This window comes from Paraburkholderia sp. J69-1 (assembly GCF_905220255.1).
GTDB lineage: Bacteria > Pseudomonadota > Gammaproteobacteria > Burkholderiales > Burkholderiaceae > Paraburkholderia.
The window spans coordinates 57,672-113,856 of the sequence record NZ_CAJMZG010000024.1 but is presented as its reverse complement, the minus strand read 5'-3'; the positions used below and the strand labels follow the sequence as shown (position 1 = coordinate 113,856).

The following is a 56,185-nucleotide window of genomic DNA, read 5'->3' as shown; positions in this document are numbered from 1 at the left end:
CCGCTGGAAGATGCAGTCGACTACGGCCGCATGCTGATTCCCGCCACGCGCGAACTCACTGGCGACGTGCGAGCCGCCGCCTGAACGCTGCAAAAAACGCCCCCGAAAACAAGGAACGACATGAGCGCGATCCTCACCCATTCCCGCAGCAATCAAGCCAGCGACGCCGCACCGGCGGACTTCCGGCACGCCCCTATCCGCAAGTTCTGGTTCGACGACGACGCAGAACCCGCGCGCACGGTCGCCGAAGAACGGCGTCATCGCCAGGCTCGCCTGGCCGGCGCGTTCCGGCTGTTCGCGCGCTTCGGCTTCGATCAGGGTTTGGCGGGCCACATCACGGCGCGCGACCCCGAATGGCACGATCACTTCTGGGTCAACCCGCTCGGCCTGCATTTCGGCCGCATCCGCGTGTCCGATCTGCTGCTGGTGAACCGCCACGGCGAGATCGTCGTGGGCGAAGGCCCCGTAAATCAGGCTGCTTTCGCGATCCACGCGGCGATTCACGAAGCGCGTCCCGATGTTGTTGCCGCCGCGCACACGCATTCGCTTTACGGCAAGGCGTGGTCTACGCTAGGCCGCACGCTCGATCCGCTCACCCAGGATGCCTGCTCGTTCTACGAGGATCATGCGCTGTTCGACGACTTTCGCGGCGTGGTGCTGGACACCGACGAAGGCGCTCGCATTGCGCATGCGCTCGGCAAGCGCAAGGCGGTCATTCTGAAGAACCACGGCATCCTCACAGCGGGGCCAAGTGTCGAAGCCGCGGCATGGTGGTACATCGCGCTGGACAACGCCTGCCATGCGCAACTGCTGGCCGAAGCTGCTGGCAAGCCCCAGCCCATCGAGCATCCCACCGCCACGCTCACGCATGACCAGGTGGGCCGACCGGGCAGCGCGCGCCATGCATTTGACAGCCTTTACGCAGGCCTCGTCGAGCGCGAACGGGAGTTGCTCGACTGATGGCGCTCCACAAACTGCGCCGCTTCGTCGGCACCATTGCGGAACTGGTCGATCGGCCGTCGCGCGGATTTTCGCAGGAATCCGAACTGATTGCGCGCGGCCTCGATGCACTGCGCGAACTCGTAAGCGAGGACGACTGGCTGCCCGACGCCTACGCCGTGCCCTCGCGCGAGCGCTATCAGCAATATCTGCTGCACGCCGACGCGCGCCAGCGCTTCTCCGTAGTCAGTTTCGTCTGGGGGCCGGGGCAACAGACGCCGGTGCACGATCATACGGTCTGGGGCCTCATTGGCGTACTGCGCGGCGCGGAATATGCCCAGCCTTATGTGCGCGGCGCCGACGGCGTGCTGCACCCACACGGCCCCGAAACGCGCCTCGGACGTGGCGCGGTGGAAGCGGTCTCGCCCACCATCGGCGACATCCATCGTGTGCGCAACGCGTACGACGACCAGGTGTCGATCAGCGTCCACGTCTATGGCGGCAACATCGGCGCGATCCAGCGCTCGACCTACCCCGCCAATGGCGCGCCGAAGCCCTTTATTTCCGGCTATTCGAACGACGTCCTCCCGAATCTCTGGGATCTCAGCAAGGAATCCATCGCCTCATGAAGTCATTTCCCACGCGCTCGTATCAGGACGTGCGCGACGCCCTGCTCGCCCGCCGCGAAATCGCCCTGCTCGACGTACGCGAAGAAGATACGCACGCGCAAAGCCATCCGCTGTTCGCGGCCAATCTGCCGCTCGCGAAGATCGAACTCGATGCCTGGACGAAGCTGCCGCGCCGCGATGTGCCCATCGTGCTGCTCGACGACGGCGAAGGTTTTGCCGCGCGCGCGGCGCTCAAATTCGATGCACTCGGCTATACCGACGTCGCGTTGCTCGGAGGCGGCCTGGCGGGCTGGGTTCGCGCGGGCGGCGAAGTGTTCCGCGACGTCAATGTGCCAAGCAAGGCCTTCGGCGAATACGTCGAAGCCGAGCGCCACACGCCATCACTGAGCGCCGAGGAAGTGCAGGCGCTGCTGACGGGCGACGCGCCCGTGGTCGTGCTCGACGCGCGTCGTTTCGACGAATATCAGACCATGAACATTCCCGGCAGCGTCAGCGTTCCGGGGGCGGAGCTGGCATTGCGCGCCCGCGCGCTCGCGCCAGACCCGGCTACGCGCGTGATCGTCAACTGCGCGGGCCGCACGCGCAGCATCATCGGCACGCAGTCGCTCGTCAATGCGGGGTTGCCGAATCCGGTGGCGGCGCTGCGTAATGGCACGATCGGCTGGACGCTCGCCGGGCAGACGCTGGAGCATGGCGCGGCGCGCCAGTTCGACGCCGAAGCCGGCCGCGATCCGGCCACGCTCGCACAGTCACGCGAAGCGGCGCGCGCGCTCGCCGATCGCGCGGGCGTGCGGCGCACCACCCTCGACGAGGCCGCGCGCTGGGCCGCCGAACAGGCGAAGGCCGCCACGCGCACCACTTATCGCTTCGATGTTCGCACGCCCGCCGAGTACGAGCGCGCGCATCCGCCCGGTTTTCAGGGCGCGCAGGGTGGGCAACTGGTGCAGGAAACGGAGATGTTCGCGCCGGTGCGAGGCGCGCGTGTGGTGCTGTTCGATGACGATGGCGTGCGTGCCAACATGACGGCGTCGTGGCTTGCGCAGATGAATATCGAAGTCTATGTGGTCGATTCGGCGAATACCGATGCGCTCAGCGAAACAGGCCCGTGGCGTGCACCCAAACCATCGCCGCAAACCATCGCCTCAATCACGCCCGAAGCGCTCGCCGCACGCCTCGAGCAGCCCGATCACGGCACCGTGGTACTCGATTTCACGTCGAGCGCAAATCATGTGAAGGCGCATATCCCCGGCGCGTGGTGGACGTTGCGCTCGCATCTCGCGCCGGGCTTCGACGATCTGCGCGCGCTGCCGGATGCGAAGCGCTACGTGGCGGTCTGCATGACGAACGCGCTCGCACCGTTTGCCGCGCCCGAAATCGCCGCGCTCACCGGCAAGCCAGTCGAAGTGCTCGACGGCGGCACCGCCGCTTGGCAGCGCGCCGGCTTGCCCGTCGAAAGCGGCGACGCGCAACTTGCCTCGCCGCGCATCGACCGCTACCGGCGTCCCTACGAGGGCACCGACAATGCGCGTGAAGCGATGAATGCCTACCTCGAATGGGAGTTCGGCCTCGTCGAGCAACTTGGCCGCGACGGCACGCACGGCTTTTTCACGGTCTGAACGCCGAAGCGCCAATGCGCCAATTTGCCAAAGCGTGAAAGCGGCCAGGCCTCGCGCGCGGCGTGCCTGGAATCAGGCCGCGCGCGCGACGCGGACCGCCTTGAAACTACCCGCCACGCTCTGCGCCAGCACCGCGAGCGCCGACTCCATCTTGCCGATGGCGCGCGAGCGCACCACCCACACGGCGATTTCCGGCTTGAAGTCGCTGACCTGCACGACGTCGAGCGATTCGGCCCAGGCGCTGGACGCCACCAGCGGCTGGGGCACCAGTCCGAGCCCCACGCCGTCGGCCACCAGCCCCAATTGCAGTTCGGTGCCGAGCGTTTCGAGGTTGAGCTTGAGCGAGTGCCCTTGCGCCGCAAGCGCATGTTGCAGGCCCGCGCGAAAACCGCAACCATCCGGGTTGAGCACCCAGCCGTGCGCCTGGCATTCCGCCAGCGTATGCGCGCGCCGCTTGAGCAGCCCCTTCTTCGCCACAACCGCCAGCTTGAGCGAACCGAGCGATTCGCCCGCCAGTGTTTCCGGCAACGTGCGATTGGCCGCCAGCAGCGCTACGGCGGCATCGAGTTCGCCGTCTTCTACCTTTTGCAGCAGTGGCGCGCCCCAACCGGTGCTCACGCGCGCCTGCAGTTCGGGATGCGCCTCGCGCAGCACGTGTAGCGCGTCGAGCATCGCGATGTCGGCGACCGTCTGCGCGACACCCAGGCGCAGCACGCCCGCCAGCGGCGCGCCGTCGTTGACCAGCTGACGCAGCGCGTCCATCTCGCGCAGGATCGCGCGGCACTGGTCGTACACGGCGCGGCCCATCGGCGTGGTGCGCAGCGGCTTGGTGTTGCGGTCGAGCAGTTCGACGCCCAGCGCTTCCTCGAAATTCTGGATGCGCCGCGTGACGGCCGGCTGCGTGAGGTCGAGCCCCGCCGCGGCCTGGCTCAGCGACGCGCTGCGCACCACGGCGACAAAGGCTTCGATTTCGTCGAGTTTCATGTGTGTTGTTCTGGCTGCAAGCCTGAATGAGCCTGGTTGGATCCGCGCGGCGCAGCATGGCACGACACGGCATGACACGGCGCGCACGGCAAACGAGTGTCCAGCTTAGCGCCTTTACGACGCTTCCTTCAAGCCTTGCCATTCCACATTTGCATATTTGTATGGAAGAACAATGCGTTTGCCTTATGGTGATTCGCTCCGTATCGTGTGCTTTTGCCTTTCGATCGAGGACTGTTCATGCGCCGTACTGCCACCCGCACTTCTTCACACCCAGGCTGGCCGCAACGCCTGTCGCGCACGCTGCTCGCGTTCGCCGTCGCGCTGCCCTTGTGCGCGAGCGCCGCCACGCTCAAGGTGGGAGACCAGCAGTTGCAGACGCGTGGCATCCTCGAAGCCTCGGGGCAGCTCAAGGACGTGCCCTATGAGATCCAGTGGTTCAACTTCCCGGCCGCGCAGCCGCTAGGTGAAGCGCTCAATGCGGGCGCCATCGACGTCGGCGGGCTGGGCGACGCGCCGCTAATCTTCGCCTACGCGGCGGGCGCAAAAATCCGCGCGGTGTCCGCAGTGCGCTACAGCCCGGTCGATCTGGCCGTCGTCGTGCCGGGCAAGTCGCTGATTCACAGCGCGGCCGACCTGAAGGGCAAGCGCATCGCCACCACGCGCGGCTCAATTGGTCATTATCTTGCGGTTGCCACGCTGGAGCGCGCGAACCTCAAGCTGACCGACGTGACGTGGTCTTTCATGCAGCCCGCCGATGCGCGTGCCGCGCTGGCCTCGGGCAGCGTCGACGCCTGGGCCACCTGGGATCCCTACGTGGCGCTCGCTGAGGCGCGCGACCATACGCGCAGCATCGCCAACGGCGTGGGCGTGTCGTCGGGGTTGAGCTTCGAAGCGGCCACCGATGCCGCGATCCACGACAAGCACGCCGAGCTCGCTGATTTCCTGCGCCGCGTCGCCGCTGCGCAACGCTGGGCGCTGAACCATCCGGCCGAAGTCGCAGCGATCCAGTCCAGAGCGACCGGCCTGCCCGCGGACGTGCTCACCACCGTCTATCAGCGCGGCCAGTGGCATCCGGTGCCGATCGACGATGGCGTGATCGCCGAGCAGCAGCGCACCGCCGACCTCTATCACCGCGCCGACGTGATCCGCACGCGCCTGGACGTTGCGCCGAGCTTCGACAAGCAGTTCTCGAGCGCCGCGCCCTGAGCGGGCTCACCACGCCACGGCCCCATCGAACAGAACCGACGCCCATGACCCACCGACCGCCCGACACCGTGCTCGGCGCCGCCGATCGCGCCGCGCAACGTCAGCACGACCGCGAACGCGACGCTGACGCCCTCCAGGCGCTCGCCGATCTCGACTCGCCCGCCGCCCAGGCATGGCTAGGCGCATTGAGCGAGGACTTCGCGCGCGGCGCGGCCGCGCTCGACGCCGGCCCGCATTTTCCGCACGACAATCTCGCGCGGCTGCGGCGCGCCGGTCTGCTGGCGCTGACGGTGCCGCGCGCCCTCGGCGGGCGTGAAGCCACGCTCGCGCAAACCCTGCGCGTAGTGCGCGCGATCGCGCGCGGCGAGCCGTCCACGGCACTCGTCTTCGTCATGCAGTGCCTCTACCATCTGCGCCTGCAAGTCAACCCCAACTGGCCTGTAGCGCTCAAGACGCGCATCGCGCGCGAGGCCGTCGAACATGGCGCGCTCATCAACTCGCTGCGCGTCGAGCCGGAACTCGGCTCGCCTTCTCGCGGCGGACTCCCGGCGACGGTTGCGCGTCAGGACGGCGCGCGCTGGATCCTGAACGGCCACAAGCTCTATTCGACCGGCAGTCCCGGGCTCACCTGGTTCGCGGTCTGGGGCCGCACTGACGAGGCCGAGCCGCGCGTCGGCGCCTGGCTTGTGCATCGCGACTCGCCCGGCGTCCGCTTCGGCAAGCCCTGGAATCATCTGGGCATGCGCGCCACAGGCAGCCATGAAGTGATCTTCGAGAACGTCGAAGTACCGCTCGACCAGGCCGTCGATCTGCAACCGCCCGGCCCCGCTAACGGCATGGATCCGGAAACCGCGCTCTGGATGAACGTGCTGCTGCCCGCGATCTACGACGGCGTGGCGCGCGCCGCGCGCGACTGGTTCGTGGACTGGGCCGCACATCGCGTGCCGACGGGTCTGAATGCGCCGCTCGCGAGCCTCGATACCTTCCAGCAGACGGTGGGGCGCATCGACGCCCTGCTGCTCGCCAACCGCGTGCTGCTCGACGCGGGCACGAGCGGTGGCGTGGCCCCCTCCGAAGCGCAGACGCTCAAGTACCTGGTCAGCCGACACGCGATCGACGCCGTCGAAATCGCCCTGGAGGCGAGCAGCAACCCAGGCCTGAGCCGCGACAACGCGCTTGAGCGCCATTACCGCGACGTCCTGTGCGCACGCATCCACACCCCGCAGAACGACGTCGTGCTCGGCAATCTCGGGCGGGCAGCCTTCGCTTCGCCCAACGGGGCCGCAGCGTTGCCCGACACACCATTGCGCTATCGATAAAGGAGCCTTGCTATGAGCGTCGAATTCATCGGCTACGTGAGCCATCAGGAGTCCAGCGAAATTCATCTGCCCAAAGGCGCGGCCGTCAATCCGCCGTGGATTGCCTCGGTCGCGCACGCGCACGAGTATGGCGGCTTCGATCGCGTGCTGATCGCGCATTCGAGCGCATCGCCCGACGGCCTGCAGATCGCCTCGTTCGTCGCGCACCAGACACAGCGGCTTGGCATCCTGCTGGCGCATCGCCCCGGCTTCGTCGCGCCGACGCTGGCCGCGCGCCAGCTCGCGACGCTCGATCACTTCAGCGCGGGCCGCGCCGCCGTGCACATCATCTCCGGCGGCGACGACACCGAGCAGCAACGCGACGGCGACTGGCTCACGCATGACGCGCGCTACCGCCGTACGGACGAATACCTGGACCTCGTCAAGCGCGCCTGGACCAGCGACGCGCCTTTCGATCATGAGGGCGAGTTCTACCGTGTCGCTGCACATCGTTCGCAGCTCAGGCCCTTGCAACGGCCGCATCTGCCTGTGTATTTCGGAGGCTCGTCGGACGCGGCCATCGCGGTGGCGGGCAAACACGCCGACGTGTACGCGTTGTGGGGCGAATCGCTCGACGCCGTACGCGACACCATTGCGCGCGTGCGCGCCGCGGCCGCCCTGCATGGCCGCGCGCAGACGATCCGCTTCAGCCTCTCGCTGCGGCCGATCCTCGCCGCCACTGAAGACGCCGCCTGGGCACGCGCCGAGTCCATCCTCGCGCGTGCCCAGGACGTGGTGGCCCGCTCGCCCAATTTCACGCGCCGCCCCAAAGAACCTCAAAACACCGGCTCGCAGCGCCTGCTGGCCGAAGCCGCCAAAGGCCTGGTCGTCGATGCGCGCCTGTGGACTGGCATCACGGCGCTCACGCGCGCCGCCGGAAATTCGACGGCGCTCGTGGGCACCCCGCAGCAGGTGGCGGATGCGCTGCTCGAATACCGCAAGCTGGGGGTCTCGACGTTCCTGATTCGCGGCTTCGATCCGCTGGAAGATGCGCTCGCCTATGGCCGCGATCTGCTGCCGCTCGTGCGCGCCGCCGTCGCAAAGGAAGAAGCCGCGCTGCGGGCGGCCTGAGCTTCGCATCCGGGTTGCTCGCCGCGCCCGGAGTGACGCGGCGAGCAACCCGGATGACGCTCAGGCCAACACGTCGGCGAAAACGCGCGACGCAAAACGGTTCGAATCGGTGCTCGCGTTGAGCACGCCCACGGTCTTGAGATCGTCTGCGTACAGGGCGATCTCCTTGCGGAACGCGTCGCCCACCGGATGATGATGGTCTGTGTGGCTCTTGAGCATGGCCGTGAGCTGGCCTATGTCCGCCTTCGGCGCGTAGGCCGAAAACACGCGGGCAGCTTCGTCCGGGTGGTTCGCGCTCCATTCGGTCGCTTCCAGCAAGGCAGCGGTAAGCGCCTGCGTGGTCGCGCGATCCTTGCGCACCATCGTGCCGCGCACGCCCAGCACGCAACACACGCGATTCGCGTACTCGCCGCACAGATTGTTCGACACCTCGTAGAGATGATCCGATTCGCGCAGCGTCCAGATGGTCGGGTCGCCGTCGGCGATCGCCTGCACTTCGCCCTTCTTGAGGGCCTCGCCGAGCAGGTTGGCCGGGTACTGACGCCAGCGCACGTCCGCATCCGGGTCGACGCCGATCTTCTTGAGCGTAATGGCGAAGAAGTTCTTGGCCGGGCTCGCCATATCGCTCACCCCCACCGTGCGGCCCTTGAGGCCCGCGAGATCGACGATGCCGGAGCTCTTCGTGGCAAGCAGGCGCATGCAGCCGCCGTGAATGCCCGCAGTGAGCTTGACGTCGAAGCCCTGCTCCAGCGGCTTGATCCAGCGCAGCGCCATGCCGACGCCCGCATCCGACTTGCCGGTGGCAATGGCCTCCAGCAACTGGTCGGTCGAGCCGGAGAAGTTGACGAGTTCGACGTCCAGCCCGCGCTTGCGAAAAAAGCCCTGGGTCAGCGCGACGGGAACCGGCGCGGTGCAGATGGCTCCGGCATTCCACGAAAGCTTGAGGGATTTCGCGCCCTCATCGGCCAATGCACGAGTCGCGGGCAAGCCAAACGAGAGGCCGCCGAATGCAGCGGCACCGGTAGCGAGCGCGGTCTTGCGCAGCCAGTCGCGACGTTGCGGGGAGGATGGCGAGTCGAGGACATCCGAAGCAAGCGGATTCATAGGTGTGGCGGTTCCGTGTAAGTAGATAGAGGTTTTCAGGCTTCGAGTCCGAGCTGCGCGAGCACGGCCCGGCGCAACTCCACCAGCGCGGGATCGTCGCGATGGCGCGGGTACGGCGCGTCGTTGCGGACTTCGCTGACGATGCGCGCGGGCCGTGCGCTGAACACCACGACGCGGTTGGCCATCACCAGCGCCTCCTCGACGTCGTGCGTGACGAACAGCACCGAAAAGCGCTCGCGCTGCCAGAGCGCCACCAGTTCGGCCTGCATACGCATGCGCGTGAGCGAATCGAGCTTGCCGAACGGTTCATCGAGCGCAAGCAAGGCGGGATCATTGACGAGACCGCGCGCGAGCGCCGCGCGTTGCGCCATGCCGCCCGATAGCTGATGCGGCCAGGCATGAGCGAAGTCAGCGAGGCCAACACGCGCGAGCGCGGCGTCGATGCGCGCCTCGACATCGACCGTCCGCGCGCCTTGCGCCTGCGGCCCGAGCGCCACGTTCTCGCGCACCGTGCGCCAGGGAAACAGCGTCGGATCCTGAAACACCAGCACGCGCGAGGGATTGGGTGCGCGCACCGCCACGCCCCGGGCTTCGACGGTGCCGGTGTCGGGCGTCTCCAGCCCCGCGACGAGCCGCAGCAAGGTGGATTTGCCACAGCCACTGGGCCCCAGCAGCGCGACGAATTCGCCCGGCGCAACGCTCAGGCTGACGTCGTCGAGCACAGGCAGCGTATCGCCGCGCAGCGCGAAACCGTGGCTCACATGGCGGATATCGATACGCGCCCCCGCGCATTTCGTCTTGCCCGACGATGCCTGTACGGCCTGCGCTTCGTTCAGCGCGTCTTGTGCGATCACCATTTGAGCAGCCCCTTTTGCCAGCCAAGCACACGATCACGCACCCGGAACAACAAGGTGATGAGACCCGAACACATCAGCGCCATCACCAGCAGGCCCGCGTACATATTCGAATAGGCAGCCCAACCTTGGGCCCACTGCAGGTACCAGCCCAGGCCCGCTTTTACCCCCATCATTTCCGCGACGATGAGCACCGAAAACGACGCGCCCAGCCCCATGAACAGGCCGACGAACACCGAAGGCAGCGCGGCCGGAATCGCCACGCGCAAAATCAGGAAACCGGGACGCGCACCGAGCGTGCGGGCGACGTCGTAGAACGCCGGGTTGACACCCGCGACGCCTGACCAGGTCAGCACCGCCACCGGAAACGCAGACGCCAGCGCGATCAGGAACACGCTCGCGCTGAAGCTTGACGGAAAGAAGAAGAACGCCAGCGGCAACCAAGCGGTGGCGGGCAGCGGCCCCACCAGGCGCAGCAGCGGATGCAGCCAGTAGCCCACCGCGCGCGACCAGCCGATGCTCACCCCCACCACGAAGCCCGTGAGCGCGCCGAGGGCATAGCCGTACACCAGCAGCCCGAACGAGTGCGCGACGCTGGACGCGAGCCGTGCGTAATCGTCGAAGAAGACGGCGATCAAGGCCTCGGGCGGCGCAAAGAACGGGCGCGGCAGCCATTCGAGCTTGGCCGTGGCGATTTCCCACGCACTCACACCCAACGCCAGCGCCAGCAGCCATGGGCCCACCGTCAGCCAGCCGCGCGGGGGGCCGACCTGCACGCGACGCGTGCGCGCAGCCAATGTGAGCGTCAATGTCAGGGCCAATGACAACAGCGCCAGTAGCAGTTCGAGCGCGAGCAGCGCATCGGTATGCGGCCAGTCGTCGAGGCTCGGCCAGACGCGTGTGACTGCCGCCGCGCCCAGCCAGCCGAGCGCGGCAAGCGCCCCTGTGACGCCATGTCGACCGGGGCGGCGAAACGGCCTGCGCTGCGCCGCGTCCGGCAACGCGCCGGGTGAGGTTTCTGCTTGAGTTGACATGAATACGGACTCCGAATGATCTATCAGGCGATGCCGATTTGCGTATCGGCGAGTGCCGCCACGTCGAGCGCGTGCGGCAGGATGCCGTCTCGTACCGCGACGTCGGCCACTTTCTGCAGCGTGGCGATATCGCCCGAGGTCACGAAACGTTGCCGGAGCGCCGAGCGTTGCGTGATGACGAGCGCCGTGTCAGGCGACGTGCGGGTGAGCTTGCCGTACACCTCGGCATAGGCCTGCGGATGGGCCAGCGCCCAGTTGCCCGCACGTTGCAGACGCAACAGCACGTCGGCGATGGCGGCGCGCTTGAGGGGATCGGCGTGCGCCGCGCCCGACGTTGTGATGAAACTCAGTGCGCTATTGATGCCGGTGCCGTCGCGCAGCACGCGCGCGCCGCGCGAAACCGCAATGCCGTAGTAGGGGTCGAAGGTGGCCCACGCCTCAATAGACCCGGACGCGAAAGCCGCGAAGGCGTCCACAGGCAGGATGTAGCGGATCTGGATGTCTGCGCGCGCTAGACCCGCTTCGGCGAGTGCGCCGTCGAGCTGGTACTCCGAAATGCTGCCGCGCGCCGACGAAACGAACACAGTACGGCCTTTGAGCTGTGCGACGCTGCCTATGCCGGAATGCTGCGGCACGAGGATGCCGAGCTGCGTGGGTGATCCGGCGCGCGTGGCGACGATGCGCAGCGACGGGTCGCCCGTTGCCGCCGCAAGCACCGGAAGATCTCCGGCGGGCGCGATATCGACGGCATTGGCGCGCTGCGCCTCAAACAGGGGCGCGGCGCCCTGGAAATTGGCCCAGCGGTACGTGTAAGGCGTGCCGTCCAGCACGCGCGACGCCTCGGCGAGCGCACGCAGGCCACCAGCCTGATCGCCCAGCACGAGCGTGACGCCCGTGAGGTCGCGCGCAGCGGCAGCGTGACCGGCCGTGGAATTGCAGAGCACCGCTGCCGGTGCGGTAGCGAGTGCGCCCAGCGCACCGAGCATGCGTCGGCGCAGACGGAACGACGTGATAGTGGAGCGTGCCATAGTCCCTCGCTAGCGATGTCGATGCCAAGACTAGCGGCGAACCCAGGCAGTGTGAATCATTCTCTTTTTATATGTTTATCTCACGATATCATTTATCACTTGCATAATTTCATGATTGGAAACGCGGCCACCAACTACGCAGCATCGGGGGCAGTCACCACTGCGCGCCCCAACAGCGCAAGGCCTCGCCCTGGAACCCGCGCTCGCTATCGTCGGCAATCTGCTCAGGGGGGCCGACGATTACGCGATGTCCTCCGCCGCCCGCCAGCGTGCGGATCAGTTCGCGCACCATATGGCCGCCGCGCCTGGCCTTGGCGAGCGTGGCAGAAGCCGGAGTTAAAGGCATGCCATTCGGCGAGTCGTCGCGGACTCAGCGCGACGGGTGTAATGGTAATCGCAGCGATCGCGTAGGCAGCGAGGCGGCTCGCCAGAATGAGCGGTGGCGCGGCACTCAGCGATCAAGGATCGCTTACGCGCGCTGGCAGATGTGCCGGTTACGCATGAGCTGCTCTACTGCGATACGTCGTGTGGTCCGACGGTGCAGGTCGCATAACGATGTGCCGATATGATGCGTTTGCCGAAGCAGAACTGAAAAAGACGGTGTGAAACTAAGCTTCTCGACACGGCAACTGGACGGCAGGTGCCGCGCTCAAAGCTTACCGGTGACTTGTCATGCTACCCGCTTTTGAAAAGCGCGCAAACTACCGGTCCGTATCGAGCACGTCGGGGCAACCTCCTTGCTTCCAGCGTCTGAAGTAGCAGATGACGAACTTGCATTCTATGCGATAGCTGGCGAGCCGATGCGGTGATCTGACGCTTTAATACAATTTTCGGGGGCCGTGTCGCGGCTCTATTTGGCCCTTGCAAGTCGTTGGAAGGCTTCACGCCGCGACAAAATAATATCTATTACAATGATCTTTATACCTAATTTAGCACGATAAAACATATTTTAATGCTCTTTAAATTGGCTACGCCACAAGAAGTTGCAGGAGAGATCGGCCGCCGAATTCGCGATCGCAGGCTGAGTCTCAATCTGACGCAGGCCGAAACGGCGGCTCGCGCCGGAGCGTCCCTTGGCGCGCTGCAGAATCTGGAGCGAACGGGACTAGTCACCGTGGAGGTGCTGTTACGTGTGGCCGGCGCACTCGGCATGCTTGACCAACTTGAGCCAGTGTTTGTGACGAAGTCAGTCAGTATCGAGCAGATGGAGGCGGCCAGCCAAAAGCGTCGCCGCGCCAGTCGCAAAGTGGACAAGAAATGAAAAAGCTCAACGTGATCTATGCCGGCTGGGGTGAACGCGTAGAACTTGCCCAGTTGGCCGATGATGGCCGGAGCCTGCTATTTCAGTACACGCCAACAGCGCTCGCTTATGGCCTTGAGCTCTCGCCTTACCATCTTCCTCTATCGCGCGACGCCTACGGCGCGTTCCCCTCTCATCAGCAGCGCTTGCCAGGACTTGTCAGCGATGCGCTGCCGGACGGCTGGGGTATGTTACTGACGGACAGGCTCTTTCGTCAGATGAACATCGATGTCGCGACGATCTCTCCGCTGGATCGGCTTGCCTTCATCGGTGAGGATGCCATGGGCGCATTGGTGTTCGAGCCAGCGTCCGCCGATCATCTGGAAGCACACGATGTTGAGCTTCTCCAACTCGCGCAGAGCGTACGCGGTGTACTCGCTGGAGATAGTGAAGACATGCTGCGCGAACTCGCGTTGATGGGGGGCTCTCCCCACGGCGCTCGCCCGAAGGTCCGGGTGAACTTCGATCGCAAAGCGAACGTTACCTCGACTTCGGAAAATGCCCCCGGCAGCCCTTGGCTGGTCAAATTCCCCGGGCAAAACGAGCAGGCCGAGGCCTGCGCAATCGAATTTGTCTATGCCGACATGGCGCGGCTGGCAGGTATTAAGATGCCGGAAACACATCTTTTTAGCCTGTCAGATGAACTGGCTGCATTTGGCATCGAACGGTTCGATAGAACAAACGGAAAGCGCGCGCCAATCCATACGGTAGCCGGTCTGGCACATGCAGATTTCCGGCATCCGACGCTCGATTATCTTTCCGTGCTCCGTCTCACCAGGTTCCTCACAGCCGATGAACGTGAGGTGCTCGAAATGTATCGCCGCTGCGTCTTCAACGTTGTCTTCTACAATCGTGACGATCATTCAAAAAGTCTCTCGTTCCTGCTGCGCGAAGACGGCCAATGGAGCGTCGCTCCCGGATACGATCTAACTTTCAACGAGGGGCCCGGGGGCTATCACCAGATGGACGTCTGCGGTGAAGCCATGCGAATTAGCCGCTCTCACCTGCTCGACCTTGCCGCGAAGGCTGGACTTCGACAGAATGCCGCCAAGCAAGTTATCGATCAGGCATGTGAGGCTGCAGGGCATCTCCAGAATGTCGGCAGCAATATGCCAGTCAGTCAGAGCACATGGAGTCACATTTCAAAGAAGGTCGAAGCGTCGCGGCGCCTTGTCGGCTTAGGAAAATAGACAACGATAGAGGCGGAATCTAGGTGCCTGGAATCCGTCCCGGAACGTTCTAGCCGAGCGACTCAAAGACCTGATGCTGGCATTAGCGCTACCGTGCCCCACCACATTCAGGTGTTTTGCCCAATGACCGACTCAAGGTGATCCAGGCGGTGGTCGAGACGCGTTTGAAGCCCAGTCACGCTGCTGAGAGGCTCGGCCTGAGCGTGCGCCAGGTTGAACGGCTGGTACTGCGGTACCGGGCCGCGGGCGTAGCCGGGCTGGTCTCGGGCAACGTGGTCGTCCCGGCGATCACCAGTTGCCGCCCGGAAAGGCACAGCGGGCGCTGGCACTGATCCGTGAGCGTTATGCGGATTTCGGGCCGACGCTGGCCTGCGAGTGGCGGGGGCAAAATAACCCCCAGCCAGACACCCAAAACCGCAGGATCAGGCCACTTCAATGCCTCATCCCCAATTCTGGTAATGTCTCGCACATGCAAACGATCCTCTCCGTCGAGAATCTCTCGAAAGTCTACGCATCGGGATTTCACGCGCTCACGAGCATCAATCTGGATATCGAGCGCGGCGAAATTTTTGCGCTGCTAGGCCCGAACGGCGCCGGCAAGACCACGCTGATCAGCATCATTTGCGGCATCGTCAATGCCAGCGAAGGTCATGTGCGTGTTGCCGGTCACGATATCCTTACCGACTACCGTGCCGCGCGCTCGCTCATCGGCCTGGTGCCCCAGGAACTGACAACCGACGCGTTCGAAACCGTCTGGGCGACCGTCTCGTTCAGTCGCGGTCTGTTCGGCAAGCCGCCCAATCCCGCCTATGTCGAGCGCGTGCTGCGCGATCTCTCGCTGTGGGAAAAGCGTAACAACAAGATCCTCACGCTGTCGGGCGGGATGAAACGCCGCGTGCTGATTGCGAAGGCACTCGCGCACGAGCCGCAGATCCTGTTTCTGGACGAACCAACCGCAGGCGTGGACGTCGAGCTGCGCCGCGATATGTGGGAACTCGTCCGCGGCCTCAAGGCTAACGGCGTGACGGTCATCCTGACGACCCACTATATCGACGAAGCCGAAGAAATGGCCGACCGGATCGGTGTAATCAACGCGGGCAAGATCATGCTCGTCGAGCGCAAGGACGCGCTCATGCGCAAGCTCGGCCGCAAGCAGTTGACCTTGCAATTGCCCACGCCGTTGAGCGCGATTCCGCCTGAACTCGCCGCCTGGCGTCTCGAACTGGCCGACAGCGGCACCGAACTCACCTACACCTACGACGCCGAGAACGAGCGCAACGACATCATCACACTGCTCAAGGATCTGAGCGACGCGGGCATCGGCTTCACGGATCTGAAAACGAGCCAGAGTTCGCTGGAAGACATTTTCGTGAGCCTGGTGAGCAAAGTCCCGCAATCCGCCACGCCCCAGTCGTAGAAAATCGGTCGTAAAGACCGCAAGGAACAGGTGATTTCCCGATGAATATCCACGCAATCCGCGCCATTTACCGGTTTGAAATGGCACGCACCCGGCGCACTCTGATGCAGAGCATCGTCGCGCCGGTGATTTCGACTTCGCTTTATTTCATTGTGTTTGGCTCCGCGATCGGTTCGCGCATCAAGGAAGTGAATGGCGTGAGTTACGGGGCGTTCATCGTGCCGGGGCTGATCATGCTGTCGCTGCTGTCGCAGAGCATTTCGAATGCGTCGTTCGGCATCTACTTTCCGCGCTTCACGGGCACGATTTACGAACTGCTGTCCGCGCCGGTGTCGTACTTCGAAATCGTGATCAGTTATGTGGGCGCGGCGGCCACCAAATCGGTCGTGCTCGGGCTCATCATTCTCGCCACGGCCGCGCTTTTCGTGCCGGTCCAGATCCTGCATCCGGTGTGGATGGTGCTGTTCCTGCTGCTCACTGCGGTCACGTTCAGTCTGCTGGGCTTCATCATCGGCATCTGGGCCGATAACTTCGAGAAGCTGCAGATCGTGCCGCTGCTGATCATCACGCCGCTGACTTTCCTCGGCGGGAGTTTTTATTCCGTCGATATGCTGCCGCCGGCCTGGCGCGTGATTACGCTATTCAATCCTATCGTCTATCTGATCAGCGCGTTTCGCTGGAGTTTTTATGGGCTCGCGGATGTGGCGGTCGGCGTGAGTCTGGGCATGACGGCGGCATTTCTTGCGCTCTTTCTAGGCATTACCGCCTGGATCTTCAAGACCGGTTATCGGCTGAAGGCCTGAGGTCGCGCCACGAGCGGATTCGCCTGTAAGCAATCCACGTCGGGCGATCTATCCTTAGCTCGATTCAATGTTTTACCGGCAGGCTCGTGCCGTTTAGATTCGCAGCACAGCGCGATTTCCGCCCTTCCGCCGGAAACGCCGTGACAACGAATCGACGACGACATGAGCCACGAGACACTCCACCCGCAAGCCCCCTTCAAACGCGCCGCCACGGCGCGTGCCGTCACCTTCGCCGTCACCTTCGCCATCGCATTCGCAACGCTGGGCGCGCTGGCCGGTTTCAGCGCCACAGCGCACGCCCAGGGCAACGCCGATGTGCCTTCGCTCAAAGGCAAGCGCATCGGCATCACGGCGGTCGGCACCGATCATTACTGGGATTTGAAGGCCTATCAAGGCGCCATCGACGAGGTGAAGCGTTTGGGCGGCACGCCCATCGCGCTCGATGCGGGGCGTAACGATAATCGCCAGATAGCGCAGATTCAGACACTGATCGCGCAGAAGCCCGACGCCATCATCGAACAGCTCGGCACCGGGACCGTGCTGGAGCCGTGGCTGCAGAAAATCCGCCAGGCCGGCATCCCCTTGTTCACGATCGACACGGCGTCGCCGTCGAGCCTGAACGACACCACTTCGGATAACTTTTTTATCGGCGAGCAACTGGCGCTCAAGCTCGTCAACGATATTCACGGCGAAGGCAATATTCTCGTTTTCAACGGCTTTTACGGCGTCCCCGTGTGCGCAATCCGCTATGACCAGCTGAAGGCGGTGCTCAAGTACTACCCGAAGGTGCATATCATCGAGCCCGAGTTGCGCGATGTGATTCCGAACACCGTGCAAAGCGCTTACGCGCAGGTGAGCCAGTTGCTGGCGAAATATCCGAAGGGGCAAATTTCGGCGATCTGGGCGGCGTGGGACGTGCCGCAAGTGGGCGCGACCCAGGCCGTCGATGCGGCGCATCGCAACGAGATCCGCACCTATGCCGTCGATGGCAGCCCGGACGTCGTCACGCTCGTGAAGGACCCGAAGTCGAGCGCCGCCGCCGTGGTCGCGCAGCAGCCCGCGCTGATCGGCAAAACGGCCGTCGACAATGTCGCGCGCTATCTCGCCGGCGAGCGCAATCTGCCGCCCTACACCTATGTGCCGTCGATTCTCGTGACCAAGGACAACGCGGGCGACGTGCAGAAAACGCTCGGCCAGGACGCGCAGACCGGTCAGCTTGCGTCGAAGTGAGCACGCTCGCATGAGTACATCGAACGGCGGCGCGCCTGCGCTCGAACTGCGCGGGCTCGTGAAGCAGTATGGCGGCGTGCATGCGCTGCGCGGCGCGTCCTTGAGCGCCGCACACGGCACCGTGCATGGCCTGATCGGCCAGAACGGCGCGGGCAAGTCCACGCTCATCAAGATTCTCGCGGGGCTGGAGCGCGCGGACGCGGGCGAGATTCGTGTCGATGGCGTGCAGATCGACGCCGGCGCGCGCAGCAGGATCGCTTTCATTCATCAGGAGCGGCTGCTGTCGCCGACCTTCAGCGTGGCCGAAGCACTCGCGCTCGACGACGAACCCACGGTCGCACCGCGCGCGCGCGCCCTTCGCGCCCTGCTCCCGCTCGATGTGCGCCGCATGCGCCGGCGTGCCATCGAGGCGCTGGGGGAACATTTCGGCATCGCCTTGCCGCCGGACCGACTGATCGGCGAACTCAGCGTTGCCGAGCAGCAGATCGTGCAGATCACGCGCGCGCTGATCCGCTCGCCGCGCATTCTGGTATTCGACGAGCCGACTGCCGCGCTCGTAAGCCGCGAAGTCGATCGCCTGCTGCGGACCATCGATCAACTGCGTGCGCGCGGCCTGACGATTCTCTATGTTTCGCACTATCTGAACGAGATCACTTCGCTGTGCGACGGCGTGACGGTGCTGCGCGATGGCGCCGATGTCGCACACGTCGACGCCCGCGAAGCGCCCATCGAAACGCTGGTTTCGGCGATGATCGGCGCGCAGCCCGCGGCGCGTGCGCGCCGCGCCTCGGCGTCGTTGTTGCAGGATGTCGTGCTGGAGGCGCGCGATCTGCATGCGCCGGGCCGCTTCGGGCCGCTTTCGTTCACGCTGCGGCGTGGGGAAGTGCTGGGCGTGACGGGGCTGGTCGGTTCGGGCGGCAAGCCGCTGGTGCGCAGTCTGTTCGGTCTGGAGCGCGGCGTGCTGGGCGAATTGCGCGTGCGTGGCAAGACCGTGCGCCTGCGTCGTCCCGCCGACGCGGTGCGCAAAGGCATCGCCTTCGTACCCGAAGATCGCCGTCGTCAGGGCGTGGCAACTGCCCTGCCCGTGCGCGACAATCTTTCGCTGCCCGCCCTCGCCGGTTTCAGTCGCTTCGGTCTGATCGACACGCGCCGCGAAACGGCGGCAGCGCGCGCACTGATCGACACGCTCGGCGTGCGCACGGCGGGCCCGCTGGCGCCGGTGCGGCATCTGTCGGGCGGCAACCAGCAGAAGGTGGCGCTCGGCAAGTGGCTGGGCCGCGCGACTGTCGACGGCGCCGCCATTTATCTCCTCGACGAACCGACCGTGGGCGTCGATGTCGGCGCGAAGGCGGATATCTACCGGCTGATCGACACTTTGGTCGCACAAGGCGCGGCGGTGCTGATTTTCTCAAGCGACCTACACGAACTGCTCGATGTGACCGACCGCGTGCTGGTGTTGGCGCGCGGCGCGATCGTGCAGGACGTGCCATCACATGCGGTTACGACACTGGATCTGCTGGCGTGGGCCACGCTCGCGCGCACGGGGGATTCGGACGTAGCGAAACAGGAGGGCGCGGCATGACCGGCAAGCTAATCGGGCGCGTCGACGCGCTGCCTGCCAAAAATGCAGCCGATCGCGCTGATCCAGGCACGACGCAACCCGGCGGCGGTGCGAGCGCGCAATTCTGGGTTCGCGGCGGCGCCGTGCTGGCCTTCGCGCTGGTATTCGCGGTTTTCGCGGCCACTTCGCCGCTCTTTCTGACACTCGCGAATCTCGCGAATATCGTGCAGCAATCGGCCGTGGTCGGCGTGCTTGGTCTGGGCCTCACGGCGGTGCTGATCGGCGGCGGCGCCGATCCGATCAAAGGCGGTCTCGATCTCTCGATCGCAGCGAACATGGGGCTGTGCGCCGCCGTGCATGCCGTTGCCCTGCGCGCGGGCGCGCCCGCCACGGCGGCCGTGGGATTCGCGCTGGCGGCGGGCGTGGCGGTCGGCGCGCTGAACGCCTTTGCCGTGCTCGGCCTGCGCATCCTGCCGTTGCTCGCCACGCTCACGACGATGAATCTCTGCGCTGGCCTCGAACTCGTGCTCACGCAGAACACCTCGGTGCCAGCGGCTTCGCCGCTAATGGCGTTTCTGATCGACGAAGGCACGTTCGGCATTGCGCATCTCGCCACCGCGCTGCTAGCCGTCGCCGCGGTGTTTACGGTGCTGGTGCACTACACGCCGTTCGGGCTGCGCCTGCGCGCCAGCGGCGAACACGCGCAGGCCGCCCGCGCGGCGGGTTTAAACGTGCGCGGCTACGTGGCCGCGAGCTATCTGCTCGGCGGGCTGGCGGCCGCGCTGGCTGCACTGGCTTCGTCGGCGTTGCTGAGCGGCAGTTCGCCCGGCGCGGGCGAAAACCTGCTGGCCGTGGTGGCGTCCGCGCTGCTCGGCGTCGTGTTCTCGCGACGCATGGTGCCGACCATGCCCGGCACGCTGCTGGCGGTGCTCTTTATCGGCGGCGTCGGCAACGGGTTTCAGCTCGATAACGTCTCCAGCTACTGGGTCAATGGCGTCGAAGGCGCGCTGATCCTGTTCGTCGTCGCCACGACGGCGCTGCTGCGCCGCCGTCACCTCGGAACTCACGCTCATGACTGATTGGTTCGCGCGCGTTCAGCGCTTTTCGCTACCGGGCGCCTTGCTGGCCGTCAGCGTGTTTTTCGCGCTTTGCTCGCCGGGTTTCGCGCGGCCCGGCAATCTCGCCGATGTCCTGCTCAACAACTTCGCCCTGCTGGCGATTGCCGCGCTGGGCATGACGCTGGCGTTGTCGATTGGCGCGGTCGATCTGTCGATCGGCACGGCGATCGACGTCAGCAGTCTCGTGTTTGTGATCCTGAGCGCGCATCACGTCGGTGTGCCGCTGGCGGCGCTGGCCGCGCTCGCTGCGGCCTTGCTGGTGGGCGTGTTCAATGGCGTGCTGGTTTCGGGGCTGGGCATTGCGCCGTTTCTCGCCACGCTCGGCACGCTGTTCATCGGCCAGACCTTGCAGCAACTCGCCACCGACGGCGGGCAGCCGGTCTATCTGCTCGGCGTCGATCTGCCGGCGCTGTTCGGCGCACTCGCGCACGGCACTTTCGCGGACGTGCCAGTGCCGCTGTGGATCGTGGCCGTGCTCGCGCTGATCGTGCACGTTGCGCTCGCGCATTCGGTGTTTGGGCGCCACAGCGCGGCGCTCGGCACGCAACCGGGCGTCGCGCGTTATTCGGGTCTGCCGGTTGCGGCGATTATCGTGGCGACCTTCGTTGCGGGCGCATTAATTTATGGCGTCGTGGGTCTGCTGCTTTCGTCGATGGTGAAAGCGTATGTGCCGCAAGCCGGTAACGGCTATCTGCTCAACGCGATTGGCGCGACCTTTATCGGCACCACGCTTTCGCGCGCGCGGCGGCCCAATGTGCCGGGTACGCTGCTGGGCGTGCTGCTGTTGAGTCTTGTGGCCAATGGCTTGCTGCTGATCGGCTGGAATTTTTACTGGCAGCAGGTGGCCACGGGCGTGCTGATTTTTGCGGTGCTCGCGCTGAGTTTTGCTTCGCGGCGCGGGGAACTGGTTTGACGTGAAATTGAGGTGATCAGCTCGCACCGGCGTCCCTCGCGCGCGTCTGCGGGCTGATCGCCACCGCCGCGATCCCCGCCGCGGCAAACGCACACACGGCGCACACGGCGGCAACGGCACGCAGCGCATCGATGATGGCATCGGCCTCCACTTGCGCCGCCGTCGCGGCGGGCAAATCATACGCGCCTGCGGCCGCCGTCGCGCCGTGCTCATCGGCTTCCAGCAACTGCGCGCTGCAGCGCGCATCCTGCGGCACATGCAACGCGTCCAGCCGGGACGCCAGCGCCGCATCGTGCGACCACACGAACACAATGCCCAGCACCGCAATCGCCAGCAGACCCGCCACGCGCGCGACGGCGTTATTGATCCCGGACGCCACGCCGGTCCGCTCGCCGGACACCGCGCCCATCACGGCTGTGGTGAGCGGCGCAACCGTGATCGTCATACCCAGGCCGAGCACGGCGAGCGCGGGAAAGAAGCCGGTCCAATAGCCGCCGCGCACGAGCGGCAGCGCCAATAACAGAAAGCCGATTCCGGCGATGCCGGGCCCGATCGTCAGCAGCGCGCGCGAACCGAAGCGGTTCGTCAGTCCGCCGGTGAAGCGCGACAGCAAACCAATCGCGACCGGCACCGGCAACAGCGCCGCGCCCGCTTCAGTCGCGCTGTAACCGTGCGCGCGAATCAGCGTAAAGGGCAGGAAGAAGAACGCGCCGCCCAGCCCGAAATACAGCAGCAGCGTGACCAGATTGGCGGCGGTGAAATCGCGCGAGCGGAACACGTCGAGCGGCATCATCGGGTTCGCGCTGCGCGCTTCGATCAGCACGAATACCGCCAGCACGAGCACGCCCGCGCCCATCGCTCCCAGCACCCAGGGATGCGCAAAGCCGCCCGCCGACGCCTGGGTCAAACCGAACGTGAGCGCCGCCAGCCCCGCCGCCGCGCTAAAAGCGCCCGCCCAGTCGAGCTGGCGCGGCGCATCGGCCTTTTGGCTGTTGGGCACCGACGATATCGCCAGCGCAATCGTGAGCGCGGCGAGCGGCAGGTTCAGAAAGAAGATCGCGCGCCACGAAAAGGCATCGACGAGCCAGCCGCCCGCCACCGGCCCCACCGCCGACGTGATCGCACCCACGCCCGCCCAGGTGCCGATGGCGCGTCCGCGCGACGCATCGTCGAAGACCGCGCCGATAATCGCGAGGCTGCTGGGCACGAGCAGCGCGGCACCGACGCCCTGAACCGCGCGCGCCGCGATCAGCGCGGCGGCGCTGGGCGCAAACCCGCAAGCCGCCGACGCCAGCGTAAACAGCGCAATGCCCGCGACAAATACCGTGCGGCGCCCGAGCCGGTCGCCCATCGACCCGCCCACCAGCACCAGCGAGCCGAGAAAAAGCAGATAGGCATTGACGACCCACTGCATCGCCGCCACACTCGCGCCCAGTTCGCGCTGGATGGACGGCAAGGCGACGTTGACGACCGAGCCGTCGATGAACGCCATGCTCGAACCGAGGATCGTCGCGGCAAGCGCGAGCCGCTTGTGCCGGCACGGACGGTCGAGCGCCATGGGCTGGGCGTGGATGACGAGTTCATCGCACGGGCTGGCCTGCGCGGCGATAACACGCACGGTCCTGCGCTCACGATCGGGGAGAATCCGGTTCACCAGGTTCGCTCTGTTGCGGATCGACGCTCACCCGAGTCTGTTCGCGCCCACAAGGCAAGTCAACCCAGCGCCCGGCAAGTCGCAAAAACGGCCCTAAATTCGACCGATCTGGGGCCGATATGCAGTTTTGGACGCAGGAATGCGTCGCCATCATACATTCACACGATGTACCGCAAGACGTTTTCCGCTGCCCTGTTTTCGATCACCGCATTGCACCTCTCCGGGTGCGCGACGCGCCACACCGCCAGCGAGGCAGCCGCTGCGCCCTATACCGGGCCGCGCATCACGCTGCACGCCGCGCCCGGTACTCACGCAATCGCCGATTTATCCGACGAAAGGACGACGAGCGCCATCGCCTTTTTGAATGCGCGCCGCGCGGAACTGGGTTTGAGCGCACTGGCATCCGACCCGCTTATTGCCAAAGCGGCGCAGGCGCACGCGTCCTATCTCGAAGTAAACCGCGCGGCGGGCCACGAAGAACGCGCCGGCCTGCCCGGCTTTTCCGCCGCCGATGTCACCGCGCGCGTGCGTCTGCACACGCAAACGGCCGGCGCCAGCGAGGTGTTTGCGGTCTATGGCGGCCAGCGCGCACCGGCGCTGCCCATCGAGGAGATTTTCGACTCGCCCTACCATCGCGGCGCGATGCTCTACGACTGGGGCCGCGCGGGCGAAGCCGTGGCATCTGGCAATAGCCAGATCGTCGTGGTCGATTTCGCCGATCCGCAGCCGGCCATCGGCGCTACCGAACTCGTGGCCTATCCCTACAACGGGCAAAAAGATGCGCCGCTCGCGTGGCAGGACATCGAGCAGCCCGACCCCATGGGCCCCGATACGCGTTACCGGGGCGCGATCCTCGGCTATCCGATCACCCTGAGCGGAGGCACCAACGCGCATATCGAACTGGCCACCTTCGATTTGCGCGACCCGCATGGCAAGAAAGTGCGCTGCCAGATCGCGCCGCTGACCGCCGCCGACGCCGGCCGCAATACCGCCGTGTGCACGCCGTTTTCGCCGCTGCGCCCGCACACCACCTACAGCGTGCGCGCGACCGGTCTGCTGACGCAGCAATTCGGCGTGGCCAACGCGCCCTTCGACCTCGAATGGTCTTTCACGACATCAGCGGCGCACGCGCGTTCGTGGTTGCAGCAACCGCACGCCTGACGCGATCAGGCTTTATACGCGGGCAGAAACTGCGCGAGCCGCGCGCCCATTTCGGCGCCCAGCACCTGCAATGCGTTGAACGGCCGGATCATCACTTCGAATTCGACGATAAGACCGGCTTCGTCGAAACGAATCATGTCGATGCCCTTGAGCGCCTTGTCCTGCACCGTCGCGCTGAACTCGAGCACGAGGTCCAGGCCATCGGCGCTGCTGAACTGGCGGTGATAGGTGAAGTTTTCGAAGATCGTGATCACGGTGCGCAGCGCCATCAGCAAGGCGGGCGCGGAGCCGTAGGGCTTGAACGCCATCGGCGAGCGGAACACGGCTTCGGGATGAACAATCGACTCGAGTTTGCCGAGGTCCTTGCTGGCCACCATGTCATGCCAGATCGCGAGCGAGCGCGCAACGGCGGGCGTCAGATTCAATGCATCGTTATTCATAGGCAGTCCGTATCAATAGGAATTAAACCACGCGCTCAGAGCAAAGTGGCCAGCGTCGTGCCTTCGTGAATCGCACGCTTTGCGTCGAGTTCGGCCGCTTCCGCCGCGCCGCCGATCACATAAACCGTACGTCCTGCCGCCTGCAACTGATCGGCGAGTTCGCGCAGCGGTTCCTGGCCCGCGCAGATCACCACGTTATCGACCGCGAGCGTGTGCGACTGACCGTCTATAGTCACGTGCAGCCCTTCATCGTCGATCCGCTGATACTCCACCGACGACGTCATACCCACGCCGCGCGCCTTGAGCGCCGTGCGGTGAATCCATCCAGTAGTCTTGCCGAGCGTTTCGCCCACCTTCGAGCGACGGCGTTGCAACAGATGCACGCGCCGGGCCGCTGGCCCCACCGCTGCCTCGCGCAAGCCGCCGCGCTCGGCGTAACCGGTATCCACGCCCCATTCGGCGAAGAACTTCTGCGCATCGAGACTCGCGGATTCGCCTTCATGCACGAGATATTCGGCCACATCGAAGCCGATGCCGCCCGCACCGACAATCGCCACATCCCGCCCCACCGGCTTGCCGTCGCGCAGCACGTCCAGATAGCCCAGCACCTTGGTGTGACCGGCGCCTTCGATACGCAGTTCGCGCGGCAGCACGCCAGTCGCCACGACCACTTCGTCAAACCCTTCCTGCATCAACGCCTGCGCACTCGCGCGCGTGCCCAGACGCAACTCCACGCCGGTCAGTTCGATCTGGCGGCGGAAGTAGCGCAGCGTTTCGTAGAACTCCTCCTTGCCCGGCACCTCTTTGGCGATATTGAACTGGCCGCCAATCTCCTCGCTGGCCTCGAAAAGCGTCACGCGATGCCCACGGCGCGCCGCCGTCACCGCACAGGCGAGCCCCGCCGGGCCCGCACCCACGACCGCCACGCGCTTTTGCCGCGTCGCCGGTTCGATCACGATTTCCGTCTCGTGGCAGGCACGCGGATTCACGAGGCAGGACGTGACCTTGCCCGCGAAAGTATGGTCCAGACACGCCTGATTGCAGCCGATACAGGTGTTGATCTCATCAGCGCGGCCTTCGCTGGCCTTGCGCACGAAATCCGCGTCGGCGAGAAACGGGCGCGCCATCGACACCATGTCGCACACGCCATCCGTCAGCAACTGCTCAGCGAGTTCGGGGGTATTGATGCGATTGGTGGCGACCAGCGGCACCGAGACCTTGCCCATCAACTGCTGCGTGACCCACGCCCACGCGCCGCGCGGCACCTTGGTGGCGATGGTAGGAATGCGCGCTTCGTGCCAGCCAATGCCGGTATTGATGATGGTCGCGCCCGCCTGTTCGATCGCCTGGGCAAGCTGGGTCACTTCCTCCAGCGTCGAGCCGCCTTCCACCAGATCGAGCATCGAAAGCCTGTAAATGATGATGAATTCGCGGCCCACACGCTCGCGCACGCGGCGCACGATTTCCACCGCGAAGCGGATGCGGTTTTCGTAACTGCCGCCCCACTGATCCGTGCGCTGGTTGGTGCGCATCGCAATGAACTCGTTGATGAGGTAACCCTCGGAGCCCATGATTTCGACGCCGTCGTAACCCGCGTGTTGCGCCAGCGCCGCACAGCGCACGAAGTCGCCGATGGTTTCCTCGACTTCGTCGCCACTTAGTGCGTGCGGCATGAACGGATTGATCGGCGCCTGCAACGCGCTGGGCGCAACCAGCATCGGCTGATACGAATAACGGCCGAAGTGCAGGATCTGCATGGCGATCTTGCCGCCTTCGGCATGCACGGCGTGCGTGATCGTGCGGTGGTGTTCGGCTTCTTCCTCGGTGCTCAGCATGGCGCCGCCGTGCATCGGGCGCCCGCGTTCGTTCGGCGCGATGCCGCCCGTGACGATCAAGCCCACATCGCCGCGCGCGCGTTCCGCATAGAACGCAGCCATGCGCTCGAAGCCGTTGGGTGCCTCCTCCAGACCGACGTGCATGGAACCCATCAGCACGCGGTTCTTCAAGGTCGTGAAGCCCAGATCGAGTGGGCGCAGCAAGTGGGGATAGTGTTTTGTCATGTTTATGCAACTGGTTGCACGAAGGTGCAGCCGATAATGCAACCAGTTGCATAGAGAGTCAAGCGGATGCGAAAATTTGGAAAACTTCCTCTATATCGCCGATGTCACTCCCGCACGCTCTGCTCACTGCCCTGGTCGAACGGTCCTGTTCCGGATCGGAACTGGCCGCGCGTTTCGACCGCTCGATCGGTTATTTCTGGCATGCGACCCATCAGCAGATTTATCGCGAACTGGCGCGCATGGAGGAAGCCGGACTGATCGAATCGCTGCCGGAAGAAAACACGCGCGGGCGCAAGCGTGCGTATCGCGTGCTGCCGGCCGGGCGCGCGCAATTAAAGGACTGGATCGCTCAGGAGGATGAACCCGCCGCGCTGCGCGACGAATTCATGGTGCGCCTGCGGGCCGAAGCGGCGGTCGGGCCCACGGGGCTGGATCGGGAAATCCAGCGGCGGATCGGCCTGCATGAAGCGAAGCTCGCGCTGTATCGGGAAATCGAGGAGCGCGACTTTCCTGCGGAGCCGGAAGATCGCGAAACCGCGCTGCATCATCTGGTGTTGCAGGCGGGCGTTCGCTATGAGGAAAACTGGCTGGAGCTGCTGAAAGAAGCGCTCGTTGCGCTTCAGAAACCGTCCCGCGTATCGAAGCCCAGGCGCAAAAAAGCGGTTGGCGCCGCATAATCGACACCAACCGCTTTCGTTTTTCACCAGAATTGCGGCAACGCGCCCGCACTATTCAGATTGAGCTTTGCCGCACTCTTGCGGCGGCGCAGCAGCTTCACCTGAGTCTGCGCGATATCGCGCCACGCCTCTACGGCGCGGCGCACGGCCGAATCGAACGATTCGTCCTCGACCGTGCAGCGCCCATCCACCGTGATCTGCCAGCCGTGCCGCGTGCGCGTGCAACTCACGCGTTCGTCTTCCATGAGATCGGCGTACCAGCGCCACAGGCGCGCATCGTCGATGTTGGCGCGCGCGGCGGCAGTCAGCCGCGCGACTTCGAGGCTATGCATCTGCTTGACCATCTCGTTCCCCTGTATTCCTATCGCTCACCAGCCGAATTTCGCTTCCACGCCGACGTAATCCGCGTTGCGTGCGCCCAATGCGCGGATCGAATCGCCCACCTCGAAATGCACGGCTTCGAGCGCCAGCGCCACGTTGTCGTTGACGATCCAGTCCGCGCGCACCTGCGCATACATACCGGTCCAGCTACTGCCCTTGCCCGCCGTGCCCGGCACGGTCGCCATGCCCTGCCCGTAGATGGCGTCGGCGGTGGTCTCGCGCCACTGAAAGCCGAGCGCGGTCAGCAAGGTCACCTTCGGCGTGACCTTGAAGGTCAGCGAGGGCTTGACGTGAATCAGGTTGCTGTAGCCCGCATAGCCCGCGAGCGTGAAGTAATAGCCGTTCGGAAACAGCGGATTGAAGGTGCCCACCCGCCCATCGCCCGGATGCCGGTCGCCCGACGCGCCATCCACCTGCAGGCCCACGCGCGGCGTGCCCGGCAGCGCCGCCAGCGTATAGCCGCCCAGCGCGCCGAAGGCCCAGGCGCTCACGGTATCGGCGCCCACGCGGCCGGTCTGGAACATCGTTTCCACGTCCCAGTCGAACGGCGCCGATTTGCCCGCATAGCGCGCATCGAACACATCACGCCGCTCGTTGCCGCTCGCATCGATAAAACGCGCGTTATCGCGCTCGTAACGCGACCAGTACGCGGATAGATCGCCCGGCCCGACGCTCGCCCGCTCCACGCGCACGCCGCTGAACATGAGATGACCGTTCGAGACATCGTCGAAGGTATCCACGTCGCGGTATTGCACCGGCTGCGTCAGATAGCCGATAAAGCGCCACTTGCCGATCTCGTAGTCGGCCCACAGCGCATCGAAGGCTTGACGCACGTTCGGGCCGTCGCGCACGGAAATGAAACGCTGCAAGTCGAACGCCATTTCCTGGCGCCCGACCCGCGCCTTGAACGTGCCGCCGCCCACGCCATAGACGAAAGCCACAAAAGCCTGCTCGATATCGATCGGATTTTTATCGACCGGCGTGACCGAATCCTTGCCGTACGGGCGCGCATCTTCAAGCTGGAAGAACGCCTGTACATGCTCGCCGAAGCGCGCATCGGCATGGACCTGTGCGCGCTGGATCAGCCAGCTATCGGCTTTGGTCGCGCCCAGGCCAAACAGCGGCGTATTGTTCAGTTCGAAGCGCTCGCGCAGATTCGCGCCGAGAGAGAGATACCAGGACGGATCGCTCGACAGCGGAATGTATTTGAGCGTATCGAGCGGTTTGCGCGGCACGCACGGATTGGCCAGCGCGCTCCAGTCTTCCTGCCAGCGATTGAACGATGGGATCGGACGCTGCGCATTGCAGGCTGCCGATGCCGGTGCGGTTGCCGTCTGCGCGTGCGCCGTGCCCACGTTCAAACCGGCGAACACCGCGCCCGCAAGCGCAGCACGCCGCCACGTGAAAGCCTGCATACGCACACTCCTGCCTCTCTTGCTCGTGTGCATGCCGCTTACTTCGCTCGCTGATGCAGTTCGGCCACGTAACCGCCGGGGAACTCGACCATGGCCGTGCGGCCTTCCGCGTTCTGCGCGGCCGGCACCAGCAGTTTCACCCCGGCGGCCTGCGCCTTGGCAAGCGTGGTATCGAGATCGGGGACGTCGTAGCCCGTGGTCTCGCGGCCATACGGATAAGGCAGCTTGCCGTCCGTCACGAACACCAGCATGTTGCCGAAGCCCGACTGGATACGCACGCGGCGAATCGTTTCGCCCGGCTTGCCGATCTCGGCGCCATCGGCGCGATGATTATCGGCGACGATCTTGCCGTGCGAGAAGCGCAGGAAACGCTTGATGAAATTTTGCGCCTCGTACTTCGACACATAAACGCGGTTGTCCGGCACATATTCGAGCGGCGCATAGGACGGCGCCTTGGTGTGCCAGTAAAGCTGCATCGTCAACCCGCCCGGCCACTGGATGATGGCGTCCTTGCCGATCGGATCGTCGAACGATTCGACCAATACGTCCGCGCCCGAAGCGCGTGCGGCGCGCACGGCCTTCTCGATATCGGTAACCAGATAGCCGGTGCGCTCGTTGCCGAACGGGTAAGGCACCGGCGTCTGGAACGCGAACACCGAGAGCATGCCCACCGGTGTCTGCACGTATTGCGAGGCGGTTTTGCTGGGCGTCGGCGTGACCGTGAACACGGCGCGCGGCGAGGCCTTGCCGCCGAAGGTGGCGAGGAAGCTGTTGACGAAAGCGTCGATATCGTCATTCGCGACATAGACGTGCGTGGTGTCGTATTGCGGGCCGACCGACACCACGGGCGTTTGCGCGGCGCTCGGATACCGTGCGTCGTCGGCGAAGGCTCCCGTGGTGGGCAGCATGAAACCGAGTGCCGCAAGCGCGGTGACCAGCACGCGCGCGGGAAGTTGAATGCAAGCAAGATTCACGTAAAGCTCCTGATGAAGTTAGGACGTAGAGAGTTCAGGCGGCCGCCTCGGCCTGCGCGCTTTGCCACGCCGAGACAGCCAGCATCGCCAGCAGCGCGAGCGGCAAGGCCAGCGCCCAGAACGAGGCGCTAAGCCAGCCGAGCGCGCCGCCGCCCGCACCCAGCGCGAACGCCAGCACAGGCGGCAGCGTGCGCGCGAGCCGCTCGCGCGTTTCGCTGCGATCGACGCGAGCGTGACCGGGAACCAGCAGATCGAACACGTCGATCACGGCCTGCGTGACGTTGCCGGTCATGACCGTATTCGCGACCACGCTGCGCGCCGTGAGCCGCGCGTGCGCGTTCTGCACGCCCATGCCCGCCGCGCCCAGCAGCCCGCACACGATGGTGAGCGGCGCATCGGCATGGGTGATCGGCGCGGCCAGCAGGCCCGCGATCATGAACGCAGCAAGCAACGCGATCTGCAGCGCGTAGAGACCGCTCACGCGCATGCCGTGCGAGCGCTCGCGCAGATGGTTGTCCAGCACGCGCGCCGCCACGATGCCCGCGATAAAGGCCGGGAACGCGAGCCACTTGATCAGCAGCCCGCTGCCCGCGCCCGCGAGACCCGAGCCGATCAGAATGAAATTGCCGGTCACGTGCGCCGTGAACAGACCGAACAGCGCGACGAAACCCAGCGTATCGACATAGCCCGCGACGAACGCGAGCACCACGTTTTCGCCGCGCAACGGCGCGAGGACGGCTGCGGGATTCAAGGCTCGTTGCTGCATGTCGGGGTGGCCTTTGCGATGGCGGTGAGGTCGGGCGGCGCAGCCTGCGTCTGCACCACGGGCTGCTTCAGTTGCGCCTGCACGAACGGAATGGCGTGTTCGCCGATCACGATGCCCAGCAGCCCGGCCAGCGCGATCAACGGCGGCGCGGGCGACTGCACCCGCGCGAAGTAATAGAGGAAGCCGACCACGAGGCCCGCTCCCAGCGAAATCAGATACGACATGTCTGCCTCTCCTTTCTGTGCCGCGCGCGACGCGCTGTGAGCGTCGCGCGCGGTACTGCACGACTACCAGGCGCGGCGGCGCATGCGCCCGTCCACACCCGCGTTCATCTCCTGCCAGAGCGAACCGAGAATCTGTCCGCAGTAGTTCACGCGGCAATAATCGGGATCGACGCGCTCCAGCACATCGGCGCTGACGGTGCCGAAGGTCGTGTGCGGCCGGTGGGCCACGCCGCGCCCGATTGCGCCGATCAGCTCTTCCTCGAAGCCCTTGCCACGCGGATACGCCGCCAGCACGCCCGCGCGCTCACCGCCCGAATACACATCGAAGCGTTCGGCGACCAGGTCGGTGCGCACCGCCGCCGCCAGCACGTCCGCGAGCGGCGAAACACGCGCCGGAATACCCGGCGTGGTATGCATCGCAATGGCGAGCCACGCTTCGTCCTGGTCGCGCACGCTCGCGCCATGCCGTTGCAGGAGGCCGCGTGCGGCGTCGGCGCTATCCAGCTCGTAGCGCGCCGTCGAATGCGCGTAGGCCGCGCTCAAACCCATGTTCGCGTACATCGAACTGACGTAAAGCGTGCCTTCGTCGCAGGCGAGACCACCGCGCCGCGCATTCAGCGCCGCGAACACGAACACGCGGCTCGCGTGGCCGAGCAACACCGGCGGCAGCGCCGCGTGCGCACATTCGGCGGCGGCGATGGCCACCGGCGTGCACGGAATGCGCACGCCCGCCACTTCTCCCACGACTCCACGCGCGCTCCATGACGCTGCCCGCATGCCCCCTCTCCCATGTGTTGTTCTTTGCGTTGTTATCGCTCGGCGCGATGAAATCCCAGACCCGCAGGCTTCACGCGCGATGCGTCTGCTGCGCGGCAAGCGGCCAGCTCAGGCGATAACGCCCCGCTCCGCCGATCGCCACGGTGCCGAACAGGATCAGCAGCATCCACGCGAACTGCCCCTGTTCGAGCGTCCAGTCCGGGTGCACAAGGCCCAGCGCGACGACCGTGATGACCAGAATCGGCAGCGCGGCCAGCCGCGTATACACGCCGAGGATCATCAGCACCGGGCACACGACTTCGGCGAAGATCGCGAAACCGAGCGTGAAAGCCCTGCCCAGATGCAGCGGATCTTCGATCGCGCCCAGTTGCGCGTGCACGTGCAGCGCCTTCGGCAATCCGTGCACGAACAACACGAGCAGGCTCGCGGCCACGCGCAGGAACAGCAGCGCGGCGTCGGCGGTATCGATACGTTTCATGGCGGCGCGCTCCCGGTTCAGAACGCGAAGCAGCTACAGCCGAGCGCGCCCCAGAAGCCGTTCTGGTCCGACACCGGCGCGTTGCTGCGCCATGCGCGGCCGTGCGCATGCTGGTGCACGCCGCACAGGTTCACGCAGGCATTGCTGCACGCCTGTGCGAGCGCGGCATCGTTCATCGCGTTGACGGAATTCGCCACCACCGGCCGATAACGCGCATAGCCACCGAATTCCGCAACCGGCGACCACGTCGGGCTCACCGGCAGCGCGGGCGGCGCGATCGAATCAAATTCGGCATCGGCGTACACCACGCGGCCGTTCACCACGGTCAGCACGGAAGTCAGATGCTTGATCGAGGCTTCGTCGACGGTGAAAAAGTCGTCGCTGAGCACGGCGAAATCGGCGTACTGGCCGGGCACCAGCGCGCCTTTCTTCGTCTCGTCGTTCGAGAACCAGGCGCTGCCCACGGTGTAGCGGCGCAGCGCTTCCATGCGCTCCAGGCGGTCGCGTTGCGCGTACATCGGCGTGCCGCCCACGGTGCGGCCGGACACCAGCCAGTAGAGCGAGACGAACGGGTTGTAGCTCGCCACACGCGTAGCGTCGGTGCCCGCGCCCACGGGCAGGCCCGCTTCCAGCATCTTGCGCACCGGCGGCGTGTGCGCAGCGGCTTCGGCGCCGTATTGCGCGATGAAGTATTCGCCCTGATACGCCATGCGATGCTGCACGGCGATCCCGCCACCCAGTGCCGCGATACGCTCGATATTGCGCTCCGAAATCGTCTCGCAATGGTCGAAGAACCAGCGCAGGCCGTCGAACGGGGTATCGGCGTTGACGCGCTCGAATACGTTCAGGAAGCGGTCGATCGATTCGTCGTAGGTCGCGTGCAGACGCCACGGCCAGCGGTTTTGCACCAGCAGGCGCACGACGTCTTCGAGTTCCTGCTCCATGCCTTCGGGCAGATCGGGGCGCGGCTCCAGGAAGTCCTCGAAATCGGCGGCCGAAAACACCAGCATTTCGCCCGCGCCGTTGACCTTGAGGAAGTCGTCACCGTCGCCGGGGCGCGTGGCCTTGACCCATTTGGCGAAATCCTCGACTTCGCGCTTCGCGTTCTGCGTGAACAGGTTGTACGCAATGCGGATGCTGAGCTGGTCGCGCTTCGCCAGTTCCATGATGACCGCGTAGTCGTCGGGATAAGCCTGATAACCGCCGCCCGCGTCGATGGCGCTCGTCACGCCGAGCCGATTGAGTTCGCGCATGAACTGGCGCGAGGAATTCATCTGGTCGTCGAAGGGAAGTTTCGGACCTTTGGCGGGCGTGGCGTACAGCAGGCCCGCGTTCGGACGCGCGATCAGCATGCCGGTGGGATTGCCGCGCCGGTCGCGCTGAATTTCGCCGCCCGGCGGATTGGGCGTGTCGCGGTCGTAGCCCACCGCGCGCAGCGCCGCCGCATTGAGCAGCGCGCTGTCGTAGAGATGCAGGATGAACACCGGCGTATCCGGCGCGATGGCGTTGAGTTCTTCGAGCGTGGGACCGCGTTTTTCAGCGAACTGGAATTCGTTCCAGCCGCCCACCACGCGCACCCATTGCGGCGCGGGCGTGCGCGCCACCTGCTGGCGCAGCATGTCGAGCGCGTCGGCCAGCGACGGCACGCCGTCCCAGCGCAATTCCATATTGAAGTTCAGACCGCCGCGAATCACGTGCAGGTGCGAGTCGTTGAGACCCGGAATCACGGTGCGGCCATTCAGGTCGATACGGCGCGCGTCGTCGCGGGCCCATTGCATGACGTCGCGCTCGTTGCCGGTCGCCACGACCTTGCCGTTCGACACGGCCAGCGCGGTGACGAACGAGCGGCGTTCGTCCTGGGTGGCAATCTTGCCGTTGTAGATCACCAGGTCGGCGACGCGGGCAGGTTGATCGGGTGCGCTCATCGACGCTCTCCTGTGTTCTCGTTGCGATGGATGGTTGTGTTGCTTGCGCGCGAGGCGGCTTGTTTTAATGCCGCCTCGCGCGCGTTCAGACTCAGGCGGCTTCGCTTGCGTGTTCGCCGAGGATCTGCTTCGCGTAACGCACGCCGATGCCATACGCGCTATGCGCCTTGAAGATGTCCATGCAGCCTTCGTAGGTCTCGCCGCGCGCCCAGTCGCGTTGCAGCTCGCACATGAACTGCAGCGAGTTCATCGGCACGGCGCCCGCCTGGACGATGCGCTGCACAGCGCGCTCGTGCGCTTCTTCGGTGATGTCGCCGCACGCGTCGGTCGGCACATAGATTTCGAAGCCTTCCGCGAGCATCTGGATGGTCGGAAAAGTCACGCACACTTCGGTCCACAGACCCGCGATCACGATCTTCTTGCGGCCCGTGGCCTTGATCGCCTCACGGAAACCGGCGTCTTCCCACGAGTTCATCGAGGTACGATCGATCGGCTTCTGTTGCGGAAACACAGCCTGCACCTCCGGCAGCAGATGGCCGCTGAACGATTCGGAAGCGATCGTCGTCAGTACCGTGGGCACCTTGAAGAGCTTCGCGGCCTTCGCGAGGATCTGCACGTTATGCAGCACCGTGGTGCGCTCGTGCGAATGCGTGCCGAAGAACATCTGCGGCTGGTGGTCGATCAGCGCGAGTGCGCAGGTGTCGGGGGTCAACAGTTCGTATGCCATGTGTAGCTCCGTGTAGAGGTGAATCGATGGCGGCGAGCTTAGGCGGCTCGCGCCATCGTGTCCTTGTCGATACCTGAAATTTTTCTGAATCGATTCAATTCAAATAAGAAAATCGATCAGGATGCCAAATTACCTGATTTAAGCCTTCAGGAAAGCGAGCAGATCGGCGTTGACCTGTTCGACGTGCGTGCTGCACATGCCGTGGGGCGCGCCTGCGTAGACCTTAAGCGTCGCGTTCTTGACGATCTTCGCGGAGAGCTTCGCCGAATCGTCGATCGGCACGATCTGATCGTCGTCGCCGTGCAGGATCAGCGTGGGCACGCTGATTTTCTTGAGGTCGTCGGTGTAATCGACTTCAGAGAACTGCTTGATGCACTCGTACTGGCCTTTGATCGAACCGGCCATGCCCTGGCGCCAGAAGTCCTGCACGAGGCCTTGCGAGACCTTCGCATTCGGGCGGTTGAAGCCGTAGAACGGCTGTGCCAGATCCAGATAGAACTGCGAGCGGTTCGCGGCCACACCGGCGCGGATGTTGTCGAATACCTGCATCGGCAGGCCGTTCGGGTTGCTCGCCGACTTGACCATCTGCGGCGGCACCGCGCCGATCAGCACGGCCTTCGCCACGCGCTTCTCGCCGTGACGGCCGATGTAATGCGCCACTTCGCCGCCGCCCGTGGAGTGACCCACGAGCATCGCGCCCTTCACGTCGAGCGCGTCGAGCACGGCGGCCAGATCGTCGGCGTAGGTGTCCATGTCGTTGCCCTCGGACGGCTGGCCCGAGCGGCCATGGCCGCGGCGATCGTGCGCGATCACGCGATAGCCCTGATTCACGAGGAAGAGCATCTGCGCGTCCCACGCGTCGGCGCTCAGCGGCCAGCCGTGCGAGAACACCACCGGCGTGCCCGTGCCCCAGTCCTTGAAATAGATCGGCGTGCCGTCCTTGGCATTCACATAGCCGCCGCCGTGATGATGGCCTGTGGCATGAGCGTGCGAAGCGCCGCCGGCCGTGGTCGCGGCACTGGCCGACAGGCTCGACATGGCGGCCATGGCGCCGGCCATGCCCGCGCTGGCGGACAACATGCGGCGGCGCGAAGCCGAAGGAATGGAGGTGTCGATTTGCTGCGTGTTCATGCTGGATCTCCGTCGAAGCATCGCTGCGTACGCAAAAGCGATGAGGTTGCGCGTTGTAGTCAGGCTGTTATCGGCGCGATGCGGCAGGCGAGAAGTCATGAAGCTGCGCCGCAATGCGTGGGCACAGATTAGGCAGGCGTGCGCCTGAAGTCCTTGTCGGAAGCTGAAAAGTCCTGAATTCAGGCGCAAAATCCGGGCAAGCGCGGAGAACGCGCAGACGCGAGCGGCATCGCGGTCCGTGGCGGACCGCGATGCGCTGCAAATCGGGAAAGGCGAAAGAGGGAGGCTTACTGCGGCGCGAGCCGTTCCACACGTGGCATGCAGTGCGATTGAACGGCTTTCGCGAGGGTCGCGAGGCGTTGAAAATCGGGCGCGCGTGCATCGTCATCGGGCGCGATACCCGATGCCTGCAGAGCGTCGATCAATGCCGAAGCCCGCGCCGCATCGCCCTGCTCCAGCGCATACGCGGCGAGATCGAGCGTAGCGCGCAGCTCCCACAACGGCGCGCTATCGGCACGCGCCATCGCAATGGCTTCGTCGATCAAACGGCGGGCGGTTTCTTCGCGCCGCGCGATTTCGTCGGCGGGCGTGCCGCGCTGCGCCGCGCGCCGCAATTCGAGCCAGCCACGCGCGCGCTGCAACTCCGGCGCGAAATAGCGCTCGCCGTTGGCCCGTGCGTTGACGAGCGCGTCGTCGAGCCGCACGCGCGCTTCCTCGAAGCGGCCGGCCAGCGCAAGCGCCTGCGCTAGCAGCACGACAAACGGCGTGACCACGCGCCGGAAGCCGCGCGATGCGAGCCGCTGCAACGCGGGTTCGAGCCGTTCGAGTGCGAGCTGTGCCTGGCCCGCCAGCATGTCGCGCTTCGCCGCGAGGCATTCGGCGTAATCGAGCCAGATATCCAGCCGATGGCTCGCCGACTGCGAACGCAGCAGCGCCAGATAGTTATCCGCCTGCTGGTCGCCGCAATCGAGCGCAATCGGTACGGCCACCGCGGCTAGCACATGACTCAGCGACGGCTCCAGCGTATCGCCGTGAATCAGTTCGAGCGTGCTTTCGACCAGCTGCATCGCCTTCGCCGGCTGACATTGAATCAGCGCGATGCGCGCGAGCGTGCCGCGTGCATAGATCAGCGGATACACCGTGAGCCAGCCGCGCGACGGCGCGTTGACGCCGATCGTCGTGAAGGCTTCGACCGTGCGTTCCAGCCGCTCGCGCGCCTGATCGTGCTCGCCGAAACAGTGCAGCGAAATGGCGATGGTCTGCTCCGCGAGCCAGCGCCGCCACGGCGAGTCGCAGCTTGCCGCCGCGTGCTGAAAACGCGTGGCATAGCGCAGCGACGCGTGAATATCGCCGCGCGACTGCATGGTGTTCCACAGGCCCCAGAGCGCATCGGCGGCGAACTCGCTGTCGCTGGCGGCGCGCGCAAGGCGCAGCGCGCGCTCCCACAGCGCGACGGCCTGGCCCATGTCGTCGCCCACGTGCAGCAGGGAACTCGCGTAGGCCGCGCACAGCTTCATTTCGCACACGGCATCGACGGAACCCGCTGGCAGCGTGTCGAGCACCGCCAGCGCGCGTTGCGCACGCTGGCAGCATTCCTGCACGCGCGAGGCGCTCAGCAAGGTACCAACCAGCGAGCCCGCGAGCGCGACGCCCAGCGCCTTGTCGCCATCGTCGGAGAACGCCCAGTCGTAGGCGCTGCGCGCATCGTCGAGCGACAGACGCGCGCTCACATCGGCGCAATCGTGCTCAGGCTGCGCGACGAACGCACCGCCTTCTTCGATGCGCTTACGCATATAGCGCACATGACGCGTGGCGATGGTCTGCGATTCGCCTTCGTCGCGAAGCTTTTCGAGAGCATAGGCGCGCGTGCTTTCGGTCAGCCGATACACGGCGATAGCGCCGCGAAACTCCACGTTCAGCAGCGATTTGGTCGCGAGTTCGGACAGGCTCGACACGATCACGGCGATCGACATGCCGGGTTCGGCCGTCACCGCGCAGACTGCATCGAACGTGAACGTACCGGCGAAACAGCCGCAGCGGCGGAACACGATGCGCGACGCCGCGTCGAGCAACATATAGCTCCACTCGAAAGTCGCGCGCAGCGTCTGATGGCGCGGCAAGGTGGAACGCAGCCCACCCGTGAGCAGATCGAGGCGGTCGTCCAGACGCGATGCCACGCCTTCCACGCCCAGCGTGGCCACGCGCGCGGCGGCCAGTTCGATGGCCAGCGGCAAGCCTTCGAGGCGCCGGCAGATTTCGGCGACGAGCGCAATGCTAGCGTCGTCGCGCGCGCAGTCGGGCGCCAGCGCGCGGGCGCGGGTCAGAAACAGCGCGACGGCGGAATACGCGAGGATCGCGCCGGTCGGCAGCCCGTTTTCGGGCACGGCGAGCGGTTCGAGCCGCAGCACGGCTTCGGCCCAGATATGTAGCGGCTCGCGGCTCGTGACGAGCAGGCGCGCGGCATGATGGCGCGTCACCAGCGTATCGACAAAACCCGCCACGACGTCGATCACGTGCTCGGCGTTATCGAGCACGAGCAGACAATTCGACGCTGCAACGGCCGCGCAGATAGCGTCTTCGCACGACACGCCCGGCTCGCCCTGCAGACCGAGTGCGTCGGCCAGCGCCGCGAGCACGCTCTCGCGCGAATTGACCTTGTTCAGTTCCACGAAGCGCACGGTGCGACCATGGCGCTGCTGGATTTCGCGCGCGGCGTGGCGTGCTAGGCAGGTCTTGCCGATACCGCCCGCGCCCACCACGGTGGTCACCGCCACCTGTTCGAACTGCTCGACGATACGGGCGATTTCGGCTTCGCGTCCGATGAGCGGCGCGATCCGCAACGGCGCCACGCCCGGCGATGCGGATCGAAAGCCGGGGACTATCGTGTGTTCTGTCTGTGCCGCCGCGCCCTGCATGCGCTGCGCAACCAGCACATAGCCGCGCCCCGCCACTGTCTTGATGAGATCGCGCTCCACGCCCAGCAGTTTGCGCAGCGCGGCCACATGCACCTGCAGACGGTTTTCCTCGACGATCGAGCCGGGCCAAACGGCATCCATGATGTCCTCTTTCGAGAGCATCACGCCATTCGCGCGATACAGCACCTCGAGCACATCGAATGCGCGTGCGCCAACCGGCACCACGAGGCCATTGCGCCGGATTTCGCGTTGCTCGAAACTGACCCGCAATGTGCCAATCTGAATCATGGTCATCTCCAGGACATAGTTGCATGCGCGCATATAAGCACACACGCACCTGGTTGAACACCGCCATTCGAAACGCACTCATCGCCTTGTTTCGAAACCAATATCGCGCCTCCTCTCATCGAATATCGACGTTTTCCTCTATTTCCAGCAAGGCAGTGTAATGAGCCGCAATAAAGTCGTCTTGAACAATAATTCGCGCGTGACGGCGCAAAGCCCAGTATCTGGCGCACGCACGCTCACGAAGGAAATATTTTTCCGCCGATTGAGAGATGGATAATGTGCGCAATCGGGTGCCCAGCGGGCATTCCGTCCAATAAGCGCAATGCATGGCGCGCGTTGCCGCTGTTTAGTCCTGATGGTATAAATGTCACCTCGAAACTGTCGATCCGGTTACAGCGGCGTTTCAGCAGCACCTTTCCATTGTTCCCGGCAAATGGCGGGAATATTCCAGACGAACCGGCACGAGGTCACGGCCCATGATTTCGCGAGCAATCACTCCAACGGTTTCTGCCGCGCCCAAAGACAATCTCGGCTGCGTTTCCAGCAAATTGCAAAAAGACGTGCATGTCGAAAGCGGCGATATCACGTTCTACCGCAAATGCATGGCAGAACCGGATCTCGGGCGCGTGGCCATGCCCGCATGCGAACGCGGCTTTTTGACCGGTGTTTCATTGGGCAATGCGCACCGCCGAAAGATATTCCGTGGCGCGCGGCCATTCGATAGACGATTTGAAACAGATTCGATCTATATCCGCGATTTTTCCGAAGAATATCAGGCGGACATGTATGGCAATTTCGATTTCGTGCTTGTCGAATTGTCACGCCCATTTTTTGATCGGCTTGCTAGCGAGCACGACATGCCGCTCATCAGCGGCCTAACCTGCGACGCGGAACAGAAAGACCCCGTGCTCGGCCATCTTGCCCGTGCGCTGGCAGCGAATCTGGAAATCGCCGGCTCGCTCAATGCCTTGTTTGTCGAACAGATTGGCCTTGCGATGGGCTCGCACGTGGCGCGGCAATATGGCAATTTCAGCGCGGCGAGCGAACGCATCAAAGGCGCGCTCTCGGCCAATGACGAAGCGCGGGCCAAAGCGCTGCTGCTGGAGCGACCGCGAGAGGGCATTTCCATTGCCGATATCGCGCGCGAGTGCAATCTCTCGCGCGGCTATTTCATTCGCGCGTTTTCGAAATCGACGGGGCGCACGCCGCATCAATGGCTGCTCGAACAGCGCATCGCCCAGGCGCGCGATCTCGTCGAGCGCACCGAGATGACGCTTTCGGAAATCGCCGCGCAATGCGGTTTCGCCGATCAAAGCCATTTGAGCCGCGTGTTTCTCAAACTGGTGGGCGTCTCGCCCGGCGTGCAGCGCCGCCACGCGCGGCATGGCTCACGCCGCTAACGCTCAAACCTGGATATTGGCGCGCGCCGCCCGGCAAGCCGCCAGATCCCAAGCCGCGCAGCCCACACTTTTGAAGAAGACCGGCGCATTGGGCGTGATCGACTGCCGGATCGCCTGCGCGAGCGTGTGTGTGGTGTTCCAGTCGACACCCGCCTGAATTAGATCGCCCGCTTCGTGCCGCGCGCCCAGCGGATCGTCCACCACGATAAAGCTGCTGTCCACGGTGGCCTTGCCCACTTCCGCTGCGTCGGGCGTGAACGCGCCCACGCCCACAATCAGACGCCCCTCGCGCACGGGCAAGTCGTAGACCGGCGTTTTGCTGGTCGTGCACGTCACGACGACATCCACCGAATCCGCGATCCCGCCTTCCAGTGCGCGCAGATTCGGCGCGAGATGCGCGAGCCCTGCCGCGAAGCGCTGCGACGACGCCGGCGTCGTGCCTTTGGCCAGCAATTGCGCCTGCGGAAACAGCACCGCAAACGCCTCGACATGATTCGCCGCCTGTTTGCCGGTGCCGACGATCACGATCTCCTTCGGCGCAGCGCCGTGCAGCGACAGTATGCCGAGCGCGCTGATCGCGGCCGTGCGGCGTCCAGTGACGGTCGGGCCATCGAGCAAGAACAGCATTTCGCCCGTGACCGGATCGCAGGCGATGACCTGCCCGTGGATCGTCGCAAGCGCCCGCTCGCGATTGCCGGGGCACACGTTCACGAGCTTATGGACGGCGATATCCGCGGCGCTCGACGGCATCGACAGCATCACGCCGCCCGCCTGCAGCGGCACGACCAGTCGCTCCGGGCTGACGATCTCCCCGTCGGCATAGTCGAGGATGGTATCGCGCAGAACGTTCACGAGTGTCGGGTAGTCGAGCAATGTGGCGGTTGCGCTGGCGTCGAACGATTTCATGGCGTGGGTCATGGCAAGTGAGCGATGTTATTAACTGGCATAAAAGTAAACCAGTTATGGATAAATAGCAATCCAGTTCGGGTGTTATACCTACCAATATGGTTCACAATAAAAACCAAAATACTCCCTCAAACGCTCGAATCCAACTTCGCTGGTTTCAGTTAGCGCCAAGGGTGGTATATTCAGAACCAGACGCATCACCAGGCACCAACAAGGCTCTCTCATGGCTTCAGCCCGTACCGACTTCCCGGCGAACTTTCGCCCGCTGCAGATCTACGAACAGGTGTCCGAAAAGGTCCGGGCCGAAATTCGCGCCGGGCGCTATCTGCCGCAATCCCGCCTGCCCTCCGAACGCGAGCTTGCGGCGATGTTCGGCGTCGGGCGGCCGGCCGTGCGCGAGGCCATCGGCGCGTTGCAGAACGAAGGGCTGGTCGTCACGCGCCGCAATTCGGGCACCTATGTAGCCGAAGACGCTCCCGCAATCCTGGCGCGCGCGGTCGTGCCCTCCAGCGGCGATGTCAACACGCTGCAAGCCGATTACAGCCCTTCCGCCACGCTCGACGTGCGCCTGATTCTGGAGCCCGCCATCGCCCGGCGCGCGGCGGCTCACAAAAACCGCGATCCGCTTGCCGAGCATTATCTGCAGCAGATGGAAACGCTCACAGATGTGGCCGATCCGGAGCAACGCGCGCTCTGGAATAACAGTGACCGCCTGTTTCACCGCCAGCTCGCCGTGATGACCGGCGACGTGCTGCTGGTCAAAATCGCCCAGGAAATCGCCGATACCATGGATCAGTCCTTGTGGAAGCGCATCAAGGATGATGGCATTTACGATCCCGCGCGCATCCGCCTTTACGTGGCAGAACACCGCCTGATTTACGAAGCGATCGTGACCGGCGACGCCGATGCCGCCGCGTTTTACGTCGAGCAGCACATTCACCGCGTCCAGCGCGATATCGCGCCAAACTGATTGGTCAACGTGCGATCACGGCGCGACCCAGCCACTGGACCAGCGTCCGCTTTCGCGCACGAATCGCGCGCGTTGATGTCCATCCGCCGCCGATAGATCGAGCCAGTCCAGCGCATCCGGCCTGATGTCGACAACGCAGAAGTGCTCGAAGCCGGCATCGGGTGTTGGCCGCGGCTCTGCGAATGCATCGGCGGGCTGGTCGATGGGCGTGCCGGGCGCGAGCACGGTGCGATACACAATTAGGCTCTGCTGGCGGCTGCGTTGCCAAGCCGCGCGTTTCGCGTCCCCTTCATCGACGATACGCACTTCGCCCGCAACACGGATCTGCACATTGCGCGCGGCATCCACGCCCGCAAGCGCGATGCGCGGCCACTGGCGCAATTGCGCAATCTTCGGCGAGCGCAGATCGGTGTGAAACGTAATGAGGTTCTCAGATTCGCTCACGGTGCGCAGCACTACGCTGCGCACATCGGGCGATCCGTCGAGTGCGATCGTGGCCGCCTGCATGACCTTGAAAGGCTGATGCCCCGCCAGCGTGCCGTTCGCAAGACAGCGCCACAGTTCCGTAAAAACGACGTCGAGATTCATTGCCGGCCAGTCTATTCCATTGATCGCATTGCGCACGATGCTACACGCAGCGCGAAAAAAAACGCGCGCGGAACATCGCGGCGCGCGCAGCAAATCCCTGGTACCGGGATGTAGAGGAGACTAACGTACAAGAAAACCGTAGGTCAGCGGATCGCGTTCGTCGATGATCCACTGCGCGAAGCCGCAGATAAAGGCCTCGCCTTCGACTTCGGGAATCACGGCCGGCATTCCTTGCACCGTGGTTTCCTTCAACACGCGCCCCTTGAACACCGTGCCGACGATCGACTCGTTCACTAGCGTTTCGCCCGCCTTCAATTCGCCGCGCTGATACAACTGCGCCACGCGCCCGCCCGTGCCCGATCCCGTGGGCGAGCGATCGACTTCGCGGTCCGCGAACACGCAGCAGTTCGCCTGAGTCGAACCGGCATGACGCGGCGCGTTGGCGATAATCGTCCCGTAGATATGGTTGATTTCGGGAATCTCCGGGTGCTGCACGGGAAAGGCCTTGTTCGCCGCTTCCTTCACTTCCGCGCCAAAGCAGATCAACCTCTCGATCGCCGCCTCGCGCACCGGAAGATCGAACGGCGCGCCATCGACATAGAAATAAAACGCGCCGCCATAGGCAATATCGCCGGTCACCTTGCCGAAGGTGGGCGTGTCCACCGTCAAGTCGCGTCGCCACAGGAACGACGGCACATTCACGAAACGCACTGTGCCTGCGTGCTCGCCGTCCCACTTCACGAAGGCTTCGATAAAGCCGCAAGGCGCGTCGATCCCCACGCGCGTTTCGGGCTCGGTGCGCTGCACCCAGCCCAGTTCGACCGCGGCCGTGGAGAGCGCGATCACACCGTGACCGCAGTGGTCGCTATAGCCTTCGTTGTGCAGAAAGATCACGCCGAAGTCGGCGTTGGGCGAGACCGGCTCGGTCAGGTAGCCGCCGTACATATCCGCGTGGCCGCGCGGTTCGAACATGAGCGCACGGCGGATATCGTCGGCGTTGTCCTTCAGCCAGGCGCGACGCTGGACGATCGTGTCGCCGGGCAGGCGCGGCAAACCGCTCGTGACGATGCGAAAGGCCTCGCCGCCGGTGTGAACCTCGACGGTGGAAATGGTGCGGGTCGGTTTCATGATTCAGTGTTTCGGTAACGAATAATCAGCGCGCATTCAGGTCATTGCCCGTACGGAACCGGCAAGCCGTTGCGGATGACATAAACGGTCGTCGGCGCGCCCTTCAGATCGCCCTTCGCATCGAACGAATACGTCGCGGCCACGCCTTTATAGTCTTCCTTCGTGAGCTGGTCGATGAGCTTTGCCTTGTCAGTGGTCGTGCCGGCCTTGACCATCGCGTCAGCGAGCATCTTTACGCCGTCGTAGTAGCTGACCGCGTAGACCTGGGTGTCGGCGTGATAGGCGTCGTGGTACTTCTTGAGGAATTCGCGGCCGGCGGCGCTCTTGTCCAGCGCGATGCCGCCCTGGGCGCAATAGACGATCGATGCTGCGTCGCCCGCCACCTTGCCCATATCGGCGGAACAGATGCCGTCGCCGCCCAGCAGCTCAGCGCGCAGCCCTCGCTGACGCATCTGTTTGGCCATCGGCGCGCCTTGCGCCGCGTAACCGCCGAAGAAGATCACGTCCGGGTTTTCGCCCTTGATGGCCGTGAGGATGCCGAGAAAATCCGTGGCCTGCGAGTTCGTGAACTGGTGATCGACGATCTTCAGGCCGCGCGCCTTCGCCACCAGCTCGAACTGCTGCGCCACGCCCTGTCCGTAAGCCGTGCGATCGTCGACGATCGCCGCGGTTTTCGCCTTGAGCGTTTTCACGGCGAACTCGGCCATGGTGCCGCCCAGTTGCTCGTCGCTCGCACCGATACGGAAGATTGTCTTGAAGCCCTGCTGCGTGAGCGCCGGATTCGAGGCGACCGGCAGCATCGGAATGCCCGCGTTGTTATAGACGCGCGAAGCCGGAATCGCCACGCCCGAGTTGTACGGGCCAACCACCGCGATGACATTGTGATCGACCAGATTCTGGGCCACCTGCACGCCTACTTTCGGGTCCGCCTGGTCATCCTGTGAGTCCAGTTTGAACGTGACCGTCTTGCCAGCGACGGTGATCGGATGCTTGTTCAATTCGTCGATGGCAAGGCGCGCGCCATTCTCGTTGTCCTTGCCGTTCGCGGCCTGCGGCCCGGTCAACGGCGCCGAATGGCCGATAACGACGACTTCCTGCGCCTGCGCGGCGGCGGCGCTGAAGGCCGCGACGGCGGCCAGAACAGTCATGAGATGACGCATCGCGTGAACTCTCAAATTGGTTTTGAAGAAACCAATGTATGACAATACTGGTTTCATGACAAGCAGTTTTCAAAAACATCGGCCCATCTGGTTCCTGGGGAATCCACTTGGCCAACGCGTATCAATTGACCCGTTTTTCCCAGACTCCGCTGCCCGCCAGCGGCAAGGCGGCGCCGGAGTCATCGGATGAAGTCAATGCTTCGAGCGACAGGCCCTTTGTCTCAACGCCCAGCACCCACACGGCCAGCGCCGCCACGGCGAACGACAGCGCACCGAGCATGAACACTCCGCCTTGTCCGAACATCGGCAAGACCACGCCCACCGCGCAAGGGCCGATCAGCGAACCGACCCGCCCGATCGCCGAGGCGAAGCCGGAGCCGGTCGCCCGTGCGCCAGTGCCGTAGAGTTCGGGCGTATAGGTGTAGAGCGCGGCCCACATCGCGAAGAGGAAGAACTGCATGACGAGACCGGTGCCGATCAACAGCGGAATGCTCGCGCCGTGCAAGGCCGTCTGGCCGTACGCATAGGCCATCACGCCGCCGCCCAGCAGGGAAACCACGCAGGTGGGCTTGCGGCCCCAGACTTCGACGAGCCACGCCGCGCAGAGAAAACCGGGCACGCCGCCCAGCGAAATCAGCACCGTGTAGAACACCGACTGCGTGACCGCAAAACCGGCCTGCTGCAGCAGTGCGCCGAGCCAGGAAGTGAGTCCATAGAAACCGAGCAACGCGAAGAACCAGAGCGCCCAGACCATGGCCGTGCGGCGCCGGTATGCCGTGCTCCAGATCTCGCGCAATGCGCTGCGCCCGCGCGTGGGCGCCGCCTCCACGATGCGCGCGGGCGCGGGCAGGCTCACGAGCCCGGTCGATTGCATCACGCGCGCCTCGATCATCGACACCACGCGGTCCGCTTCCGCCGCGTGGCCGCGATGTTCGAGCCAGCGCGGCGATTCGGGCACGATCCGGCGCACGACCAGCACAAACACGGCCGGAATCGCCAGCAGTGCGAACACGGTCCGCCAGCCGAGCGCGGGTAGCACGAAGTAGGAAACAATGCCCGCCGTGATGAAGCCGAGCGGCCAGAAGCCGTCCATCAGCGCAACCAGACGACCGCGCTTGGCGGCGGGCACGAATTCGGACAGCAGCGCCTGGGCGATTGGAAACTCCATGCCCATGCCGAAGCCCAGCAGGATGCGATAGACGATCAACATGTTCATGTCATGCGCCGTCGAGCAGAGATACGACGCCACGCCCCAGAGCACCATGCTCCATTGAAATACCGGACGACGGCCGAAACGATCGGCCAGCAGGCCCGCCACTGCCGCCCCGAGCGTCATGCCGAAGAAGCTGGAACTCGCCACTAGCCCGGCCTGCGCATTCGTGAGCGCGAACTCCTTCTTGATCGAGCCCAGCACGAAAGTCATCGTGCCCAGATCGACCGAGTCGAAGAAGAACGCCAGCGCGATGATGGTGAAAATCAGCTTGTGATAGCCGGAAAGCGGCAGACGCTCCAGCCGCGCCGCAGCGCTTGCGCGCGTGTTCGTTGACGGGGAAGCGGAAGCATTTCGCATGACGTCCTCTGGGTGAGAACGGCAGCGTCACGGGGCGCAACGCTGCCGACCGCCTCAGTAGATGTCACCATTTTCCGGTGCCATAGAAGAAGAACGGCATCGAGCAGGAACGTATGCGCCATTGACGCAAAAGGACAAATCGCCGTCGTTTTTGTACAGGTCGATGCGCTTCAAAAGAAACGGATAGAGAACTTCGAGTAGCCGGATAGCGCGTCATTCCTGGCCAGTATTCAATGGCGTAGAACGATGTGAAAAGCAACGCGCAACCGCACGACATTTTCACTGCCTTGCCGCTGTTCCCCAAAATACAAGTGTGGAGACACTAATCATGAGCGTCAAAATATTCGATACGAAGGAAGTGCAGGATCTGCTGAAAGCCGCTGCGAATCTCAACGGCAATACCGGCAACGCGCGTTTCCAGCAAATCATTCATCGTCTGCTGGGCGATCTGTTCAAGGCCATCGACGATCTCGACATTACGCCCGATGAAGTGTGGGCCGGCGTCAACTATCTGAACAAGCTGGGTCAGGACGGCGAAGCGGCGCTGCTTGCCGCAGGTCTCGGTCTGGAAAAATACCTCGACGTGCGCATGGACGCGGAAGACAAGGCAACCGGTCTGGACGGCGGCACGCCGCGCACGATCGAAGGCCCGCTCTATGTGGCCGGCGCGCCGGAGCGCGACGGCGTGGCGAAGATCGACTTCGACGAGGACGCGAACGCAGGCCCGCTGATCATTCGCGGCACGGTCAAAGGCACGGACGGCAAGCCTATCGCCAACGCGGTGGTCGAATGCTGGCACGCCAATTCCAACGGTTTCTATTCGCACTTCGACCCGACCGGCGCGCAAACCGATTTCAATCTGCGCGGCGCAGTGAAAACGGGTGCAGACGGCGTGTATGAATTCCGCACGCTCATGCCGGTGGGTTATGGCTGCCCGCCGCACGGCGCCACGCAGCAGCTGCTCGACGGTCTGGGCCGCCACGGCAACCGCCCGGCACACGTGCACTTCTTTATCTCGAGCGGCGATCACCGCAAGCTCACCACGCAATTCAATATCGAAGGCGATCCGCTGATCTGGGATGACTTCGCCTATGCCACGCGCGAAGAACTCATTCCGCACGTCGTCGAGAAAACCGGCGGCGCCGCATTGGGCCTGAAAGCCGACGCGTACAAGCACATCGAATTCGATGTCGTTCTGACGCCGCTGCTGCAAGGCCGCGACAACCAGATCGTCCAGCGCCCGCGCGCTGCGGCAAGCGCCGGGTCAGAAACCACTGCTTAAATAGCGTCAACGAGGCCGCAGCGCGAGCAGAAAAAACCTTAAAGCGTCTCGCGCCGCGTCCTCAAACTTTCCGAAGGCGACTCGCCAAATGCGCGCTTGTACTCCATCGAGAAACGTCCCAGATGGGCGAAGCCCCATTTCAGCGCGATATCCGTGACCGACGATCGTCCTGGACCCGTCACAGCCTCTGCGCCGATCAGATCCATCCGCACGCGTTCGAGCCGCAACTGGCGCACGAATACCATTGGCGTTACGCCGTGGCAGTGCTTGAATGCCGCAAACAAGGTGCTCGGACTCACATTGCCGAACTCCGCGAGGCGCTCGATGGTGAGCGGCTCCTGCAAATGCGCGCGAATATACTCCTCCACACGGCGCACATAAAACGGCGCGAGTGGCCGGCGTTCGCGCGTCAGGCTGTTGCGCACGCTATTCGGTTGACCGTAGATCAGCGCATTCAACAGCGTCGATTCGAATTGCTCGAAAGCGAGTGGATTGCGCAGCGGATGCGCTTCCGTACTCATGATTTCCGCGAGCATCGGCAAGAGTTGCATCACGCACTGCCCTTGCGGTGATGTCAGCGCGAATTCCGGCGCGAATTCGACGGCCCCGCGTGCGGCATCGCCGAAGTGACGTTGAGCATGACGCTCCAGCACCGTCCGCTCGATACGCAAAATCGCCTGCGGACAGGCTTCGCCCCAACGCATGCGCAGCGCCAGCGTGGGCGACACCAGCGAAGCCGCCAGTGGCGACGATACGAACGCCTGAGCGCCGCATTCGATTTCCGCCTGCCCTTGCAGGGGAATCTGCAGCAGGAAGAAGTCTTCGAGCAGGTCGGGTTCGATGATGACTTCGCTGCCGTAGTCGAGCAGATTCAGCGAGAGATTGCCCCAGCGCGTGTGATGCAAACGGCTGTGCAACTCACTCGCGCGGCCTGTGACAGTCAATCGATGTGGCTTGAACACATCGGCCACCGATGCGCGCACTTCGTCGAAATCGGTCGACTGCATCAACAGATTGCCGTAGTTAAACCATTGGGCGTCGGCAAGACGATTCCCAGGGACATATTGCGCCATCGAAGATCTCCAATCCCGCTCACCTGCACCGCGCGAGTGCATCTGTTGCTGTTGTGGTGAACCGCGCCGCGCTACTCACGGAATATCCGGATAGTCGCGCGAGTTTCTGGACAATGCGGCGATCCAGACGGTTCACGACAGAAAAATGCAAAAAGCGGGCCTGCGTGCCTGCCTGTGTGCATCGTAGAAGAGCGCTTCGCCCGTCTACATCCGAATAAACCCGCGCCAGTTGCCAGGTCGTGCGCGCGAGCCGCGACTTTCTGGAATTGGCGGATAAGGGTTCCATGAAACGGATAGAGCGCGCCGTTTCGGCCACCAATACTAGGTCCAACACCAACCTAATTGGAGGGACCTCATGAAAGGGCGAAACATCGAAATCGCAGCGCCCGGTGGCGAGCGCTTCCGCGCGTATCTGAGCACACCGGCGAGCGGTAAAGGGCCTGGGCTCGTGCTGTGTCACGAGATTTTCGGCGCCAATGCGCACATGCGCGATGTCGCCGATTACTACGCCGAAGAAGGCTATACCGTGCTGTTGCCCGATCTGTTTTGGCGCAGCGCGCCGGGCATCGAACTGGGCGATTCGCCCGACGATATGGCACGTGCGATGGCGCTTTACGAAACGTATGACGAAGACCTCGGCGTTGGCGATATTGCCGCCACGCTGCGTACGCTGGAAACATTGCCTGAATGCAGTGGCGGCGCGGGCGTGCTGGGCTTTTGTCTGGGCGGCAAGCTCGCGTGGCTTGCCGCCTGCCGTCTGCCGCAAGTGACTTGCGCCGTGAGTTATTACGGCGTGGGCATCGAACTGGCGCTCGATGAGGCACATGCACTCACTGGCCGCGTCGTGCTGCATCTGGCCGGCGAGGATTGCTTCTGCCCGCCCGCAGCGCGCGAGCAGATTACGCGCACGCTGGCGGGTCGCAGCGGTGTCGAACTCTATACCTACCCCGGCGCGGATCACGCTTTCGCGCGCACCGGCAGCGCGCATTGGGACAAGGCCGCGGCCGCGATGGCGCATCAGCGCTCCGTTACTGCGTTGCGCGAAATGCTCGGCCCGCGCCTCGATCTTTCCGCGCTCTGGGAAGTTCATCTCGCACACGAATTCGATACGCGCAACGTCGACGCAACCATGGCCACGATGGTCGCCGAACCCTACGTCAATCACATTCCCACTCTCACGGGCGGCGTTGGCCACGACGAACTCAAGCACTTTTATACGCATCATTTCGTCCACGCAAATCCGCCGGATACCACCATCACGCCGGTTTCTCGCACGATTGGCGCCACCCAGGTCGTCGACGAATTGCTGTTCAGTTTCACGCATACCACCGAAATCGACTGGATGCTGCCGGGCATCGCGCCTACCGGCAAGCGTGTCGAAATTGCGCTCGTCGCAATCGTCAAGTTTCGCGGCGACAAGCTCTATCACGAACATATCTATTGGGATCAGGCCAGCGTGCTGGTGCAGATCGGTCTGCTCGATCCTGCTGGCTTGCCGGTCGCGGGCGTGGAAACCGCCCGCAAGCTTCTCGACGAAACCGTGCCGTCCAACCGGCTCATGCCGAACTGGCAATACGCGTTCGCCACTCACGACACTCACTGATTCGCTTCACGGAGAACCTTCATGACCGATCTCAATGGCAAGGTGGCGATCGTCACCGGCGGCGCGACCTTAATCGGCGCGGCGGTGGCGCGCGATCTGGCGCACGCGGGCGCACGTGTCGCCATCTTCGATATCGACGAAACCAACGGCGCGCGCGTGGCGCAATCTATCGGCGAAAACACGCTGTTCCTGCGCGTCGATATCACCGACGACCGGGCGATTGATCATGCCGTGACCGATGTGGTGGAACGCTTTGGCGGCGTCGATCTGCTCGTCAACCTGGCCTGCAGTTACGTCGATAACGGCATGCAGGCGAGCCGCAACGACTGGCTTGGCGCCATGGATGTCAACGTGGTGTCGGCCGTGATGTTGAGCATGGCGGTCTATCCTCATATGGTGAAACGCGGCGGCGGCGCGCTGGTGAATTTCAGCTCGATTTCCACAAGCTGCGCACAAACGGGGCGCTGGCTCTACCCTGCTTCCAAAGCGGCCATCCGCCAGCTCACGCGCAGCATGGCGATGGATTTCGCACGCGACGGCATTCGCGTCAACTCGGTTTCGCCGGGCTGGACATGGTCGCGCTTGATGGACGACCTCACACACGGCGACCGCGCAAAGACTGATCGCGTGGCCGCGCCTTATCACCTGCTCGGCCGCGTGGGCGACCCCGAAGAAGTGGCGCGCGTCGTCACTTTCCTGTGCAGCGACGCGGCGAGTTTCGTCACCGGCGCCGACTACGCTGTCGATGGCGGTTATTCCGCCATGGGCCCCGAGCAGGCCGAGCCGGCTATTCCTCGACTCACTGAATAAATCGTCCGGTATTCAACAGCAAGATCATCCAGTTCAATCAATCAGGATTCCCAATGAGACGAATCGCTATTGTCGGCGCAGGTCAGTCTGGTCTGCAACTCGCCTTCTCCCTGCTCGACCAGGGTTATCATGTCACGCTCGCGACCAATCGCGATGCGCAATCGATCCGCACGGGCAAGGTCATGTCGAGCCAGTGCATGTTCCACTCCGCGCTGCAACTGGAACGCGATCTGGGCATCAACCACTGGGAGGAAAGTTGCCCCTCCGTGGAAGGCATCAGCCTGACCGTCGTGTCGCCCGACGGTCAGGGAAACAAGGCGATCGAATGGTCGTCGCGGCTGACGCGCTACGCGCAATCGGTCGATCAGCGTCTCAAGATGTCGGCCTGGCTCGATGAAGCCGAACGCCGTGGCGCTCAGGTGCAGATCGGCGACGTGGGCATTGCCGAACTGGAAACGCTCGCGCAGAGCCACGATCTTGTGCTGCTCGCGGCCGGCAAGGGCGAAATCGTCAATCAGTTCGGGCGTGATCCCGTGCGATCGGTTTTCGAGCGCCCCCAGCGTGCGCTTGCCCTCACCTACGTCACCGGCATGACGCCGAGCACGCCCTATTCGCGGGTGCGTTTCAATCTTCTGCCGGGCATTGGCGAATACTTTGTTTTTCCCGCGCTCACGCTTTCCGGTCCCTGCGAGATCATGGTGTTCGAAGGGATTCCGGGTGGCCCGCTCGACTGCTGGAGCGACGTGCAGACCCCCGAACAGCATCTCGAACGCAGCCTGTCGATCGTGCGCCAGTATTTGCCGTGGGAAGCCGAGCGCTGCCGCGACGTCACATTGAGCGACCCGAATGGCACGCTCGCCGGCCGCTTCACGCCAGGCGTGCGCAATCCGTCGTTCCAGCTGCCTTCGGGCCGCGCCGTGTTCGGCATGGCGGACGCCGTCGTCGTCAACGATCCGATCACCGGCCAGGGCTCCAACAGCGCGGCCAAATGCGCCAGCGTCTATCTCGACGCCATCCTCACGCACGAAGCGCCACCGTTCGGCGAGGACTGGATGCAGGCCACTTTCGAGCGCTACTGGTCCTACGCGCAGCATGTGGTGCGCTGGACCAACTCGCTGCTCACGCCGCCCTCACCGCATCTGCTCGATCTGCTGGGCGCGGCGGGCAACTCGCCATCGCTGGCGTCGCGCATCGTCAATGGCTTTGACGATCCACGCGAATTCTCGCCGTGGTGGTTCGACCCGCAGGCCTGCGCCGCGGAGATTCGCGAACACACGGCCTGCGCCGCATGAACGCCACGGGAATCCTTGCCATGAATGCACCGCTTGAGATTGAACACGCCGATACACCGGCGCTCGACCCCGCGCAATTGCGCGCGGTATTCGGCCAGTTCGCAACGGGCGTCACCGTTGTGACGACATTGACAGAGCACGGGCGCCGCGTCGGCCTGACCGCGAATTCCTTTTCGTCCCTGTCGCTCGACCCGCCCTTGATCCTCTGGAGTCTGCGCAAGGCCGCGCCAAGCTGCCTGGATTTCCAGCATGCCGGACGCTTCGCAATCAACATCCTCGCGCACGACCAGATTGCGCTTTCACGCCATTTCGCCACGCCCGCCGAAGATAAATTCGATGGCGTGCCCTGCACGCACTCGACGCTGACACGCGTGCCCTGTCTCGAAGGCACCAGCGCACGGCTCGTCTGCCGCAACGTCGGTCAGTACGAGGGCGGCGATCACCTGATCTTTATCGGCCAGATCGAGCATTTCGATGTATTCGGCAAGGCGCCGCTTGTTTTCCACGGCGGCCAGTATCGGGCACTCATCGAACATCCGGCTTTATCGCCGGCATAACAATTAGGCATCCCAATCGACAAAGAGGCGTTCCCATGAACCATCGCATCCGAAAACTCGCCATTGCTGCACTCGCGTTTGCCGCGTGCGGCACCGCCACGGCTTCCGATCTGCCTTCGTTGAATCTCGGCTTCACGAGCTTTCTCGACGGCCTGCCGCCTGCTGGATCGGGCTGGTATGGCACGCAGTATCTGGAGTACTACAGCGCGTCGCGCATCAACGATAACGCGGGTAATCGCGTGGCCTTGCCAAAGCAATCCGTCGATGTCTTCGCGGGATTGAGTCAGTTGGTGTATCAGGCGCCGGTGAAATTTGTCGGGCTGCATCCCGGCCTCGACGTCATCCTGCCTTGGGTGGCGTCCGTGCACACCTACGACGGCCTGAACAATAGGGCGCTCAATGGCCGCGCGGGCTTCGGCGATCTGGTGATCGGGCCATTCGTGCAGTCCGATCCGGTCATGGGGCCGTCCGGTCCACGCTTTGCCCAGCGCGTCGAGCTTCAGTTCATCGTGCCGACCGGCGCCTACGATCCATCGCGAGCGGTCAATCCCGGCAGTCACTTCTGGTCATTCGATCCGTATTGGGCCGCAACGGTCTGGCTCACGCCGAAATGGACGCTTTCCTGGCGTCTGCACTATCTGTGGAACGCGACCAACCGCGAACCGTCCACCTCACTCGGCACGGACGTTACTTCCACGCAGGCGGGCCAGGCGATCCACGCGAACTTTGCGACCGAGTACGAGGTGCGGCCGGGTTTGCGTCTGGGCCTCAACGGCTATTGGTTGCGCCAGATTACCGACATGAAAGAGAACGGACAGGACGTATCGGGCACGCGCGAAGGCGTATGGGCGATCGGACCGGGCGCGATGTACAGCTTTTCGCCGGAAGATCACCTGATGTTCAACGCGTATTTCGAGCGCGATGCGCGCAACCGGCCGCAAGGCACGCGCGCAGTGCTTCGGTATGTGCACCACTTTGGCTGAACCAGCGGGCCGCGCCGCTCATCAATGACGGCGCGCTCGTATCGATTGATATCGATCGACAGCGGGCGCGAGGCGCCCGCTTTGCGTTAACAGCGTCAGGCTGGCCGGACGACGCTTCGCTTCAATGTTTCGGTTGGCGTTTCGCCAAAGAGCGCCTTATATTCGCCCGAGAAGCGGCCGAGATGGGAAAAACCCCAGCCCATCGCAATCGCGGAGATGCTGCCGGTCGAGCGGTCCGCAAGCAGATCGCGACGGACCGCTTCAAGCCGGTAACGCTTGAGATACGCCATCGGCGGCTGGCCGAAGTGCTCCCTGAAGGCCTCGAACAGCTTGTAGCGCGACACGCCCGCGGCCTGCTCGATATCTTCGAGTGCGATATCTTCGCGGCCATGCTCGTGAATAAACTGCTGCGCGCGCTGCAGATAGTGGGGAACGGCCGGGCGCATCGCCTCGGCCAGCGCATCGGAATAATTATGCGGTTGCGCGAGCAACAAACCCTTCAGCAAGGTCTGTTCCAGATCGGCGGCCATCAACTGATGATTGAGCCAGCCACCGGAGCGATCCATTTCACCGGCAAAAAACTTCACCATCCGCCACCACGCGGCTTGCTCGCCGCTGGCGGCGTCCATGCCGGGCTGAAACGCAATGGGTGCGTCTACTGGCCGGCGCAGTAGCGATTCCAGCACATTCTGCAAAGCCTGCCGCGGGATCGAAATGATCAGCTTGCGGCAATTGCCGCTAATTGCCAGGTCTTGCGCCTCATGCGGGGAAACAATCAGACCCTTATCCTGATCCGATCGCCACAGCTGGCCCCGCGCGGAAAGCTCCTGCTCGCCGCTCAACGGAAGACTGAGGCTATAGCAATTCAGCGGCGCAGCATCGCTGACCGAAACAGTGACATCGGTCCCGTACTCGACATAGCCGAGCGTGCTCGCCATCGCGCGCAGCACGGTGCCGGAATGATTGAACTGGATCTTGCGCGGCCTTTGCACCTGCAGTCCGTGCGGCCCGCAGATCGCGGCCATCCAGTCGCGCGCGCCCTCGAAGTCGTGACGCGAGGCGTGAATGCCATTGAGCTCGCTTGCTGTGTGGGTGAGCATGGCGATAAGCACTATTTGTCGAAGCTTCCATAGTAAGCCGAAGCGCGCCAAAAAAATAATTCCGGTCGAAGGGCGTCTGCCCTTCAACCGGATTATTTTCGACGGCTTCGTCTGTGCGTCCTGCTTCTGCGCGTCTACTGGCGGCTGTTACTGTCCCCGAATTTCTCGTAGTAGAGCCGGTGATCGACAATCCCCGCATCCTTGAACCATGTGCGGATGGCTTCCACCATCGGCGGCGGCCCGCACAGATACATATCGAACGGCGTGGCCGCGAGTTGTTCGCGCGGCAGGTGATCGGGAATCAGCCCTGTTTTTCCCTGCCATCCCTGTGCCGGATTCATCACGACGATATCGTGACTGAACTGCGCAATACGTGCCGCATAGGCTTCGATCCGTTCGACTTCGCAAAGATCGC

Annotated in this window: 52 protein-coding genes and 2 pseudogenes (2 of these 54 only partly in view); 26 read left to right on the top strand and 28 right to left on the bottom strand. The window is 64.2% G+C overall.

The features are described 5' to 3' along the window. The 4 genes in view from U5A67_RS33370 to U5A67_RS33355 are tightly spaced (at most 36 nt apart) and all read left to right on the top strand, a layout consistent with a single transcriptional unit that may run on beyond the window. Positions 1 to 84, top strand: partial view of an LLM class flavin-dependent oxidoreductase gene (locus U5A67_RS33370; protein WP_321817681.1) — the 3' portion only. 993 nt of this gene lie to the left of the window's left edge; the window shows 84 of its 1,077 coding nt (coding positions 994–1,077); the start codon falls outside the window, past its left edge; the stop codon is at positions 82 to 84. Positions 85 to 120: 36 nt separating this feature from the next. Beyond that, the gene (locus U5A67_RS33365) at positions 121 to 960 is read left to right on the top strand and encodes a class II aldolase/adducin family protein (RefSeq protein WP_321817680.1); all 840 of its coding nucleotides are present in this window, start codon (positions 121 to 123) and stop codon (positions 958 to 960) included. After that, positions 960 to 1,568, top strand: a complete 609-nt coding sequence (locus U5A67_RS33360) for a cysteine dioxygenase (protein WP_321817679.1) — start codon at positions 960 to 962, stop codon at positions 1,566 to 1,568. The genes U5A67_RS33365 and U5A67_RS33360 overlap by 1 nt, the downstream gene beginning before the upstream one ends. Beyond that, positions 1,565 to 3,184 (top strand): rhodanese homology domain-containing protein, encoded by a 1,620-nt coding sequence (locus U5A67_RS33355; RefSeq protein WP_321817678.1) that lies wholly within the window; start codon positions 1,565 to 1,567, stop codon positions 3,182 to 3,184. Before U5A67_RS33360 ends, U5A67_RS33355 begins: the two co-directional genes overlap by 4 nt. Before the next feature lie 72 nt (positions 3,185 to 3,256). Here U5A67_RS33355 and U5A67_RS33350 read toward each other — a convergent pair whose 3' ends face one another. After that, complete coding sequence (locus U5A67_RS33350) at positions 3,257 to 4,168, bottom strand: LysR family transcriptional regulator (RefSeq protein ID WP_321817677.1); 912 nt, start codon at positions 4,166 to 4,168, stop codon at positions 3,257 to 3,259. A 237-nt stretch (positions 4,169 to 4,405) separates the two neighbouring features. Between U5A67_RS33350 and U5A67_RS33345 the strand changes: the two genes are divergently transcribed. The 3 genes from U5A67_RS33345 to U5A67_RS33335 are packed head-to-tail and all read left to right on the top strand — an operon-like array spanning position 4,406 to position 7,803. Further along, entirely contained in the window at positions 4,406 to 5,374 is a 969-nt protein-coding gene (locus U5A67_RS33345; RefSeq protein ID WP_321817676.1) for an ABC transporter substrate-binding protein, read from the top strand. A gap of 44 nt (positions 5,375 to 5,418) precedes the next feature. Then, on the top strand, positions 5,419 to 6,693 hold the full coding sequence (locus U5A67_RS33340) for an acyl-CoA dehydrogenase family protein (RefSeq protein WP_321817675.1): 1,275 nt from the start codon (positions 5,419 to 5,421) through the stop codon (positions 6,691 to 6,693). 12 nt (positions 6,694 to 6,705) lie between these two features. Further along, positions 6,706 to 7,803, top strand: coding sequence for an LLM class flavin-dependent oxidoreductase (locus U5A67_RS33335; protein WP_321817674.1), 1,098 nt, complete (start codon positions 6,706 to 6,708; stop codon positions 7,801 to 7,803). Between the two features lie 60 nt (positions 7,804 to 7,863). On the opposite strand, the gene U5A67_RS33330 is transcribed toward U5A67_RS33335, so the two are convergent. From U5A67_RS33330 to U5A67_RS33310, 5 genes and pseudogenes are all read right to left on the bottom strand, one after another. Next, positions 7,864 to 8,907 (bottom strand): ABC transporter substrate-binding protein, encoded by a 1,044-nt coding sequence (locus U5A67_RS33330; RefSeq protein ID WP_321817673.1) that lies wholly within the window; start codon positions 8,905 to 8,907, stop codon positions 7,864 to 7,866. 35 nt (positions 8,908 to 8,942) lie between these two features. Continuing rightward, positions 8,943 to 9,764, bottom strand: coding sequence for an ABC transporter ATP-binding protein (locus U5A67_RS33325; protein ID WP_321817672.1), 822 nt, complete (start codon positions 9,762 to 9,764; stop codon positions 8,943 to 8,945). After that, complete coding sequence (locus U5A67_RS33320) at positions 9,758 to 10,795, bottom strand: ABC transporter permease (protein ID WP_321817671.1); 1,038 nt, start codon at positions 10,793 to 10,795, stop codon at positions 9,758 to 9,760. The genes U5A67_RS33325 and U5A67_RS33320 overlap by 7 nt, the downstream gene beginning before the upstream one ends. A gap of 23 nt (positions 10,796 to 10,818) precedes the next feature. Further along, on the bottom strand, positions 10,819 to 11,823 hold the full coding sequence (locus U5A67_RS33315) for an ABC transporter substrate-binding protein (RefSeq protein ID WP_321817670.1): 1,005 nt from the start codon (positions 11,821 to 11,823) through the stop codon (positions 10,819 to 10,821). 181 nt (positions 11,824 to 12,004) lie between these two features. Continuing rightward, positions 12,005 to 12,148 (bottom strand): annotated as a pseudogene (locus tag U5A67_RS33310) (LLM class flavin-dependent oxidoreductase); the annotation flags it as partial. Positions 12,149 to 12,775: 627 nt separating this feature from the next. Here U5A67_RS33310 and U5A67_RS33305 point away from each other — a divergent pair. The 9 genes and pseudogenes from U5A67_RS33305 (at position 12,776) to U5A67_RS33265 (ending at position 21,355) form a co-directional block, all read left to right on the top strand. Continuing rightward, positions 12,776 to 13,084 carry a helix-turn-helix transcriptional regulator gene (locus U5A67_RS33305; protein ID WP_321817669.1) on the top strand — a complete coding sequence of 103 codons (309 nt, stop codon included), beginning with the start codon at positions 12,776 to 12,778 and terminating at the stop codon, positions 13,082 to 13,084. Next, on the top strand, positions 13,081 to 14,313 hold the full coding sequence (locus tag U5A67_RS33300; RefSeq protein ID WP_321817668.1) for a type II toxin-antitoxin system HipA family toxin: 1,233 nt from the start codon (positions 13,081 to 13,083) through the stop codon (positions 14,311 to 14,313). Before U5A67_RS33305 ends, U5A67_RS33300 begins: the two co-directional genes overlap by 4 nt. Positions 14,314 to 14,429: 116 nt before the next feature. Continuing rightward, positions 14,430 to 14,689, top strand: a pseudogene (locus U5A67_RS33295) (helix-turn-helix domain-containing protein); the annotation flags it as partial. Positions 14,690 to 14,782: 93 nt separating this feature from the next. Continuing rightward, positions 14,783 to 15,730, top strand: coding sequence for an ABC transporter ATP-binding protein (locus tag U5A67_RS33290; protein ID WP_321817724.1), 948 nt, complete (start codon positions 14,783 to 14,785; stop codon positions 15,728 to 15,730). Positions 15,731 to 15,771: 41 nt separating this feature from the next. Continuing rightward, positions 15,772 to 16,533 (top strand): ABC transporter permease, encoded by a 762-nt coding sequence (locus tag U5A67_RS33285; protein WP_205983572.1) that lies wholly within the window; start codon positions 15,772 to 15,774, stop codon positions 16,531 to 16,533. A 162-nt stretch (positions 16,534 to 16,695) separates the two neighbouring features. Beyond that, positions 16,696 to 17,763 (top strand): sugar ABC transporter substrate-binding protein, encoded by a 1,068-nt coding sequence (locus tag U5A67_RS33280; protein WP_321817667.1) that lies wholly within the window; start codon positions 16,696 to 16,698, stop codon positions 17,761 to 17,763. A 10-nt stretch (positions 17,764 to 17,773) separates the two neighbouring features. Continuing rightward, entirely contained in the window at positions 17,774 to 19,345 is a 1,572-nt protein-coding gene (locus U5A67_RS33275; protein WP_321817666.1) for a sugar ABC transporter ATP-binding protein, read from the top strand. Next, positions 19,342 to 20,403 carry an ABC transporter permease gene (locus tag U5A67_RS33270; RefSeq protein ID WP_321817665.1) on the top strand — a complete coding sequence of 354 codons (1,062 nt, stop codon included), beginning with the start codon at positions 19,342 to 19,344 and terminating at the stop codon, positions 20,401 to 20,403. The genes U5A67_RS33275 and U5A67_RS33270 overlap by 4 nt, the downstream gene beginning before the upstream one ends. Then, positions 20,396 to 21,355, top strand: a complete 960-nt coding sequence (locus U5A67_RS33265) for an ABC transporter permease (protein WP_321817664.1) — start codon at positions 20,396 to 20,398, stop codon at positions 21,353 to 21,355. The genes U5A67_RS33270 and U5A67_RS33265 overlap by 8 nt, the downstream gene beginning before the upstream one ends. A gap of 16 nt (positions 21,356 to 21,371) precedes the next feature. Here U5A67_RS33265 and U5A67_RS33260 read toward each other — a convergent pair whose 3' ends face one another. After that, complete coding sequence (locus tag U5A67_RS33260; protein WP_415767975.1) at positions 21,372 to 23,009, bottom strand: MFS transporter; 1,638 nt, start codon at positions 23,007 to 23,009, stop codon at positions 21,372 to 21,374. A gap of 165 nt (positions 23,010 to 23,174) precedes the next feature. Between U5A67_RS33260 and U5A67_RS33255 the strand changes: the two genes are divergently transcribed. Beyond that, positions 23,175 to 24,170 (top strand): CAP domain-containing protein, encoded by a 996-nt coding sequence (locus U5A67_RS33255; protein WP_321817663.1) that lies wholly within the window; start codon positions 23,175 to 23,177, stop codon positions 24,168 to 24,170. 5 nt (positions 24,171 to 24,175) lie between these two features. Here U5A67_RS33255 and U5A67_RS33250 read toward each other — a convergent pair whose 3' ends face one another. Continuing rightward, entirely contained in the window at positions 24,176 to 24,610 is a 435-nt protein-coding gene (locus U5A67_RS33250; protein WP_321817662.1) for a nuclear transport factor 2 family protein, read from the bottom strand. Between the two features lie 35 nt (positions 24,611 to 24,645). Further along, positions 24,646 to 26,670: an NADPH-dependent 2,4-dienoyl-CoA reductase gene (locus U5A67_RS33245; RefSeq protein ID WP_321817661.1), complete on the bottom strand. Its 2,025-nt coding sequence runs from the start codon at positions 26,668 to 26,670 to the stop codon at positions 24,646 to 24,648. A 101-nt stretch (positions 26,671 to 26,771) separates the two neighbouring features. Here U5A67_RS33245 and U5A67_RS33240 point away from each other — a divergent pair, with 101 nt between their 5' ends. After that, the gene (locus U5A67_RS33240; protein WP_321817722.1) at positions 26,772 to 27,347 is read left to right on the top strand and encodes a PadR family transcriptional regulator; all 576 of its coding nucleotides are present in this window, start codon (positions 26,772 to 26,774) and stop codon (positions 27,345 to 27,347) included. 23 nt (positions 27,348 to 27,370) lie between these two features. Here the strand turns inward: U5A67_RS33240 and U5A67_RS33235 are convergent, their stop codons facing one another. The 11 genes from U5A67_RS33235 to U5A67_RS33185 all read right to left on the bottom strand — a co-directional run bounded on the left by U5A67_RS33235 (position 27,371) and on the right by U5A67_RS33185 (position 39,348). After that, positions 27,371 to 27,691 carry a hypothetical protein gene (locus U5A67_RS33235; RefSeq protein ID WP_321817660.1) on the bottom strand — a complete coding sequence of 107 codons (321 nt, stop codon included), beginning with the start codon at positions 27,689 to 27,691 and terminating at the stop codon, positions 27,371 to 27,373. Between the two features lie 24 nt (positions 27,692 to 27,715). Beyond that, positions 27,716 to 29,176, bottom strand: a complete 1,461-nt coding sequence (locus U5A67_RS33230) for an alginate export family protein (protein ID WP_415767974.1) — start codon at positions 29,174 to 29,176, stop codon at positions 27,716 to 27,718. A gap of 5 nt (positions 29,177 to 29,181) precedes the next feature. Beyond that, entirely contained in the window at positions 29,182 to 30,051 is an 870-nt protein-coding gene (locus U5A67_RS33225) for a glyoxalase (RefSeq protein WP_321817721.1), read from the bottom strand. Positions 30,052 to 30,151: 100 nt separating this feature from the next. Then, positions 30,152 to 30,883, bottom strand: a complete 732-nt coding sequence (locus U5A67_RS33220; protein ID WP_321817658.1) for a YoaK family protein — start codon at positions 30,881 to 30,883, stop codon at positions 30,152 to 30,154. Continuing rightward, positions 30,865 to 31,107 (bottom strand): DUF1427 family protein, encoded by a 243-nt coding sequence (locus U5A67_RS33215; RefSeq protein WP_321817657.1) that lies wholly within the window; start codon positions 31,105 to 31,107, stop codon positions 30,865 to 30,867. Before U5A67_RS33215 ends, U5A67_RS33220 begins: the two co-directional genes overlap by 19 nt. Before the next feature lie 63 nt (positions 31,108 to 31,170). After that, complete coding sequence (locus U5A67_RS33210; protein WP_321817656.1) at positions 31,171 to 31,884, bottom strand: phosphohydrolase; 714 nt, start codon at positions 31,882 to 31,884, stop codon at positions 31,171 to 31,173. Between the two features lie 70 nt (positions 31,885 to 31,954). Next, positions 31,955 to 32,362, bottom strand: coding sequence for a DoxX family protein (locus U5A67_RS33205; RefSeq protein ID WP_321817655.1), 408 nt, complete (start codon positions 32,360 to 32,362; stop codon positions 31,955 to 31,957). A gap of 17 nt (positions 32,363 to 32,379) precedes the next feature. After that, positions 32,380 to 34,287, bottom strand: a complete 1,908-nt coding sequence (locus tag U5A67_RS33200) for an amidohydrolase (protein WP_321817654.1) — start codon at positions 34,285 to 34,287, stop codon at positions 32,380 to 32,382. A 91-nt stretch (positions 34,288 to 34,378) separates the two neighbouring features. Beyond that, positions 34,379 to 35,014 (bottom strand): hydrolase, encoded by a 636-nt coding sequence (locus U5A67_RS33195; protein WP_205983556.1) that lies wholly within the window; start codon positions 35,012 to 35,014, stop codon positions 34,379 to 34,381. Positions 35,015 to 35,152: 138 nt separating this feature from the next. Further along, a complete protein-coding gene (locus U5A67_RS33190; protein WP_205983555.1) occupies positions 35,153 to 36,145 on the bottom strand; it encodes an alpha/beta fold hydrolase in 993 nt (330 codons plus the stop codon). A gap of 287 nt (positions 36,146 to 36,432) precedes the next feature. Beyond that, positions 36,433 to 39,348, bottom strand: coding sequence for an ATP-binding protein (locus tag U5A67_RS33185; RefSeq protein ID WP_321817653.1), 2,916 nt, complete (start codon positions 39,346 to 39,348; stop codon positions 36,433 to 36,435). A 476-nt stretch (positions 39,349 to 39,824) separates the two neighbouring features. Between U5A67_RS33185 and U5A67_RS33180 the strand changes: the two genes are divergently transcribed. Next, entirely contained in the window at positions 39,825 to 40,748 is a 924-nt protein-coding gene (locus tag U5A67_RS33180) for an AraC family transcriptional regulator (protein WP_321817652.1), read from the top strand. Between the two features lie 3 nt (positions 40,749 to 40,751). Here the strand turns inward: U5A67_RS33180 and lhpI are convergent, their stop codons facing one another. After that, positions 40,752 to 41,654, bottom strand: a complete 903-nt coding sequence (gene lhpI, locus U5A67_RS33175; protein WP_415767973.1) for a bifunctional Delta(1)-pyrroline-2-carboxylate/Delta(1)-piperideine-2-carboxylate reductase — start codon at positions 41,652 to 41,654, stop codon at positions 40,752 to 40,754. Between the two features lie 223 nt (positions 41,655 to 41,877). Between lhpI and U5A67_RS33170 the strand changes: the two genes are divergently transcribed. Then, positions 41,878 to 42,624: a FadR/GntR family transcriptional regulator gene (locus U5A67_RS33170; protein ID WP_321817650.1), complete on the top strand. Its 747-nt coding sequence runs from the start codon at positions 41,878 to 41,880 to the stop codon at positions 42,622 to 42,624. Between the two features lie 15 nt (positions 42,625 to 42,639). Here U5A67_RS33170 and U5A67_RS33165 read toward each other — a convergent pair whose 3' ends face one another. The 4 genes from U5A67_RS33165 to U5A67_RS33150 form a co-directional block, all read right to left on the bottom strand. Continuing rightward, positions 42,640 to 43,212: a pyridoxamine 5'-phosphate oxidase family protein gene (locus tag U5A67_RS33165; RefSeq protein WP_321817649.1), complete on the bottom strand. Its 573-nt coding sequence runs from the start codon at positions 43,210 to 43,212 to the stop codon at positions 42,640 to 42,642. A 120-nt stretch (positions 43,213 to 43,332) separates the two neighbouring features. After that, complete coding sequence (gene lhpH / locus U5A67_RS33160) at positions 43,333 to 44,340, bottom strand: trans-3-hydroxy-L-proline dehydratase (RefSeq protein ID WP_321817648.1); 1,008 nt, start codon at positions 44,338 to 44,340, stop codon at positions 43,333 to 43,335. A gap of 41 nt (positions 44,341 to 44,381) precedes the next feature. Then, positions 44,382 to 45,500 carry a branched-chain amino acid ABC transporter substrate-binding protein gene (locus U5A67_RS33155; protein WP_321817647.1) on the bottom strand — a complete coding sequence of 373 codons (1,119 nt, stop codon included), beginning with the start codon at positions 45,498 to 45,500 and terminating at the stop codon, positions 44,382 to 44,384. A 121-nt stretch (positions 45,501 to 45,621) separates the two neighbouring features. Next, positions 45,622 to 47,070: an MFS transporter gene (locus U5A67_RS33150; RefSeq protein ID WP_321817646.1), complete on the bottom strand. Its 1,449-nt coding sequence runs from the start codon at positions 47,068 to 47,070 to the stop codon at positions 45,622 to 45,624. Between the two features lie 328 nt (positions 47,071 to 47,398). On the opposite strand from U5A67_RS33150, the gene catA reads away from it, so the two are divergent. Continuing rightward, a complete protein-coding gene (gene catA, locus U5A67_RS33145; RefSeq protein ID WP_321817645.1) occupies positions 47,399 to 48,352 on the top strand; it encodes a catechol 1,2-dioxygenase in 954 nt (317 codons plus the stop codon). 38 nt (positions 48,353 to 48,390) lie between these two features. Here the strand turns inward: catA and U5A67_RS33140 are convergent, their stop codons facing one another. Beyond that, positions 48,391 to 49,425, bottom strand: a complete 1,035-nt coding sequence (locus U5A67_RS33140; RefSeq protein WP_321817644.1) for an AraC family transcriptional regulator — start codon at positions 49,423 to 49,425, stop codon at positions 48,391 to 48,393. A 355-nt stretch (positions 49,426 to 49,780) separates the two neighbouring features. Here U5A67_RS33140 and U5A67_RS33135 point away from each other — a divergent pair, with 355 nt between their 5' ends. The 5 genes from U5A67_RS33135 to U5A67_RS33115 are packed head-to-tail and all read left to right on the top strand — an operon-like array spanning position 49,781 to position 54,670. Next, positions 49,781 to 51,028, top strand: a complete 1,248-nt coding sequence (locus tag U5A67_RS33135; RefSeq protein ID WP_321817643.1) for a dienelactone hydrolase family protein — start codon at positions 49,781 to 49,783, stop codon at positions 51,026 to 51,028. Positions 51,029 to 51,049: 21 nt separating this feature from the next. After that, complete coding sequence (locus tag U5A67_RS33130; protein ID WP_321817642.1) at positions 51,050 to 51,838, top strand: SDR family oxidoreductase; 789 nt, start codon at positions 51,050 to 51,052, stop codon at positions 51,836 to 51,838. A 53-nt stretch (positions 51,839 to 51,891) separates the two neighbouring features. After that, positions 51,892 to 53,130 (top strand): styrene monooxygenase/indole monooxygenase family protein, encoded by a 1,239-nt coding sequence (locus tag U5A67_RS33125; RefSeq protein ID WP_321817641.1) that lies wholly within the window; start codon positions 51,892 to 51,894, stop codon positions 53,128 to 53,130. Positions 53,131 to 53,150: 20 nt separating this feature from the next. After that, a complete protein-coding gene (locus U5A67_RS33120) occupies positions 53,151 to 53,687 on the top strand; it encodes a flavin reductase family protein (protein ID WP_321817640.1) in 537 nt (178 codons plus the stop codon). 35 nt (positions 53,688 to 53,722) lie between these two features. Next, the gene (locus tag U5A67_RS33115; RefSeq protein ID WP_321817639.1) at positions 53,723 to 54,670 is read left to right on the top strand and encodes a transporter; all 948 of its coding nucleotides are present in this window, start codon (positions 53,723 to 53,725) and stop codon (positions 54,668 to 54,670) included. 95 nt (positions 54,671 to 54,765) lie between these two features. Here U5A67_RS33115 and U5A67_RS33110 read toward each other — a convergent pair whose 3' ends face one another. After that, positions 54,766 to 55,821 carry an AraC family transcriptional regulator gene (locus U5A67_RS33110; protein WP_321817638.1) on the bottom strand — a complete coding sequence of 352 codons (1,056 nt, stop codon included), beginning with the start codon at positions 55,819 to 55,821 and terminating at the stop codon, positions 54,766 to 54,768. Between the two features lie 83 nt (positions 55,822 to 55,904). Further along, positions 55,905 to 56,185: the 3' end of an anthranilate 1,2-dioxygenase electron transfer component AntC gene (gene antC, locus U5A67_RS33105; RefSeq protein ID WP_321817637.1), read on the bottom strand. Its footprint extends 751 nt past the window's final position; 281 of the gene's 1,032 nt are visible here — the last part of the coding sequence; its start codon lies off the right edge, out of view — the gene reads right to left on this strand; the stop codon is at positions 55,905 to 55,907.

Excerpts from the sequence above, each read along its gene's own strand:
- U5A67_RS33335 (WP_321817674.1), top strand. The coding sequence starts at position 6,706 with ATGAGCGTCGAATTCATCGGCTACGTGAGCCATCAGGAGTCCAGCGAA.
- U5A67_RS33195 (WP_205983556.1), bottom strand. The coding sequence starts at position 35,014 with ATGGCATACGAACTGTTGACCCCCGACACCTGCGCACTCGCGCTGATC.
- U5A67_RS33250 (WP_321817662.1), bottom strand. The coding sequence starts at position 24,610 with ATGAATAACGATGCATTGAATCTGACGCCCGCCGTTGCGCGCTCGCTC.
- U5A67_RS33355 (WP_321817678.1), top strand. The coding sequence starts at position 1,565 with ATGAAGTCATTTCCCACGCGCTCGTATCAGGACGTGCGCGACGCCCTG.
- U5A67_RS33345 (WP_321817676.1), top strand. The coding sequence starts at position 4,406 with ATGCGCCGTACTGCCACCCGCACTTCTTCACACCCAGGCTGGCCGCAA.
- U5A67_RS33125 (WP_321817641.1), top strand. The coding sequence starts at position 51,892 with ATGAGACGAATCGCTATTGTCGGCGCAGGTCAGTCTGGTCTGCAACTC.
- U5A67_RS33285 (WP_205983572.1), top strand. The coding sequence starts at position 15,772 with ATGAATATCCACGCAATCCGCGCCATTTACCGGTTTGAAATGGCACGC.
- U5A67_RS33230 (WP_415767974.1), bottom strand. The coding sequence starts at position 29,176 with ATGCACACGAGCAAGAGAGGCAGGAGTGTGCGTATGCAGGCTTTCACG.
- U5A67_RS33330 (WP_321817673.1), bottom strand. The coding sequence starts at position 8,907 with ATGAATCCGCTTGCTTCGGATGTCCTCGACTCGCCATCCTCCCCGCAA.
- U5A67_RS33275 (WP_321817666.1), top strand. The coding sequence starts at position 17,774 with ATGAGTACATCGAACGGCGGCGCGCCTGCGCTCGAACTGCGCGGGCTC.
- U5A67_RS33120 (WP_321817640.1), top strand. The coding sequence starts at position 53,151 with ATGAATGCACCGCTTGAGATTGAACACGCCGATACACCGGCGCTCGAC.
- U5A67_RS33190 (WP_205983555.1), bottom strand. The coding sequence starts at position 36,145 with ATGAACACGCAGCAAATCGACACCTCCATTCCTTCGGCTTCGCGCCGC.
- U5A67_RS33325 (WP_321817672.1), bottom strand. The coding sequence starts at position 9,764 with ATGGTGATCGCACAAGACGCGCTGAACGAAGCGCAGGCCGTACAGGCA.
- U5A67_RS33135 (WP_321817643.1), top strand. The coding sequence starts at position 49,781 with ATGAAAGGGCGAAACATCGAAATCGCAGCGCCCGGTGGCGAGCGCTTC.
- U5A67_RS33185 (WP_321817653.1), bottom strand. The coding sequence starts at position 39,348 with ATGATTCAGATTGGCACATTGCGGGTCAGTTTCGAGCAACGCGAAATC.
- U5A67_RS33140 (WP_321817644.1), bottom strand. The coding sequence starts at position 49,425 with ATGGCGCAATATGTCCCTGGGAATCGTCTTGCCGACGCCCAATGGTTT.
- U5A67_RS33305 (WP_321817669.1), top strand. The coding sequence starts at position 12,776 with ATGCTCTTTAAATTGGCTACGCCACAAGAAGTTGCAGGAGAGATCGGC.
- U5A67_RS33155 (WP_321817647.1), bottom strand. The coding sequence starts at position 45,500 with ATGCGTCATCTCATGACTGTTCTGGCCGCCGTCGCGGCCTTCAGCGCC.
- U5A67_RS33290 (WP_321817724.1), top strand. The coding sequence starts at position 14,783 with ATGCAAACGATCCTCTCCGTCGAGAATCTCTCGAAAGTCTACGCATCG.
- U5A67_RS33340 (WP_321817675.1), top strand. The coding sequence starts at position 5,419 with ATGACCCACCGACCGCCCGACACCGTGCTCGGCGCCGCCGATCGCGCC.
- U5A67_RS33365 (WP_321817680.1), top strand. The coding sequence starts at position 121 with ATGAGCGCGATCCTCACCCATTCCCGCAGCAATCAAGCCAGCGACGCC.
- U5A67_RS33280 (WP_321817667.1), top strand. The coding sequence starts at position 16,696 with ATGAGCCACGAGACACTCCACCCGCAAGCCCCCTTCAAACGCGCCGCC.
- U5A67_RS33210 (WP_321817656.1), bottom strand. The coding sequence starts at position 31,884 with ATGCGGGCAGCGTCATGGAGCGCGCGTGGAGTCGTGGGAGAAGTGGCG.
- U5A67_RS33300 (WP_321817668.1), top strand. The coding sequence starts at position 13,081 with ATGAAAAAGCTCAACGTGATCTATGCCGGCTGGGGTGAACGCGTAGAA.
- U5A67_RS33245 (WP_321817661.1), bottom strand. The coding sequence starts at position 26,670 with ATGACAAAACACTATCCCCACTTGCTGCGCCCACTCGATCTGGGCTTC.
- U5A67_RS33205 (WP_321817655.1), bottom strand. The coding sequence starts at position 32,362 with ATGAAACGTATCGATACCGCCGACGCCGCGCTGCTGTTCCTGCGCGTG.
- U5A67_RS33225 (WP_321817721.1), bottom strand. The coding sequence starts at position 30,051 with ATGCTGCCCACCACGGGAGCCTTCGCCGACGACGCACGGTATCCGAGC.
- U5A67_RS33220 (WP_321817658.1), bottom strand. The coding sequence starts at position 30,883 with ATGCAGCAACGAGCCTTGAATCCCGCAGCCGTCCTCGCGCCGTTGCGC.
- catA (WP_321817645.1), top strand. The coding sequence starts at position 47,399 with ATGAGCGTCAAAATATTCGATACGAAGGAAGTGCAGGATCTGCTGAAA.
- U5A67_RS33320 (WP_321817671.1), bottom strand. The coding sequence starts at position 10,795 with ATGTCAACTCAAGCAGAAACCTCACCCGGCGCGTTGCCGGACGCGGCG.
- U5A67_RS33130 (WP_321817642.1), top strand. The coding sequence starts at position 51,050 with ATGACCGATCTCAATGGCAAGGTGGCGATCGTCACCGGCGGCGCGACC.
- U5A67_RS33235 (WP_321817660.1), bottom strand. The coding sequence starts at position 27,691 with ATGGTCAAGCAGATGCATAGCCTCGAAGTCGCGCGGCTGACTGCCGCC.
- U5A67_RS33240 (WP_321817722.1), top strand. The coding sequence starts at position 26,772 with ATGTCACTCCCGCACGCTCTGCTCACTGCCCTGGTCGAACGGTCCTGT.
- U5A67_RS33270 (WP_321817665.1), top strand. The coding sequence starts at position 19,342 with ATGACCGGCAAGCTAATCGGGCGCGTCGACGCGCTGCCTGCCAAAAAT.
- U5A67_RS33360 (WP_321817679.1), top strand. The coding sequence starts at position 960 with ATGGCGCTCCACAAACTGCGCCGCTTCGTCGGCACCATTGCGGAACTG.
- lhpH (WP_321817648.1), bottom strand. The coding sequence starts at position 44,340 with ATGAAACCGACCCGCACCATTTCCACCGTCGAGGTTCACACCGGCGGC.
- U5A67_RS33265 (WP_321817664.1), top strand. The coding sequence starts at position 20,396 with ATGACTGATTGGTTCGCGCGCGTTCAGCGCTTTTCGCTACCGGGCGCC.
- U5A67_RS33180 (WP_321817652.1), top strand. The coding sequence starts at position 39,825 with ATGATTTCGCGAGCAATCACTCCAACGGTTTCTGCCGCGCCCAAAGAC.
- U5A67_RS33315 (WP_321817670.1), bottom strand. The coding sequence starts at position 11,823 with ATGGCACGCTCCACTATCACGTCGTTCCGTCTGCGCCGACGCATGCTC.
- lhpI (WP_415767973.1), bottom strand. The coding sequence starts at position 41,654 with ATGAAATCGTTCGACGCCAGCGCAACCGCCACATTGCTCGACTACCCG.
- U5A67_RS33200 (WP_321817654.1), bottom strand. The coding sequence starts at position 34,287 with ATGAGCGCACCCGATCAACCTGCCCGCGTCGCCGACCTGGTGATCTAC.
- U5A67_RS33170 (WP_321817650.1), top strand. The coding sequence starts at position 41,878 with ATGGCTTCAGCCCGTACCGACTTCCCGGCGAACTTTCGCCCGCTGCAG.
- U5A67_RS33255 (WP_321817663.1), top strand. The coding sequence starts at position 23,175 with ATGTACCGCAAGACGTTTTCCGCTGCCCTGTTTTCGATCACCGCATTG.
- U5A67_RS33115 (WP_321817639.1), top strand. The coding sequence starts at position 53,723 with ATGAACCATCGCATCCGAAAACTCGCCATTGCTGCACTCGCGTTTGCC.
- U5A67_RS33215 (WP_321817657.1), bottom strand. The coding sequence starts at position 31,107 with ATGTCGTATCTGATTTCGCTGGGAGCGGGCCTCGTGGTCGGCTTCCTC.
- U5A67_RS33165 (WP_321817649.1), bottom strand. The coding sequence starts at position 43,212 with ATGAATCTCGACGTCGTTTTTACGGAACTGTGGCGCTGTCTTGCGAAC.
- U5A67_RS33350 (WP_321817677.1), bottom strand. The coding sequence starts at position 4,168 with ATGAAACTCGACGAAATCGAAGCCTTTGTCGCCGTGGTGCGCAGCGCG.
- U5A67_RS33150 (WP_321817646.1), bottom strand. The coding sequence starts at position 47,070 with ATGCGAAATGCTTCCGCTTCCCCGTCAACGAACACGCGCGCAAGCGCT.